The organism is Marinobacter excellens LAMA 842 (assembly GCF_001574445.1).
Taxonomy (GTDB): domain Bacteria; phylum Pseudomonadota; class Gammaproteobacteria; order Pseudomonadales; family Oleiphilaceae; genus Marinobacter; species Marinobacter shengliensis.
In genome coordinates this window covers 1-43,310 of the sequence record NZ_LOCO01000032.1, presented here as the reverse complement: position 1 = coordinate 43,310, position 43,310 = coordinate 1, and the positions used below count along the sequence as shown (strand labels likewise).

The following is a 43,310-nucleotide window of genomic DNA, read 5'->3' as shown; positions in this document are numbered from 1 at the left end:
GCGAGTACGGGCGGAAAGTGGTTCCCATCAGACGTCCTGTTGCCGAAAAATTTTCGGTTTATTATGCCAGAAACGAGCTTCTGCCGCGCAGACTCCTAGCTGAGATTAGCGAAGGGAATCACGGTAACGCTTGAGGAAACATGAAAAGCCAAAACAAAAGAATATCGGCCACGGACAACACGGACGTTCACGGACGAAGGAGTAGCTCTTTCCTTGAGCTGTCCGTGTACGTCCGTGTTGTCTGTGGCATAAAGTCTTTTACTTCTTACCGGCGCGCTTACGCTCGTTCTCGGTCAGCAGTTTCTTACGCAGACGGATCGACTTGGGCGTTACCTCTACCAGCTCATCGTCATCAATGAACTCAAGCGCCTGCTCCAGGGTGAACTTGATGGGCGGCACCAGGCCGATCACTTCGTCTTTACCGGAAGCACGCATGTTGTCCAGCTTCTTGCCCTTGGTGGGGTTAACCACCAGGTCGTTGTCGCGGCTGTGGATACCACACAGCTGGCCTTCATAGATCTCCTGACCCGGGTCGAGGAACAGCTTGCCACGGCTCTGCAGGGTTTCCAGCGAGTAGGTCAGCGCGGTACCGGTCGCCATGGAAACGATAACGCCGTTCTGGCGGCTGGTTACGTCACCCATTTTCACCGGGCCGTAGTGGCTGAAGGTGGAAGTCAGGATGCCGGTACCGGAAGTCATGGTCAGGAAGGTGTTCCGGAAACCGATCAGGCCGCGGGCCGGAATGGTGTATTCCAGGCGGATTCGGCCCTTGCCGTCCGGGATCATGTTGGTCATGTCACCCTTACGCAGACCCATCTGTTCCATGATCGCGCCCTGGTGCTGCTCTTCGATGTCGATGATCACGTTTTCGTACGGCTCTTCCTTCTGACCGTTTACTTCCTTGACCACCACTTCCGGACGGCCTACGGCCAGCTCGAAGTTTTCGCGACGCATGTTCTCGATCAGAACCGACAGGTGCAGTTCACCACGGCCAGACACCTTGAACTTGTCAGCCGAGTCGCCTTCTTCAACCCGCAGCGCCACGTTGTGCAGCAGCTCCTTTTCCAGACGCTCTTTGATGTTACGGCTGGTCACGTACTTGCCTTCTTTGCCGGCAAACGGTGAATCGTTTACCTGGAAAGTCATGGATACGGTGGGCTCGTCAACGGTCAGTGCCGGCAGTGCCTCAACATTGGCGGGGTCGCATAAGGTATCAGAGATGTACAGCTGATCCAGACCACTCACGCACACAATGTCGCCAGCCTGCGCTTCTTCAACTTCCACACGCTGCAGGCCTGAATGGCCCATGATCTTCAGGATACGACCATTACGCTTCTTGCCATCGGCGCCAACAGCCACCACCGGAGTGTTGGTTTTAACCTTGCCGCGCATGATGCGGCCAATACCGATAACCCCCAGAAAGCTGTTGTAGTCCAGCTGGGAGATCTGCATCTGGAACGGGCCATCAAGGTCAACCGCCGGAGCCGGCACGTGGTCAACAATCGCCTGGAACACGGCATCCATGTTGTCTTGCAGGTCTTCGTGATCCAGACCGGCAATGCCGTTCAGGGCGCTGGCGTAAACAATCGGGAAATCCAGCTGCTCGTCGGTGGCACCCAGGTTGTCGAACAGGTCGAATACCTGGTCTACAACCCAATCCGGGCGGGCGCCGGGGCGGTCAATCTTGTTTACGACCACAATCGGGCGCAGGCCCGCTGCGAACGCTTTCTGGGTTACAAAGCGGGTTTGCGGCATGGGGCCGTCGATGGAATCCACCACCAGCAGCACACTGTCTACCATGCTCATGACGCGCTCTACTTCGCCGCCAAAATCCGCGTGCCCCGGGGTGTCCACGATGTTGATATTGTAGTCCTTCCATTTAAGGGCAGTATTCTTGGCCAGAATGGTAATGCCACGCTCTTTTTCCTGGTCATTGGAATCCATAACGCGCTCGTTCTCGAGCTCCTTACGGTCCAGAGTGCCAGACTGGCGCAACAACATGTCTACCAGGGTGGTTTTACCGTGGTCAACGTGGGCAATAATGGCAACGTTTCTAAGCTTATCAATCACAACGGGTATCCTGCAGAATTTAGCGGCGAGCAGTATATAGAAAAGTCCATGTCGATAATATGAAGAATAGTGCCTAATATGTAACCAATCGACTAATGCACCGTTATCAGGCAGGATAAGAATCAATGCACCAATAAAGTGCACACATTCAGTGCAACCAATGCCTGTAAGCTGCACTCCGGTGCGCCAGAATCGCCCCAAAGCCTTGCCGCTGCGCTGTTCTGGCGCAAAACCGAAAAACTGGCAAGCCCCTTGCTTATCCTTGTGCAGCCGTAATTGAAAGGTAAGAGCCAACAGCTTCTGTTAAGCTGCCCTGACCTGAAAAAGATCGGGCTTCAGCCCGCTGAACGATCCGGCATAACGAACACGACATCACTACGGAGCATGCACAATGTCCAAGACGATTGATTTGATCAAAGAACACGAAGTGAAATGGATTGACCTGCGCTTCACCGACAGCCGCGGAAAAGAGCAGCACGTCACCCTGCCCGCCACCGAAGCCGATGAAGATTTCTTTGCTGACGGCAAAATGTTTGACGGCTCCTCTATTGCTGGCTGGAAAGGTATCAACGAATCCGACATGATCCTGATGCCGGACGACGAGACCGCCGTACTGGATCCGTTCACCGAAGAAACCACTGTCAACATCACCTGCAACATTGTAGAGCCTTCTACCATGCAGGGTTATGAGCGCGATCCCCGCTCTGTTGCCCGTCGTGCCGAAGAATACCTGAAGTCCACCGGCATCGCCGATGGCGCGCTGTTTGGCCCGGAGCCCGAGTTCTTCGTGTTCGATTCCGTTAAATGGAATGTGGACATGCAAGGCGCGTCTTACCACATTCACTCTGAAGAAGCTGCCTGGGTTTCCGGCGAAGACTTCGATCGCAACAACATCGGCCACCGCCCAGGCGTGAAAGGCGGCTATTTCCCGGTTCCGCCGGTCGACAGCCTGCACGACCTGCGTGGCGCCATGTGTGCCGCCATGGAATCCATGGGCCTGGAAATTGAAGTACACCACCACGAAGTGGGCACCGCTGGCCAGTGTGAAATCGGCGTTGGCGCCAACACCCTGACCCGCAAAGCTGACGAAGTTCAGATTCTGAAGTACTGTGTACACAACGTGGCCCACGCCTACGGCAAAACCGCCACCTTCATGCCCAAGCCGGTGGTTGGTGACAACGGCTCCGGCATGCACGTACACATGTCCCTAAGCAAAGACGGCAAGAACCTGTTCGCCGGCGACAGCTACGCGGGCCTGAGCGAAGCCGCCCTGTACTACATCGGTGGTGTGATCAAGCACGCCAAGGCCATCAACGCCTTCACCAACCCGGCCACCAACAGCTACAAGCGTCTGGTTCCGGGCTATGAAGCACCGGTAATGCTGGCCTACTCTGCCCGCAACCGCTCTGCCTCTATCCGTATCCCGTATGTAAACAGCCCGAAAGCACGTCGTATCGAAGTGCGCTTCCCTGACCCGGCGGCTAACCCGTACCTGGCGTTCGCAGCCCTGATGATGGCCGGCCTGGACGGCATCCAGAACAAGATCCACCCTGGCGATGCCATGGACAAGGATCTGTACGACCTGCCGAAGGAAGAAGCGCTGAACATTCCGAAGGTTGCCGAGACCCTGTCTGAAGCCTTGGACTGCCTGGCAGAAGACCACGAGTTCCTGACCCGTGGCGGCGTGTTCACCGAAGACATGATCGCAGGCTACATCGACCTGAAGCGTGGCGAAGTTGAGAAACTGAACATGACCACTCACCCGGTTGAGTTCCAGCTTTACTACTCCTGCTAATGTAGCGCACCAATATGGTGCAAAGCATTCCAGCCTTAAAGCCCCGCCTCGTGCGGGGCTTTTTTGTGCCGCTTTTCGCAAATCCGACCAAACACCCCGCGCCCTTAACGATATGTAACCAAGGGATTGCCCTCCGGCGTTGAAATGCCCGGAGCCGCCACCGATAATCGAGACAGTTCACTACCGCAGGTTATTGTCATGAAAGCACCGCTCACCCTCGCCACCGGCTTGTTACTGCTGGCCACCGCATCGGTTCACGCTGAGGTTTACCGCCATGTGGATGCTCAGGGCAATGTAACCTTCTCGGACGAGCCCATGCAGGGTGGGGAAGAAATCGAGGTTAAACCGGTAACCACCATCACACTGCCAAAGCCTGACGCGGTGAGAGAAACCGAACAGTTGCTTGAGGAAGTGGAGCGCGAAGGTGCAGCCTATGAGAGCCTTTCCCTGATCTCCCCTGAGAACGACCAGGCCTTCCACAGTGGCAACGGCGACGTCACCTTTGAAGTGCGTAGCACCCCGAGCCTTCGGCGCGGTCATCGCTATGAGGTTACTCTGGACGGCCAACCGGTTGGCCAAAGTACCTCTGGCTCCATCACCGTCCGCAATATTGACCGGGGCACCCATCAGGCGGGTGTTCACATCGTGGATCGCGATGGCATACAGGTAAAAAGCGGCCAGCCAATCACCTTTACCATTCACCGCCCTTCCCGCCTGAACTGACATTTGCGCACCACTTTAGTGCAACTGCACCACGATAAAGCCATACTTTGGGCAGCGAAGGGGCAAAACCCCGGCTGCCTGTAGCGACAAGCTCCCCATCTGCACCAACCTACAGCACCCGGATGCCCTCCGGGCCCCGCTGTGCCCGTACTTAGACCATCATCTTATCTCAGCAGGCAAAACTGGTTCGCTTTTTGCAAAACCGGGGTAACCACCATGAGTTTAAAACGGAAACCAAGCATGTCGTTCCAACCATCCATCTCGCTGGGAAGCGGTTATAAGAGCATTCTGGACAGCCTGACCACGGCCGTTCTGGTGCTGGGAAACGACCTGACCATCCGTTACCTGAACCCCGCCGCCGAAAGTCTGTTTGAAACCAGCATGACCCGTAGCCAGGGCCTGCCCCTGAAAGACGTTCTGCTCGATTCTGCGGACGCCCTGAAAACCCTGTATGCGGCAGCAGGCAATGGCCAATCCTACACCCGGCGAGAAGCAGAGTTCGCTTTACTGAGCGGCTCAAGGCTGACGGTGGACTATTCGGTGACACCCATCAGCCTTGAGCCCATGGAGCTGTTGATCGAGATCCAGCCCCGGGACCGGCTGATGCGCATCAGCCGCGAGGAAGACATCATCTCCCAACAGGAGACCACCCGGATCCTGGTTCGCGGCATGGCCCATGAAATCAAGAACCCATTGGGCGGCATTCGTGGCGCGGCTCAACTGCTTGACCGGGAGCTGAACGATGAAGACCAGCGCGAATACACCCGGGTAATCATTGACGAAGCAGACCGCCTGCGCAGCTTGGTCGATCGTATGCTCGGCCCCAACAAGGCGTTGAAGATTGCACCCACCAATATCCACGAGGTGCTGGAGCGGGTACGTACTCTGGTTGAGGCTGAGAGCAAAGGCCGGGTCCGCCTGAAACGGGATTACGACCCCAGCATCCCCGAGTTCCCGGGCGACAAGGAACAACTGATCCAGGCGTTCCTGAACATCGCCCGCAACGCTATGGAAGCCGCCTTCGAGAACGAAGGCGCCACGCCTTCCGATGTACCGCCGACCATCACTTTCCGTACCCGTGCGCTTCGCCAGTTCACCATCGGCCACCGTCGTCATCGGCTGGTGTGCCGGGCCGACATCATCGATAACGGCCCGGGTATTCCAGCGGATCTTCTGCAGAACATCTTTTATCCCATGATCAGTGGCCGGGCCTCAGGAACCGGCCTTGGCCTTTCCATTACCCAAAGCATCATCGGCCAGCACCGAGGGCTGGTGGAGTGTGAGAGCGAGCCCGGAAGAACCGATTTCATCATCTTCCTGCCTCTGGAGGACAACCAATGAGCCAACCGGCAAACGTCTGGATTATCGACGACGACAAGAGCATTCGCTGGGTGCTGGAACGCGCCCTGAACCAGGCCGGTATGCAGCCGCGCGTCTTTGACAGCGGCGAAAGCATCATGATGCGACTGGAACACGAACAGCCCGATGCCATCGTCAGCGATATCCGCATGCCCGGAGTAGACGGCATCACCCTGCTTTCACAGATTGTCGACAAGCATCCGGATGTGCCGGTGATCATCATGACCGCCCATTCGGACCTGGAAAGTGCGGTTACCAGTTATCAGACCGGTGCCTTCGAATACCTGCCCAAGCCCTTTGATGTGGACGATGCCGTGGCCCTGGTGAAACGCGCTGTGGCCCACAGTCATGAAAAACGGGCCGCCAGCGAACCCCAGGCCGACAGCGCCCAGCGCAATACCGAAATCATCGGTGAAGCTCCGGCCATGCAGGAAGTGTTCAGGGCCATCGGCCGCTTGTCCCACTCCAACATCACGGTGCTGATCAACGGCGAAAGCGGTACCGGTAAGGAGCTGGTTGCCCAGGCCCTGCATAACCACAGCCCGCGGGCCCGTAACCCTTTCATTGCCCTGAATATGGCGGCGATCCCCAAAGACCTGATTGAGTCTGAGCTGTTCGGCCACGAAAAGGGTGCTTTCACCGGTGCCGGTGCCGCCCGCCAGGGGCGGTTTGAACAGGCAAACGGCGGCACCCTGTTTCTGGATGAAATCGGTGATATGCCAGCCGACACCCAGACCCGTCTGCTGCGAGTATTGGCCGATGGCGAATTCTATCGGGTAGGCGGCACCACCCCGATTAAAGTGGATGTGCGTATCATCGCCGCCACTCATCAAGACCTGGAAAAACTGGTCCAGGCAGGTAGCTTCCGGGAAGACTTATTCCACCGCCTGAACGTTATCCGCGTGCATCTGCCCAAGCTGGCGGAGCGGCGGGAAGACATTCCCCGCCTGATGCAGCACTTCCTGAAACGGGCCGCCAAGGAACTGGCGGTAGAGCCCAAGTTGTTGCGCCCGGATGCCGAAGAGTACCTGACCACCCTGCCGTGGCCCGGTAACGTCCGCCAGCTGGAAAACACCTGCCGCTGGCTGACCGTGATGGCCAGCGGGCGCGAGATTCATGTAGATGACCTGCCCCCCGAACTCCTGCACCAGGCGGAAAGTGAGCACAGCGCCACTGGCCAGACCTGGCAGGAAGGCCTGAAAAACTGGGCAGAACAGGAACTGAAGCGCGGCAAGAAGTCGATCCTGGACACCGCCGTACCGGAGTTCGAGAAGATTATGATTGAGGTGGCCCTGAAGCATACCGGCGGGCGCCGCCGGGATGCCTCCGTGCTGCTTGGCTGGGGCAGGAATACGCTGACCCGGAAGATCAATGAGCTCGGCCTGGACCATCCGGAAGGGGAGGAGGATTAACATCCCTCCCCGCCCGTTGGCTATCAGTTAGCGGGCACTTCCCGCCAGTAGATGATGCGGTCGTTGCCCCGGTATACGCCAAACGTGGCGGTAGCGGAGGGGTCTGCTAACACCCCATCGTTGTTCCAATCGTCTTCCAGCCACTCCGGAACATCCCAGGTCAGCAGATCGGTGCCCTGGGTACCAAGAGGTTCCAGGCGCAATGGCCCGGCTGTGCCCTGGTCGAAAACCCCGGAATCCGCAAGCAGCGCATGGTGAGTTTCGGCCGAATCAATATCGGTCGTTGTCCACGTGGTGCAACTGTCCGCATCATGGGTAACAAACCGCCCGCCCTCGAAAGACTCCACCCTGAACGGCATAAACAAGGCCTCCACCGTTTCCGGGCCGTAAACGTTCTCCATGATCAGCCGGCCGTAGCGGATCTCAAAAGAGGCCTCCGGTTCGAAGTCATAGGGGGCCGCCTCGGCCTGAACACCGTCGGTATCCTGAACCGATGTGACGGTAAATTCTAACTGCGGCAAGAATGGCTCTATACGCGTGACCGGGCTCTTCGGATACTCGAACTGATCGTTCGGGTTGAACGAGAACAATATAAGTCCGGGTTCCTGTACGCTGAGTGCGGCCGCCTCCTGAGTGACAGAAAACGCCATTGGGTCGCCATTGGCATCGGTTGCAGCAAGGTCCTCAATGGGAACAAGTGTTGAGACGCCGGCCACCGATAGGCGCCTGAAGCCGTCGAACGTGTAGTTTCGGGTTCGACGGCCCTGTACAGACAACGGCTCAAGCAGCGCGGTGGGCGCCATCAACCAACCGAACGGTTGTCCCGTGTAAGTGAACTGCCCTGCCCCGCACTCCGCTTCAAAGGCGCCTGGGTCCACCGTGACCCGGAAGCGGTCAGGATAGAAGCGCCCGACCGGAGCACTCCGGCCCTGCGGTAGATCCCGCCCAAGATAAGCCCCGGGCGCGGGGCTTGTGAGAAAGCGGAATACCCCCACTTCGGACTGATCTACAGCTACCGTGGTTTGCGCATCAACGGCTCGAGCATGATCGTAACTACCAGGAGAAACCACACCGGTCTCGCCACCGGCAGGGGCCACCAACTCCACCTGTAAAGGAATGCCCGGCAGTTCGAAGTTTGGCGAGACCGGATTACCAGCACAGAAATCCACATCTGTGTCACTCTGCCAACCTGCTGCGGTGATGGTCAGGTCAAAGAATTCCCCTGCCCTGCGGAACAATGGGCAGGTCTCATCACCCTGGGAACAGGACGATGCAGCGGAAACACAAAAGCCGGCGGGCACACTGACAAAGCTGTCCGCGCCGGGCATCAGCAGGCCGGCATCTTCGGTTGCCTCGCTGCCCCGATACAGTGCGTTGAGCTGCATCTGCCCTGCATCCGGATAGATCACATCGATCTCCGCAACGCCATCACCATCAAATGACAAATCAATTCCAGCTGGTGCGGAAGCGTCTATGCCAACCGGCGCCCCATTCACAGACACCGCTCGACTGACGTCTCGGCCACCCGGGCCAGGGTCTACATATTCGGACCAAAACTCCACAGCTTTGGTTTGGTTTGCAAACGCCGGCACACATTGCTGAGTGACATCGTCCTGACGGACCGCCCGCACTTGAACAGGGCCGGAGGGTCGGTGTGAAATCAGATCGGGAAGGTCAAACGCCAGGCCCGATTCAAAGAAGGGCAGGTCGCAATTTGACGCCGACAAGGATCCACCTATCTGGCAAAGTGTCACGGCCTGGGGGCGTGTTGAAGGATTTGATCCAACAACATCGAGCCTCACGGTTCCGGGCGACGTGTTCTGCAACGTCGCCTCCCCGAAGCCATTTACCAACGACACCACGTTTCCACCTTGCCAACCGTTGGCGGGGGCCAGTGTCGCCTGTACCGGGTCGGTGAATAGCTCAGAGCAATCGGCGTTGCCGCATGCTCGAACCTGTATCGTCTCGGGTTGACACGTCAGGGCAACGCCGTCATGAATGATCTCGAAATGGTCTACCTGTTGCCCTACGGGATTCAACTTTAAGGCGCACAGTTCAATGTTTCCCAGCTCATGGATGTTGGTGGAGCCACCAGTGGAACCCGTCAGGGAGAGCAGAAAATTTTCCGGCACCGCAGGCTGGCCGGGCTCCGCCAGCGCATTGAACGGGGCAATAAGCGTCTGGAAATTGTTACCACTTCCGGAAGTATCCCGCTCTACCGACACGATGGCCTGGCCCGCCAGCCTGGAATCAACGGTGATTCGATAGCGCTGGGCCGTGGGGTTAGTACCGGCCTGATCGATGCCCGGCGAAAGCGTGTTGGTGCCTCTCAGGTAACGATAATTGCCCTGATAGGCGCCGCGAATGGCAACGGCGTCTGCCCGGGAACCAGGGCCTCCCTGCCGCCCCTCGGTGGGATTGGAGAAATTCCCAAACTCATCCAGCCCGATCCCGAGCCAACCGCCTGCAAACCCGGGGTCGCCATTATCTCGCTGGGCATACCCCAGTGAACCACCGAAGCTGCCTGGCTGCGGCGTTATTGCAGAATCTGACAACACAATCGCCAGCCCGTCTGCACCACTGCCACCGTAAGCAAAATAGTCGAACTCGAGAATCACCAGATTGTCTGCGCCTGGAATCTCTCGTTGCAGCGTCGCTGCTGTCGACTGATTACTGACGGCTTGGGTCATTCTTAATCGATTGTTGACGACCGAGGGGGTGAAGCTTCCACTGGCCACAGAAGTAACCCAATCGTCCGTAGACAAGCTTCCGCCGTCGAAGTCATCGACAAAACAGGTCAGGCCGTCATTTGGGTCTGTAACCCTGATCAGTATCTCATCCTCGCCAAACGGCTGTTCGCCTCCGCAGAAAAACAGAAAGCAGTTCTGATAGCGAGATTCAAACCGCACTATGTAATCACCCGGTTGATCAAATGTGACCGTTTGAGTTACCGGTGAACGCTCGCATAATGTCGGCGTACTAGTGGATGACTGGACCAATACACCGTTAACCAACCACCGATCATTCCACCTCTGGTTAAAGGTAGACTCAACGTCTGAACACCCCTCCCCCCTGACAGCCAGGGACACAGCGTTCCCAACTTCCACTGCAACCGGTCCAACACTGTCACCATTGGCGGAAAGCTCCACACGTCTGGCACACAGTCCGGCCAACAAGCCCTGCTCAATGCCGCTGTAGTCTGCCACCGGGCCGGTATTGCCGGTGCTGATGCCGCCACCGGCTGCCAGGCCACCCGTGATCACAGCATTATTGCCAACGCTGATCGACCCGGCGGCGTAGAGTAGCCCATTGACCTGGGCGTTGTTCCCCAAGGTCAGGCTACCTCTGGTCACCAATAACAACTGGCCCGGATCACCGCCCGCATTGATTGCAATGTTATTCCCAAAGGCTTGCGAACCATTGATAAAAATCCTTACCTGGGCACCGTCTGCGACATTCAATTGGTACCCATTACCAAGGTTCGCACTACCGAAATAATAGTCTCCGGCGGCCAGTGTCGTGCCTGATACTGGCCATGGATTGTTGGCCCAGGGCACCCCCGAAAGGTCCAAGGTATTTCCGGAAGCCTGCAGGTTGCTGTTGACACCACTGGGAGCACCGAACACATCAGAACATTGGGCCGCCCAAGCTGGCGGCGCTGCCATGAACAACACGAAGAGTACTGCCAGCATGGCCCAGGAGAAGTGGGGGGACCTCATCGTACTCTAACCTCCAGGACTCGTTCCGCGGCATCCGCGCCTGAACCACAGACACCCCTGCTCGTGATTGTGTAGAGCGTGCCCCCGCCGCTGCCCCCCGTACCCCCGGATGGATCCTCTGCGGAACAAGCCAGCAACGCCGAGCAGCTTGAAAGGGATGCCTCGGTGAAATTCAGCACCCAGGAAGCCGGACACGACCGCCCTCCATAGAGGACGTCAGCAACCGCGAGCTGAGCACCGCTTTCTGCGGAGAAAAAGGCACGCTGAGACTGGATTTGCAGACTTACAGCGTTGCTGGAACTTTGTTGCAACTGAGCCATCCCGATGACCAGCAGCGCCAGCACGGTGATAACAAACAGTGCGACCGGCAAACCGGCACCGGCCTGATTGTGAATCGATTGCTCAGGGTACATTGCGAATTTGCACCTCCTGGCTCATTCGAGTGGTCTCGTCACCATTCAGGTTTGCCAACTCAAATTCAAAATTCACAACCGCCGCCCGTTGCAACGAGGGTGGCGTTACTTTTAGGTTGAACGAACCGCCGACCAGGTTGGCACTCATAACCTCCCGAGTTCCACCGGCTCCGTTCAGGGCAGCAGCAGAAGGCTGAGTAGAGCCTGGAGAGTACCCGCTGAATCGATAAAGCCATTGCCCAACCTGACAGACACTGACCGGGCTTGTGATGGCGTAAACGCGTTTTTCCGGTGAGCGCTCGCGAAAACGATGACTGGCGGACAGTTCAATGGTTGTATCACTATCCGCGACCGCAATAATGGCCGGTGAAACCGGCCCAGGATTGGAGGTGCCGTAGAGATCGGACTGGGCCGAGCCGTAGCCGTACACCACCAGCCGGGCACCGGCGGGGACTGCTCGGCCGAAGGGTACTATGCTCACTTCATCAAAGCCTGGGCCTGTTGTCAGGGATTCATAGCCGGTGCCGGCGATTACCGGCAGCCATTCCAGACATTCGCCGTTCTCGCGAACGGACAGGGGAAACGCTTCGCGCACCTCCCGGGTGATTTGCTCACTGATCACCACGCCTTGCAGCGCGCGCTGTTGCCGTTCGCTTACGTCCAGCGCACCACGCGTGGACAGGGCAACAAACTGCACCGAGATGGTGGCCACAATGCCCAACAGCACGATGACCATCACCAGCTCGACCAGGGTGAACCCCTGTTGCCGGCGCATCAGAAATTCCCCCGGTAGGCGCTGAACAGGTAGGTGTTCCCGGAGGGATCGGTAACGGTAATATCGATGCGTTTGGCTTCATGATTGCTCAGGCCCACTTCGGTGCCGGCACAGGCCACCGAAATAGACACCTGAAAATTGTTGTAGCCCGATAACGATTCCTCCTCGCTGTTCTCGGGCGGCGCGTTATTCAGGGTGTGATAATCGTCCACATCGTTGAAGGTACGCCGTGTTTCGCCATCCGGCCCAAGGTTGTTGCAATCCGCGTCGCCGGCATCCACCGCTCCGCCGCCCACAGGGGAATCATGGGCAAAGGATTTGGAGAGGATTTCGTCCATGTAGAGTTGCGACAATGCCACCGCACGGGTCTGATTCAAGGGATCAGCGCTTCGGCCGGTGATCAAGGCAAAGGCACCAACAACGCCGGCGATGGCAATACTGATAATGACAATGGTCATCACCAGCTCCACCAAGGTCGCGCCCTGCTGGCGAACACCGGGGCGCCGGCAAGACCTCATGAACAAGGCCCCTGATACACGGCGCCAAGGGAGCTCAGACACAGGGTAAAGTCACTGTCTCCTGAGATCTGGAATTGGAGACTTTGACCGCTGAACGGTGCCGCCAGGCGCCCCATTCGGTCAAAGTTGATGGTAAACCCGCCGCCAGGAATCGGAGTGAGCCCGGATTGACCGGCTACCTGATACGCCACACTGGCGCCCTCACGGCGGATGGAAAACAGGGAATCCGCCGCCTCGAACTCAAAAGCATTCGAGGTTTGGCGGATGGTTACAGAAGTAGAGGGGTTGCCCGCCAGCGCTGCTTGTTGGGCAAGCAGCGTGGCGGAGGCTAGTTGTTGGGTGGCTAGCAACGGGGAGAAGGCTGAACTTCTGGTGAATAGGCCGACTCCCAACACAGATAGAACGCCTACCAGGAGAATCACCATAATTAACTCGACTAAGGTAAACCCTGTCGTTGCTCTAGCCACCCACATAAAGCTTACTCTTTCGGAAGAAATTGGGCCTTATTACTGAAGTAGCGACTCTGCGCTTATAGCAAACCCATTAGCAACCCGGACTAGGTGCCGTCGTCACAGTGAGTGATGCCGCAGCTGAAGCTGTTGCTTCCGTGTAAGTTGCAACGCATGTTCCTACGGTTATGGTCCCAGCAGTATCATCGTAGACGATTTCGTCTCCATCAAACTGAGCTGCGACAGGTAAGGACGCCAAAGTTGGGAAACCATATGCGATGGCAAGTGTTGGCTCACCATCAATCGCAACGCTTGAGGTTGCCTCGTTCGCAACTCCACGCGCCAATGCAGTTGACCGAACAATACTGATCGAGGATCTTGCTGAACCTACGGCACCCTGGAATACCGCAGCCCGGGCATCCCCACCCAAATCCGCAAACCGCGGCAAAGCAAACGCCGCCAGAATACCCAAAATCACAATCACCATAACCAGTTCGATCAGGGTGAAACCTTTCTGCTTTCTTGACTGAATTGCATTCATCATTGTCATTACCTCTTCTGGGGTCTACTCAAACTCGTTTTTCGATATCAGTTGATGACGGTCACTATGGAGCCGTCAGCGGTGTCGTAGGTGATCGTGCTGTTCTGGCCATCAAGCTGGTACTCGTACTCACATGCGGTTGTGTTGGACACAGCAGCCCAGTACTCCGCGTTGGCGTTAGCGGCCGAGCGCTGGTCGATGGTCGGAGCGTTAGACTGCATCAGACCTCGCCAGATCTGTACGCAGCGCGCCTGGTTTGGTGCAGTGGTCGTTCCGTCAGTTGAGGTGGCCCAACCATCTTCATTAACTGCTACATCGCCGTCGCCAAAACCATCAACCGCACTCACGGCTCCAGTCTGGCCATTCGCCACCCACTGAGCCTTAGCCAAGGCCACACCCGCGCTCAACGCACCAGCGGTACCCTTGATACTCGCCTGATGCGCCTGCTCCGAAAGCTGCGCAAACCTCGGCAGCGCGAAGGCCGCCAGTATCGCCAGGATGGCAATCACCACCACCAGCTCGATCAGGGTGAACCCCTTCTGTTTTTGCCTGCTGTTGTACTGCATCATTCGTCGCCTCTTGCCTGTGATCTGTCGTGTTATCCCGTCAGCGGCTGGCGTCCTGCCCGCTCACTGTGGTTTCTGTCAACGGCACCGGTACCAGTTTCAGGCCGGTTGGCCGCTGTGCTTGCACCCGCAGGTTGTTCCGGCTGCGGTTTGCAAATTCGGTTGTCACTGTCCAGGCGAGGGGTTGGCCGGGTTCTGCGAGCTGCCCTTCAATGGTTATCGGCTGCTTTGGGTTATAAATTAACCAACCTTGGCCATCTTCGCCTGTTTCTTTTTGTTGCCCGGGGCGAAAGCACCAGTCACCTTGCTTCGGCTCCCCTTCGCTGCATTCGCCTGTGTACATGGGCCATTGGTGGTCCAGCCACTCGAAGGGGTTGCGCCCTTCCAGTTCTTCCAGACTGCCCTGCCGGCTCAGCATGGTTTCGGCCCCTTTCACCACCAATGCCGCCCGCAACTGGCTCAAAACCATGTTAACGCTCTGTTGTTCCGCCCGCTGCAGCTCGCCTTCCAGTTTGCCCAGCAACACCCACCAGAGGGTGAACAGCACCAGCAGGGCAACAAACAGCCGCATGCGCCGGGCGTTGGCCAGCCCACTGGCGGAAGACCAGACCGGTTGGCGCACTAGCCGCGCCCCATGGCGGCGGCTCCCAGGTCCCATATGGGCAGGAACACGCCCAGCGCCAATATCAGTACCAGGATGCCCATGGCCACAATCAGGATCGGCTCTATGGATTCCGCCAGCCGTTTCAGGCCGTAGTCCACGTCTTCGTCGTAGAAATCCGCCACGTTGTTGAGCATGTCATCCACCGAGCCGGTTTCCTCGCCCACGGCAATCATCTGCAAAATCAGCGGGGTGAACATTTCGCTTGCGCGTGCGGTGCGCAGCAGGCTTTCGCCGCGCTCGATGCCCAGGCGCATATCCTTAATGTGGTGCGCTATCCAGGCGTTGTCTGTGGCATCGGCGACCACGGTCAAGGCATGGGTCACCGGCATACCGGCTTTCAACATGGTGGCGAAGTTCCGGGCAAACCGGCTGAGGGTAATCAGCTCCAGCAGGGGGCCGATAATCGGGAGCTTCAGTTTGTAGCGGTCCCAGATTTCCCGCCCCTGTTCTGTCTGCTTCCACTGGCGCACGAGCACACCGGCAGCGGCGAAACCAAACAGCATCACATACCAGTAATTGAGCAGGAAGTTAGACGTGCCCACCAAGACCTGGGTCAGGAAGGGCAAGTCGGCCCCCATGCGGCTGAACACCGATGCAAACCGGGGAATGACGAGAAAGTTCACCACCATCAGGGCCGCCAGCAGGGCCACCACCACAAAGGTGGGGTAACGCAGGGCCTGTTTTACCCGGCGTTTGGTGTCCCGTTCCAGTTCCAGGATTTCCGACAGGCGCTTGAACGCGTCATCCAGCATGCCCGTATTTTCGCCCACGTGGATCATGGCGATGAACAGGTCGGAGAACACTTTCGGGTGCGCCTGCATGGCCGTGGCCATGGTATTACCGCCTTCGAGGCGATTGGTGATATCTTCCAGTACCTCCGCCAGCACCGGTGAACGGGAGGTTTCCGCCAACCCGCGCATGGTGCGGATCAGCGGGATGCCCGCTTTGGTGAGCGCGTGCATTTGCCGGCAGAACACAATCAGTTCATCCAACGTTACTTTTTTGCGGAAGATGGCCAGGTTGTTTACCCGGTCCATGCCGGATTGCGTTTGCACCTGTTCCTGAATGGCCAGCGGGGTAATACCACGGCGCATCAGCTCACTGGCCGCCGCATCCACATTGGCGGCGGTCAGTGAACCTTGCTGGACAACACCACGGTTGTCTTTACCCCGGTAGCTGAACTGCATCAGTCATCTACCCCTATGGCGCCGTCGGCTGCCAGGTCATCGCCATTCAGCAACGCCCCCTCAGTGGTAGCAGCTACCCTGGCCACTTCCTGTAAAGACGTTACCCCCTGCAGGGCATAATCCATCGCACACTGGCCCAGAGGGCGGAACAGCGGGCTTCTCCGGGCGGCGCGAGTAAAGTCAGACACATCCTTTCTGCGCAGGGCATCCAGCATGTCTTCGTTCATTTCCAGCATTTCGTACACGCCCACCCGGCCCTTGTAACCGGTATTACTGCATTGGTAGCAGCCACGGCCGTGCACGAAGCCGGCCTCGATATCCAGTGGATCCAGGTCGAAGGACTGCAGCCACACCAGTTCCTGCTCAGAAGGCTGGTAGGTTTCCTTACAGTTATCGCACACTCGGCGCACCAGGCGCTGGGCCACCACGCCCAGCAGGGAGCTGGCCACCAGGAACGGCTCAGCGCCCATGTCGATCAAACGCATGGCACTGCTGATGGAATCGTTGGTATGCAGGGTCGACAGCACCAGGTGGCCGGTCATGGCGGCGCGCAGGCCGATTTCCACGGTTTCGTGGTCCCGCATCTCACCCACCAGGATGATGTCCGGGTCTTGCCGCAGGGCGGAGCGCAACACCGTGGCGAACTCCAGCCCGATTTTCGGGTTTACCTGTACCTGGGTGATGCGCGGCAGCCGGTATTCCACCGGGTCTTCGGCGGTGATGATCTTCACTTCCGCCTTGTTCAGTTCGGTCAGGGCACCGTAGAGGGTGGTGGTTTTACCACTACCAGTGGGGCCGGTGACCAGAATCATGCCATGGGGCTTTTTGATCAGTTTGCGGAAGCGGTCCAGCAGGTGTGGTGGCATGCCGGTGCTTTCCAGATCCAAAGTGCCCTGGCTCTGATCCAGCAAACGCATTACCACCGATTCGCCGTACTGAACCGGCATGGTGGATACCCGCACATCAATGCTGCGGCCTTTCACCCGCACGTTAAAGCGGCCATCCTGGGGCAGGCGCTTCTCGGAAATGTTGAGCCCGGCCATCAGCTTCAGGCGCAGAACAAGCGCTGCATTTACGCGCTTTTCTTTCATCACCTGTTCTTGCAGTACACCATCCACCCGCTGGCGAATGCGCACGACGGTCTCGTCGGGCTCGATATGGATATCCGAGCTTCTGGCCTGTACGGCATCTTCGAACAGGGTCTGCAGCAGTTTGACCACCGGGGCGTCGGCGCTTTCGGATTCGGCGGACAGGTCAGCCAGGTCGAAAGCGTCATCACCCAGTTCGTCTTCCAGCTCTTCCGCCAGGGAGGCGATTTCATCGGTGCGGCGGTAGACCAGATCCAGGGTGTTGAGCAGTTCGCTCTCCCGCACCACCGCCTGTTTGATGGGCTGCTTGAGCACCCGCACCAATTCGTCGTAGGCGAAGATATCCAGCGGGTCGGCCATGCCCACCAGCAACTCCCCGCCCTGTTCCGCCAGCACAATGGCCCGGAACCGGCGCGCCATGGCTTCTGGCAGCTTCTTAACCAGTTCGTTATTGAACTGGTAATGGCGCAGCTGAACAAAGGGCACGTCCAACTGGCGCGAGAGGATGTTGAGCAGGTTGTCTTCGTCGACATAGCCCAGCTCGATGAGCGTTCGGCCAAGCTTGCGACCGGTACTTTTCTGCTCCCGCAGGGCGGTCATCAACTGCTGTTCAGTGATGACATTATTCTGAACCAGCAGGTCGCCTATGCGGATTTTCTTTTTCGGTTCCGTACTCATGATTCCGCCTGCAAAACTGATATGCGTTGCCGCGCGTAGTCCGCCAGTGAAGCAGACATTCCGGGCATGGCCGCAGCCTGTGTATAGGCCTGCAGCGCACTTCGATTGCGCCCACCGGTTTCCAGCGCAATGGCCAGCCCCAGCCACCAGGTGCCCTGGCTGTCGTCGTGGGCGAGCAATTCAGACCAGTGGCCAGCCGATTCATCGGCTGCGCCGGCCTGTTGCAACAAAGTGGCCAGGGTAATGCGATATTCCACCTGTTCAGCTACCGGGGGCACCCGGGCCTGCAAGGTAGCGATCGCCAGGTTCAAATCGCCCAGTGCCAATTGGGCGCGGGCTTTCAGCAATCTCAGGCTGGCATGTTCGTTGGTCACAGAGTCCGGCAGCCATTCCAGGGCACGACCTGGCCTATCCAGGACCAGCATCTCCCGGGCAAAGATCTCCCGGCTTCGGGGAGCCGTTTGACGGGTGGTCAGTTCCGTCAGTGCACGCTCTGCCTCACCATTGCGACCGGTTGCCAGCAAGCTGGCCAAGTCACGACTGGTGCGCAGGTCCACCGCTTCCGGCGTTTCCCGTTGCTGCTTTACCGGTGGTTCCGGCGCACGATCCCCAGTGTTCACCTCCCGCTCAGGGGTTTGTGGCTGCGCTTGCGCCACCTGAATAACCTCGGGCTCGTCCTGGTCCGCCGCGGGCTCCGCATTGGCCGGCTCGGAGCGCTCCGGCGTGGGCTCGGTTACCAACACGATCTCCGCCGTGGATGCACTATCAGGGGTCGACACCTCGGTTTCAGAAGCAGGCTCAACAGGGATCGGTTCGACGATGAACTCTGGCAGGGCGGCTGTCTCCGTGATCTCTTGTGATTCCGGGGCTGCCGAAACCCTGGCGCTATCGGCGACAACGGACTGCTCTTCAGAACTACCTGACAGCATCCACCAGGCACCTACGCCACCCATCAACGCCAGTGCCACCATCAAAACAATGGCAATCGGCATCCCGGACGCCGCCGAATCCCGGGCCACAGGCTGGCCAGTGTAAGTGCCGGCCACACGGGGCGGATTCTGCCGTTCCTCTGCTGCCCTCAGGGCATCATTCAACAAGCTCATCCCCACCTCCGGAACCAGCTAACGGGGCGGGCGCTCTCTGTGTCTTTCACGGCTTGCAGAGCGTGCTTTCTGGCCACCTGCCGGTCTCCCCGCCCCCAGGCCGCCAGCATGGACTTATGGGCCAGGACATTGACCAGCCGGGGGATACCGCCGGATGAACGCCAGATGACCTTTAATGCTGCCGGGGCAAAAATGTCCGCTCCGTTATAGCCGGCCCGGGCCAGGCGATGCCGCAGGTACTGGCCCACGGATTCCTGACCCAGTGGCTGCAATCGGGTCTGAAAGGTGATTCTCTGGCGCAACTGGCGCAGGCTGTCCTTCGCCAGGATGGTATCCAGCTCCGGCTGGCCAAACAGCACAATCTGCAACAACCGGGTGCTTTCGGTTTCCAGGTTGGTCAGCAACCGCAGAGCCTCAATGGTTTCTTCGGGCATGGCCTGGGCTTCATCAATCACCAGTACCGCCGGGCTTTGTTCCATGGCCAGGGCAATCAATCGCTGGTTCAGCGCCTTGAGAATCTGGTGGCCGTTACTACACCCGGCCACGTCGACACCCAGTTCCTCGGCAACCGCCTCATAGAGGGTCTCCGGCGGCAGGTTCGGATTGGGTATGTAAGCCGTGCAGGCGGTCTTATCCAGTTCGTTGAGCAGCAAGCGGCAGAGCAGGGTCTTGCCGGTGCCCACCTCGCCAGTCACCTTGATAAAGCCTTCCCGTTGCTGCAACGCCACCAACAGCAGTTCCAGCGCATCGGCATGGCTGGGCGCCCGGAGGAAATACCGGGTGTTTGGCGTCAATGCGAACGGTGCTTCCTGCAGTCCAAAATGGCTTTCGTACATCAGCGGGGGGCCGTCTCCGCCTGGGGTTTGACCGACTCTGCCGAGTTCAGCAGATCTCTGAGCACGTTCATCCGCTCCCGGCTGGCCTGGACATCCGCCTGCATTTGGCCAGTGTTGGCCACCATGGGCCGTATCAGGATGACGAGTTCGCTCTTGCGGGATTCGAAGCGACGCTGCTTGAACAATTCCCCCACCAGCGGAATATCGCTGAAGAAGGGCACGGCGGAGGTGGTGTCTTCACTGGTGTCCTGAATCAAGCCACCGATCACCACGATCTGCCCGCTTTCTGCCCGAATCACGCTGTCGGTTTCACGCACCGTGCTGCGCGCCAGCGGCAGGGTGACATCACGCTCGCCAATGGTGATGACCTTTTCCTGGTCATTCACTTCGCTGACTGATGGATGCACATGCAGTGTTATCGCGCCGCTGTCGGAAATCTGCGGGGTAACGTCCAGGGAAATGCCGGAGAAGAACGGCGTCAACTCAACCGAAGTGGAGGTTCTGTCGGTGGCGGTCACCGCCGAGTTGTTATCATTGAAATCAATATCGGTGACGAAGAACTCGTCGGTACCTACCTTGATGACGGCTTTCTGGTTGTTGATGGTGGAGATGCGCGGGCTAGACAGAATCTGCACATTGCCCTGCTGACCCAACAGCTGAATAAGACCGGTGAAATCGCCGGCGCTCACCGTGGCGGAGAACAGCCCGCCAATATCCGGGGTGCGGATCGGCTGACCCGCCAGCGACTGGGCCGTGAAATAATCGGCACGACCGGCGGAGCTCTGGACGTCAGCCCAGTTGATGCCCTGCTGGTAGCCCTCGTTCAGGGTAACCTCCAGTATTTTCGCTTCCAGAACAACCTGACGCTGCATGATCAGTTCAGTCCGGCGCAGGTAATCCTCCACCATCCGCAAATCGTCAGAGCCCGCCCGGACCATCACCAGGCCCGCGCCAGCGTTAACCACTACCTGGCCATCATTACCCACGATCATAGCCACCGTCTGGCGAATATCCCGCCAGAAGTCAGACTCGGTATCGGTCGAGATGGTGGTGCCCACCAGGTTTCGGGTTTCATTACCGGTATTGGAATTGGAGTTTGAGTTGGAAGCACCGTTGCCACTGCCCCGGGCGCTGCTGACCTGGCCCGAACTGACACGGGTTTCTGAGCCACCGCGGCGTTTGAAATGCAGGTAGTCAATGGGGAAAAGTCTTGTCTGTATCCGGTCTTCCGCCACCCGAAACAGCCGGCCATTACGCTGGATATCCAGACCGTATAAATCCGCAGCAATCTCCATGACTTCCGGGACGGTGACATCGCTCAGGCGCAGATCAACCGGTGTCGTAACGCCCGGATGGACCACCACGTTATAGCGGGTACCCTCCACCAGCGCTTCAAAGAAGCTGGAGGCTGGAACGCCGCGGGCATTCACATCAAAACGCTCGTCCTGCTCCTGCGCACTGGACAGGGGCGGTAGCAACTGACTGCTGATTTCCGCGGCTGATACAGGAGCAGGATCACCGGATGCGGAGCCCGAGGCAGGGGTTTGCCGCTCGGCTTCGGCCAGCGCCTGGTCAATCTGATCGGCAACGTCTGTTGATGTGGCGGCAGACGTCCGCATCAACGGGTTATTGGCGCAGGCAACCAGTGTGAGTGAGAGCATGGCAGCTGCGAGAGGTCTGAGTGTTGTCATCATGGTCCGACTGTCTGTCATGGTGTTCTCCGCACCTGCGGGAGCGGGTCCGGATACAGGGTTCTGGGTTGGCCGCGATCTGTTACTTCTACCCGATCTTTGAAGATACGGCGCACACGTATGTTGTCATGGCTGTCGCCCTCTTTCAGGGCTACACCCTCAATGACGGCAATCCGCCGCTCCTTGCCCAGGAGGATCGAGCCCAGCCGAATTTCCCGGGCCGGCGATGCCACCACCGGCTGCGAGTCAGCACCGGGAGGTCGGGTCGGGTCTTGCAAGGCATAGGCCTGGAGCGACCCAAGTGACACCAACGTCATCATCAAATATCTGAACAAAGGATGTGCCATCTCAAACTCCTAGCCACGCGGCATCAAGGCTCAGGGTGCGCACACGGATGGTCGCTTCACCCTTGGGCCAGGCACCGGCCTGATAGTCCAGCTGTATCCACCCCAGGCGCTCATCCATGGTTTCGAGCCGCTGTAGATACGCCAGCACATCGAGATAACCACCCCGGATGGTCAGCTCCACGTCGTGGGCATAGAGCAAGGGCTCTGCAGCTTGCCGATTACCCGCCTCTGGCTGGGCACCGTCATAAACCGGTGTTGGCGTGCGCAATGTCATGGATTCCAACTGCAAGCCCTGTTGAGCTGAGAGCATGTCCCGCAACAGCGTGACCATGTCCCTCGGTGCGATCAGCTGCCCGGTAGTCTCGGTAATTTCCTGATCCAGCCGCTCCAGGCGGCTTTGCCGGGAAGCCAGTCGCTGGCGCAATGCCTCCGAAGGGTCACCGGCCAACTGGCTGTTGAGGGTTTCCTGTTGGCTAAGCAAACTGTTCTGCGTAGCCGTTAGTGCCTGCACTCGGTTATTGAGTTGCTGCTGCCGGGTTTCCACTGGGGTAACCAACAACTCCCAGCCCAGGACGAACATGAGCACACAGGCAGTCACGACGATCAAAACCCGCTCACGGATCGGGCGGTCGTTGTACCACTGCGCAGTGGTGGCCAGAGAATCTGTCAATTTACTCATCGCCCCGACGCCTCTCCCGGTTGTGTTGCAACACGAAATTCCACCCACTGATGATCAGCTTCGTCGTCTGGCCGCTGCAACCGGAAATCGCCAAAGGTTTCACCAACAAACGCCGGCTCGTCACCCAGGCGCGCAAGGTAGCTAGGCACCAGTTCCGCCGCCCGGGTTCTGCCCTCAAGACGCATGGCCGAGGGAAGCGATTGCAAGCGCACGGCTGTCAGCCACAGGTCCTCAGGAACCTGGCGCGCCAGGGCCGAAAGCCGCCCGGAAAAACCACCGTGGTTGTGGGTTGCCAGCCCTTCCACCCGTTCGAGCAGACGCTGCCTGCGAGCAATTGTCTCGGTGATCCGCGCCAGCGAGGCTTCCAGGTCAGGATCTGGTTGCCTTGCCTGCACCTGGTCGGCCATGGTGGCAACCGCCGTTTCCAGATTCCGGTTCTGCTGTTCCAGCCGCTCTACCTGCTGCTCCAGCGTCTGATTGTGCCAGCGGCCAAAAGCCATGACGGCCACGAGTATCAGCAATACGATCCCAACCAAAGCTCCGGCCGTACCGGCATGCAGCCGCTGCCTTGTAGGGCGAAGTTCCGGGGTATACAGGTTCACCTGTTGCCTGATCATGCCGGACTCCCCTGGCCAAGCGCCGCACTCCAGGCGGGCAGGCATCGGCTATCAAGCGCGTCAGACAAGCCAAACTGGCTCCACTCAGGCACCTCGATACCGGCCGCCATGTAAGATGAGAGCATGGAGTTCAACGGTAATACCGAATCCCGGGCCACCAGTTGGATGGTCGACGGTGGCACCTGGCCGAGCTGGCTCTCGAAATAGTCCATGGAACGCTGGATCTCCAGCGCCAGGGATTGCACAGCACTCTCCTGGCTGGAGGCGTCCCGCAGATCATCATAAGACAGCTCAAGGCGGCGGGAGAGATACAGGGTATCGCCCTGGCATATGACCATCTGGCCATAGCGGTCACGAAGATGAACCAGAGCCACCCCCCTATTCGACTGATCCAGGCGGGCCGCCAGATTTCGCAAGGCCAGCTCGGCAATATCGATTCGATCCAGCTCAAGGCCTGCATCCGCTACCAGACCAATAAGCTCGCGAACCAGAGATTTGCGGGCTGCAACAACGTTCACCAGCGGGCCACGCCCACGGGACGCGTCTTCCGGAAATGCAAACACATCCGACACGGCGTCGGCCGGGCTGAAATCGAGGAAGTCCTTGAGCTTCCATTTGAGCGCATCGGCCAGCTCACTGTCCTCAACACCCTCCGGACGCTCAACTTGAAACACCTGATATTGATCAATGGGCAGGACCAGAACCGCAGGCACACCAGCCCAGCCCTGGTCGTCCACCAGCTTGCTGAGCGTGTCCTGCCGTTGTGCAGAAACACACTCAACAAAGCCCAGCGACTGCCCGGGCGAAGCAGCGGCTCTGGCCCAGGCAATGCCATCCGGGCGCACCTCAAGACAGACAGGCTGTCCCAAAGGCTTGCGGCGGATCAGTTTTTGTAGCGTCGTAACAAGATTCAGGATCATGGATTCCCAGGTCGTGGCCACAGCTCTGCTGCCGGCCGGCGTGCACAAGGTGTTTAAATTATCAGCACTTTTAACACAGGCTTACATGATAGTTGAGAAAGTGAACGTAACTCTACGTTTCACCGACTGATTTCACGGAGATTTTGCAACTCGTTAACAAAAAAACCCGCGCAGAGCACGGGCTTTTTGATTGTCGATGAGCTGGATCACATTCAGAACGGAATGTCGTCATCAAAATCATCAATCGGTTCCGGCATGCCACCGGCCTGCTGCTGACCCTGAGGGTTGTAACCCCCGGACGGCTGCTGCGCCTGGCCACCCTGCTGCTGGGGCGGAGCATTATACTGAGATTGGGGTTGCTGCTGCGGCCGGCCCTGGGGAGCTCCCTGGTTCATGCCACCTTCGCCACCGCGGCTGTCGAGCATCTGCATCTGGCCGTTGATGTCTACCACAATCTCGGTGGTGTATACGTCCTGCCCTTCTTTATTCTGCCACTTGCGGGTTTGCAGGCGACCTTCGATATACACCTTGGAACCTTTACGCAGGTACTGGCCGGCCACTTCCGCCACCTTGCCGAACAGCACAACCCGGTGCCATTCGGTTCTCGGTACCATCTGGCCAGTCTGGCGATCCTTGTAACTTTCATCGGTAGCCAGGTTGAGATTCACAACCGCGTTGCCATTCGGGGTATAGCGGGTATCCGGATCCTGGCCCAGATTACCAATGAGAATTACCTTGTTAATGCCTCGTGCCATCTTCTGCTCCTGATCGATTTTCCGGAACACGTGCGGTCCATGCACGCATCCTTTGTTTAAGAACCTTTACCCTGCCGCACAAATTCAAAGTGCGCAAGCTGATCTTCATGAAAATGCTGACGGTCCACTTTTAAGTAAGCGGTTGCCGCATCTTCCACAATCACCACGTCCTGCACACCGGGCAGGCGGCGCAATGTCTCATCAATCTCATCAAAACCGGCAGGCAGCACCTGCTCCAACTCAACCACAAAGCTCGTGGTGTAATTCGGCGCCGGCATCGTCAGTGCCACCAGAAACCAGGCAGCCAAACCACCGGCCATTAACCAAAGAACCCCTTCCAGGCCGGCAGATTGTAGCAAGTAACCGCCCAGGGCACCGCCGAGAAACGCACCAAAAAACTGCGACGTCGAGTAAACCCCCATAGCGGTCCCCTTACTGGCGGCCGGAGCTTCTTTGCTGATCAATGAGGGCAGGCTCGCTTCCAGAAGGTTAAACGCCGTAAAGAAGAAGAACAGTACGCCCCAGGCCAGCCAGAGACTCTTCTCCACACCGGTCAGTGCGGCCGTTGCCAGCGAAAGCAGGGCGATGGCACCGCAAAGCACCGGTTTCATCACCCGCTTTTTCTCGCCAATGATGATAAACGGCACCATGGCGAAGAAGGATGTCACCATCACCGTCAAGTAGAACCACCAATGGGAAACGCTGGCCAGCCCCAACTGATCCTGAAGCATGGTGGGAAACACCAGAAACAGCGCTGTCAGGGCAAAATGGAGGATGAAGATACCGAAGTCCAGCCGCAGCAGGCGACCGTCCCGCAGCACCCGCCCGACCATCTCCCTCGCGGGATGGGTATCCGCGCTGATTCTGTGGGCATGGGGTGTTGGCACCACTCTGGCTACGATGAACAAGGCCACCATGGCCATGGCTGCCGTTGCATAGAAAATGCCGGACAATCCCCAGAGCGAGCCCAGGAGGGGTCCAACCACCAGTGACACCGAGAACGACAGACCAATGGAAATGCCCACCATAGCCATTGCCTTGGTGCGCTCTTCCTCGCGGGTCAGGTCGCTTAACAGGGCCATCAACACGCTGGCAATCGCACCTGCCCCCTGAAGAATCCGTCCGGCAATCACAACGTATATGGAGTCGGTGGAGGCTGCCAGCAGGCTTCCAGCGGCGAACAGCACCAGCCCGATATAGATCATCCGCTTGCGGCCAACCCGGTCAGACAGCAAGCCGAACGGAATCTGCAACAGGGCCTGACTGAGACCATAGGCCCCAATTGCCAAACCAATGAGCGCAGGCGTCGCGCCCTGCAGATCACTACCGAGCAACACGAACACCGGCATGACCATGAACAGGCCGAGCATACGCATTGCGTACACCGAGGCCAAAGCCATAACAGAGCGTTTTTCAAGCGCGTTCATGCTTACCTGTGCCGGATTGAAAAAATTGGGAAGGCAGCTACTGGCTGCGAGCGGCGCATTGTACCAGATGCGCCCCGGGTGAGGGACTACCCAAGACAGCATACCCCAGGCGGCACAACTCCAGTTTCGCCGGGGGCTACCGAAAACGATATAATGGTGGTTTTACTCAAGCGAGGTGTTATGGACCATATCCAGATCAAAGGCGCACGCACGCACAACCTGAAGAACATCGACCTGGATATGCCAAGAGACAAACTCATTGTCATCACCGGGCTGTCAGGTTCAGGAAAATCCTCACTGGCCTTCGACACCCTTTACGCCGAAGGGCAGCGCCGGTATGTAGAGTCTTTGTCCACCTACGCGCGGCAATTCCTGTCGATGATGGAAAAACCCGATGTTGATCACATCGAAGGCCTGTCACCCGCCATTTCCATTGAACAGAAGTCCACATCCCATAATCCCCGCTCAACCGTTGGCACCATCACTGAAATCTACGACTACCTGAGACTGCTTTTTGCCCGGTCCGGCGAACCCCGCTGCCCGGACCACGGTCAGCCGCTGGAGGCCCAGACCGTGAGCCAGATGGTCGATCAGGTCCTGGCGATGCCTGAAGGCAGCAAACTGATGATCCTGGCGCCGGTGATCAGGGACCGAAAAGGCGAGCACCTCCAGGTGATTGATACCATGCGCAGCCAGGGCTTCATCCGCCTTAGGGTCGACGGCACGGTTTATGACATCGATGATGTTCCGGCGCTGGACAAGAAACGCAAACACCAGATTGATGTCGTGGTAGACCGCTTCAAGGTCAAAGAGGGCCTGGAACAGCGATTGGCGGAAAGTTTCGAAACCGCCCTTGAGTTGGCCGATGGCATCGCGCTGGTCGCCCCAATGACCGGAGACGGCGAAGAACAGACCTTCTCGGCACGCTATGCCTGTACCCAATGCGGGTATTCACTGAGCGAACTCGAACCCAAGCTCTTCTCCTTCAACAACCCGGCCGGCGCATGCCCCACCTGTGACGGTCTGGGAGTGCGCCAGTTCTTTGATGCCGAAAAAGTTATCCAGAATCCGGAAGCCACGCTGGCCTCTGGCGCGATCAAGGGCTGGGACCGGCGCGCGGTCTATTACTTCCAGATGCTGACCAGCGTGGCCGAGCATTATGACATCGACCTGGAAACGCCGTGGGAAGACTTGCCAGAACCGTTTCAGCGAGCACTGCTCTATGGCTCTGGCAATGAAGACATCAGCTTCCGGTACGTCAATTCCCGTGGCCAGATCATGGAGAGAGCCCACCCCTTTGAGGGCATCATCCCGAACCTGGAACGCCGCTACCGGGAGACAGACTCCCAAAGCATGCGCGAAGAACTGGCCCGCAACCTGAGCACCCAGCCGTGCAAAGACTGCGGTGGCACCCGGCTTCGCCGCGGCGCCCGCAATGTCTTTATCGAGGAACGGACACTACCGGAAATCACTCACCTGCCGGTAGGCGACGCTCACCGCTACTTCAGCGAGCTGACTCTCCCCGGCCGTAAAGGTGAAATCGCCGAAAAAATCCTCAAGGAAGTGCGGGAACGCTTACAGTTCCTGGTCAATGTCGGCCTTGAGTACCTGACACTGGAACGCAGCGCAGACACCCTCTCGGGCGGTGAGGCACAGCGGATTCGCCTGGCAAGCCAGATTGGCGCCGGGCTGGTGGGTGTCATGTACATCCTGGACGAACCGTCCATCGGCCTGCACCAGCGGGACAACGACCGCCTGCTGGCCACCCTCACCCACCTGCGCGACCTCGGCAATACCGTGATTGTCGTTGAGCACGACGAAGACGCCATCCGTGCTGCCGATTATGTCATCGATATTGGCCCTGGTGCCGGCGTACACGGTGGTGAAATCGTTGCCCGCGGCACCCCTGAAGAGATTATCGCCAACCCGGCATCGATGACTGGCCAATACCTGAGCGGAGAGAAAGAAATTGCCGTGCCAGCAACCCGCAACAAGGGCAACGGCAAACACCTGGTCCTGTCCGGCGCCACAGGCAACAACCTTCAGGACGTCACGCTAACGCTGCCACTGGGGGTCATGACGTGCGTAACCGGGGTCTCCGGCTCCGGTAAATCCACCCTCATTAACAGCACCCTGTACCCGGTGGCTGCGGCCAAGCTAAACAAGGCCACCAGCCTGAACCATGCCCCCTATAAAAACCTCAAGGGCCTGGATCACCTCGATAAGGTTATCGACATTGATCAAAGTCCGATCGGGCGCACCCCCCGGTCGAATCCGGCGACATACACCGGCCTGTTCACCCCCATCCGTGAGCTCTTTGCCGGCACCCAGGAAGCACGGTCTCGCGGCTACAAGCCCGGCCGATTCTCCTTCAACGTCAAAGGCGGCCGCTGTGAAGCCTGCCAGGGCGACGGCGTAATCAAAGTGGAAATGCACTTCCTGCCAGACGTCTACGTACCCTGCGACATCTGCAAAGGCAAACGCTACAACCGCGAAACCCTGGAAGTCCGCTACAAGGGCAAGAACATCAACGAAGTGCTGGAGATGACCGTGGAAGAGGGGCGCGAATTCTTCGACGCCGTACCCTTTATTGCCAGAAAACTGCAAACACTGATGGACGTCGGCCTATCCTACATCCGACTCGGCCAGAGCGCGGTTACCCTATCGGGTGGTGAAGCCCAGCGGGTAAAACTGGCCAAGGAACTGTCCAAGCGCGACACCGGCAAAACCTTGTACATCCTCGACGAACCCACCACGGGTTTGCACTTTTACGACATCCAGCAACTGTTGAACGTCCTTGAACGCCTAAGGGATCACGGCAACACCATCGTGGTCATCGAACACAATCTGGATGTGATCAAAACGGCTGACTGGATTGTCGACCTGGGACCAGAGGGTGGTTCTGGCGGCGGGCAGATTATTGCTGAGGGAACGCCGGAGGAGGTAGCGGACAATCCGGCATCCCATACCGGGCGTTATCTGAAGCCTATGCTCAAGTAGGTTTTCACCACAAAAAAAACCGGGAACCTTTCGGAACCCGGTTTTTTTGAACTAGAGCGTAGATTTTACTCTTCGCCTTCGTCCACTTCTTCAGCCTCGATGTCCAGAGGACGGCCAACCAGCTCAACGAATGCCATAGGGGCATTGTCGCCAGCACGGAAACCGCACTTCAGAATACGAAGATAACCACCCGGACGCTCGCTATAACGGGGGCCCAGCTCATTGAACAGCTTGGCTACCGCAGCATCGCTACGCAGGCGTGAGAACGCCAGACGACGATTTGCAACCGAATCATTCTTTGCGAGCGTGATCAACGGCTCAGCTACACGACGAAGCTCTTTAGCTTTCGGCAGCGTTGTCTTGATCAGCTCATGTTCAACCAGTGACGCAGTCATGTTACGGAACATGGCCTTGCGATGCGCACTGGTCCTGCTGAACTTACGACCACTCTTACGATGACGCATTGCTCTGATTCCTTACCTTAAACTAATCGGCGATCAACCGCCCAGAACCCGGTCATCACCACGAAGGCTTGCCGGCGGCCAGTTATCAAGACGCATGCCCAGAGACAAACCACGGGACGCAAGAACGTCCTTGATCTCGGTCAGCGACTTTTTGCCAAGGTTAGGCGTCTTCAGCAGCTCCACTTCGGTGCGCTGGATAAGATCGCCGATATAGTAAATGTTTTCTGCCTTCAAGCAGTTAGCTGAACGCACAGTCAATTCCAGATCATCAACCGGGCGCAGCAGAATCGGATCGATTTCTTCCTCTTCTTCTACACGCTCTGGCTCTTTCTCATGATCGAAATCTACAAACACAGCCAGCTGCTGCTGGAGAATCGTGGCCGCCCGGCGAATCGCTTCTTCCGGATCGATGGTGCCATTGGTCTCCAGATCAATAACAAGCTTGTCCAGATCTGTACGCTGCTCAACCCGTGCGCTTTCGACGGCATACGCCACTCGGCGAACCGGGCTGAACGTAGCATCAAGCTGCAAACGTCCGATGGCACGAGTTTCATCCTCGTCCAGACCACGCTGATCAGCCGGCTCATAGCCGCGACCGCGGGCAACACGCAAACGCATGTTGACTTCGCCGTTCTCGCTCAGGTGACAGATCACGTGCTCGGGGTTAGCGATTTCCACATCGTGGTCCAGCTTGATATCGCCGGCGGTCACTACACCCGGGCCCTTCTTGCTGAGCGTCAGCTCAGCATCGTCACGGCCGTTCATCTTTACGGCGACGCCCTTGAGATTCAGAAGAATCTCGATGACGTCCTCCTGGACACCCTCAATGGCGCTGTACTCGTGCAGGACACCGTCGATCTGTGCTTCAGTCACGGCGCAGCCCGGCATCGAAGACAAGAGAATGCGACGCAGTGCGCTACCCAGGGTATGACCGAAACCGCGCTCAAGCGGCTCCAGTGTCACCTTGGCGCGCGTGGCGCTGGATTCTTTCACGTCAATGGTACGAGGTGTCAATAACTCATGTACTGAACGCTGCATAGACGCCCCTATCTGCTATCGTTGCTAACTGGGCTTTACTTGGAGTAAAGCTCGACGATGAGGTTCTCGTTGATGTCGGCCGGCAGTTCAGTACGCTCAGGTACTGACTTGTAAACGCCGGACATCTTGTTGGCGTCAACCTCTACCCAGCTTACCGGTGCGCGGCTACCAGCCAGATCCAGTGCACCTTTAACGCGCAGCTGGTTTTTGGCCTTCTCACGCACACTCACAACGTCGCCCGGCTTGACTTGATAGGACGGCACGTTGACCGGCTTATCGTTCACCAGGATCGCCTTGTGAGAGACGAGCTGACGGGCTTCTGCACGGGTAGAACCAAAGCCCATGCGATACACAACGTTATCCAGACGACCTTCCAGAAGTTGCAGCAGGTTTTCACCGGTTGCACCCTTCAGGCGAGCGGCCTCTTTGTAGTAGTTGCGGAATTGCTTCTCAAGTACGCCGTAGATACGACGGACTTTCTGTTTTTCACGAAGCTGTACGCCGTACTCGGACAGACGACCGCGACGCGCGCCGTGCATACCCGGCGGAGTCTCGATGTTGCACTTCGAATCGAGCGCGCGTACGCCGCTCTTCAGAAAAAGATCTGTCCCTTCACGACGAGACAGCTTGCACTTCGGGCCTATATAACGAGCCATATTTCACTGTCTCCTGTGTTAGACGCGGCGCTTCTTGGGCGGACGACAGCCGTTATGGGGAATCGGCGTCACATCAGTGATGTTGGTGATCTTGTAGCCACACGCATTCAGCGCGCGAACTGCAGATTCACGTCCGGGCCCAGGACCCTTAACCTCTACGTCCAGGTTTTTAAGGCCGTATTCAGCAGCCGCATTACCGGCTCTTTCAGCTGCTACCTGCGCAGCAAAAGGTGTACTCTTACGTGAGCCGCGGAAACCGGAACCACCTGAGGTGGCCCAGGACAGGACGTTGCCCTGACGGTCCGAAATGGTCACGATGGTGTTGTTGAAGGACGCGTGAATGTGCGCGACGCCATCAACAACCGTCTTTTTCACCTTTTTACGGGTACGTGTACCTGGCTTTGCCATGTTTGCCTACCTGTTACTTACGAATAGGTTTGCGAGGACCTTTACGGGTGCGGGCGTTGGTCTTGGTGCGCTGGCCACGGACCGGAAGTCCATGACGATGACGCAGACCACGGAAGCAACCGAGATCCTTCAAACGCTTGATGTTCATCTGTACTTCACGACGCAGATCGCCTTCGACGGTGAACTTGCCCACTTCGGTACGAAGTGCTTCAAGCTGCTCGTCGCTCAGGTCTTTGACCTTGACGTCCGGCTTAACGCCGGTTGCATCGCAAAGCTTCTGGGCTGTTGTCTTGCCAACACCAAAGATGTAGGTGAGCGAGATAACAGCATGTTTGTGATCGGGTATATTGACACCGGCTATACGTGCCATCCAAATTACTCCGCGTTCAAAGCTTTGCTGTGTGAATTTTCCGCCACAAAAAGGGCGCGAAATAATAGCGCCTGACCCGCTCGCGAGTCAAGCGCTACTATTCCGAACCCCTTTTACAATGTCAGAGCGATTTCTTGGAAATCAGCCCTGGCGCTGCTTGTGACGAGGCTCCGTGCAGATGACTCGAACCGAGCCATTGCGACGAATTACTTTGCAGTTACGGCAAATTTTCTTTACCGAAGCGCGTACTTTCATTGTCGACTCCAGTTTTCAAGGGGAACGGCTGTGTCAGCCGTTCCGACCATAGCCCTTGAGATTGGACTTCTTCATCAGCGATTCATACTGATGCGACATCAGGTGCGACTGAACCTGAGCCATGAAATCCATCACCACGACTACAACAATCAGCAGTGAGGTACCACCAAGATAGAAAGGTACATTACCTGCCACCATCAGGAACTGAGGGAACAAGGACACTGCTGCAATATACATAGCCCCGAACAACGTCAGACGGGTCAGTACACCATCGATGTACTTGGCAGTCTGCTCTCCTGGGCGAATGCCCGGGATGAACGCGCCGGAACGCTTGAGGTTATCCGCAACTTCCTTCGGGTTGTACATCAGTGCTGTATAGAAGAAGCAGAAGAAGACCACTGCTGCTGCGAACAGGATGATATACAACGGCTGGCTCGGAGCCAATGCCTGAGAAATGTCACTCAACCATTCCATGCCCTCACCCTGCCCGAACCACTGGCCCAAGGAGGCCGGGAACAACAGAATCGACGAGGCAAAGATCGGCGGAATAACACCGGCCATATTGACCTTCAGCGGCAAATGACTGGACTGCTGGGCAAACACCCGGCGGCCCTGCTGCCGTTTGGCATAATTGATGGTTAACCGCCGCTGGCCCCGCTCCATGAACACCACGAAGCCAACCACCGCGATCGCCAACACACCAATACCGAGCACTACCAGCAGGCTCATTTCACCGTTACGGGCCTGCTCCAGAGTCTGACCGATGGCGCCCGGCAAGCCGGCGACAATCCCTGCGAAAATCAGCAGTGATATACCGTTGCCAACGCCACGCTCGGTGATCTGCTCACCGAGCCACATCATGAAGACGGCACCACACACGAAAGACACCACTGCCACAAAGTGGAAGCTGAAGCTGTCGTTGAAGGTGACGCCCTGAGAGGCCAACCCTACAGAAATACCAAAGCCCTGAACCAGGGCCAGGACAACCGTACCATACCGCGTATACTGGCTGATCTTGCGACGACCCGCCTCGCCTTCTTTCTTCAGCTGCTCAAGCTGCGGACTGACCGCAGTCATGAGCTGCATGATAATGGAAGCCGAAATGTACGGCATGATACCGAGTGCGAAGATACTCATGCGCTCAAGCGCACCACCGGAAAACATGTTGAACAAACTCAGGATGGTTCCCTGGTTCTGATCAAACAGTGCCGCCAACCGGTCCGGGTTGATGCCTGGAACGGGAATGTGGGCACCGATCCGGTACACCAACAACGCCAGAAACACGAACCAGAGCCGCGAACGCAGCTCTGCAAATCCCTTTCCGGCGCCCGCAGGCAATGATGCTGTCTTGGCCATTTAGTCCTCGACTCGTCTTAGTCTTCGACTTTCCCACCCGCGGCAATGATTGCCTCGCGTGCGCCTTTGGTGACACGTAGCCCTTTAACGGTTACAGCGCGATCCAGCTCACCGGACAGCATAACCTTGGCTTCGCGAATTTCTTCGCGAATGATGTCAGCCTTCTTCAGTGCAGCCAGATCGACCACGTCGCCTTCAACCTTCGCCAGCTCGTTCAGGCGAATTTCGGCAACATAGCGCTGCTGGCGGGAAGTGAAACCAAACTTGGGCAGACGACGGGCCAAAGGCTGCTGACCACCCTCGAAACCAGGCGCTACAGAGCCACCGGAACGGGATTTCAGACCTTTATGACCGCGACCACCAGTTTTACCCAGACCGCTACCGATACCACGACCAACACGCTTGGCGGAAGGACGTGAACCAGGTTCCGGAGCAAGTTCGTTCAGACGCATCTTAGTTCTCCTCAACCTGCACCAGGTAGTTAACCCGGTTGATCATGCCGCGAATAGAAGGTGTATCTTCCACTTCAACGGTATGACCGATTTTACGAAGACCCAGGCCTTTCACACACAGCTTGTGCTTGGGCTGACAGCCGATCGGGCTGCGGGTCAGAGTTACTTTGATCGTTTTTGCGTTCGCCATGACTTCAACCCAGAATATCTTCGACGGATTTACCGCGCTTGGCTGCAATATCTTCAGGCGCCTTCATGGCCTGCAGACCCTTGATGGTAGAACGTACAACGTTCACCGGGTTGGTAGAGCCGTAGCACTTGGACAGTACGTTGTGTACGCCGGCCACTTCCAGTACCGCACGCATCGCACCACCGGCGATAATACCGGTACCTTCAGATGCAGGCTGCATGAACACCTTGGAGCCACCGTGCTGGGCACGAACTGCGTACTGCAGGGTGGTGCCGTCAAGGGCCACGTCTACCATGTTCTTGCGAGCAGCTTCCATCGCCTTCTGGATGGCAACCGGGACTTCCCGGGCCTTACCACGACCGAAACCAACGCGTCCTTTGCCATCACCCACCACAGTCAGTGCGGTGAAGGCAAAAATACGGCCGCCTTTAACTACCTTGGCGACGCGATTGACCTGAACCAGCTTTTCCTGGAGCTCAGGCGCCTTCTGTTCGTTAACGCTCATCTTCTCCACCTCTTAGAATTGCAAGCCAGCTTCACGGGCTGCGTCGGCCAGAGCCTGTACACGACCGTGATAACGGTAACCTGAGCGGTCAAAAGCGACCTTCTCAATGCCTGCCGCCTTGGCACGCTCAGCAATCAGCTGACCGACCTTCTTGGCAGCGTCCACGTTACCGGTTGCACCCTGGCGCAGTTCCTTATCCAACGTGGAGGCAGTGGCCAGCACTTTGCTGCCATCTGCAGTCGTAACCTGGGCGTACATATGACGCGGCGTGCGGTGAACGCACAGACGGTCGGTACCCAGTTCACGGATCTTCATGCGCACTTTGCGTGCGCGACGCAATCTTTCGTTATTCGCGCTCATAGTCCCGCCTTATTTCTTCTTGGCTTCTTTGCGTCTGACCTGCTCATCCGCATAACGAACACCCTTGCCCTTATAAGGCTCGGGCGGACGGAACGCGCGGATTTCAGCAGCGACCTGGCCAACCTGTTGCTTGTCGATACCGCGAATCACAACTTCCGTATTGGACGGAGTTTCAGCGGTAACACCCTCGGGCAGCTCGTACTCAACCGGGTGAGAAAAACCCAGTGTCAGATTGAGCTTCTTACCTTGCGCCTGCGCACGATAACCTACGCCCGTCAGCTGCAGCTTACGCTCCCAGCCTGTGGATACGCCGGTAACCATGTTGTTAACCAGCGCACGAGTAGTACCAGCAAGAGCGCGGGACTGTTTCGCACCATCGCGGGCCGCAAAGCGAAGAGAACCCTCTTCCTGCTTCACTTCAACCGCTTGGTGAATGGTGAATTGGAGAGCTCCCTTGGAGCCCTTCACATTAATTTCCTGTCCGTTCAGCTTAACCTCAACACCGGAAGGCAGCACGACAGGATTATTGGCAACCCTGGACATGTGTATCTCCTAGAATACGGTGCAGATGACTTCGCCACCCACGCCTGCAGCACGTGCGGCGCGGTCTGTCATAACGCCCTTGGACGTTGAGACAATCGCGACTCCCAGACCGCCGGAAACCTTCGGCAGTTCCCCAGCGCCTTTGTACTGGCGCAGACTCGGACGGCTGACCCGCTTGATCTCTTCGATAACCGGCTTGCCGCCGAAGTATTTCAGAGTGATGGTCAGCTCGGGCTTCGCGTCAGCTGAAACAGAAAAATCTGCTACGTAGCCTTCGTCCTTAAGGACCTGGGCCACGGAGACCTTCATTTTTGAAGACGGCATCGTCACATCAGCTTTCGATGCCATCTGGGCATTACGGATACGGGTAAACATATCCGCAAGCGTGTCTTGCATACTCATTAGTATGAGGCTCCTGATCTTTTTAGTTGTGCAGCGGCGTGCCGCACCGCTTACCAACAGGCACCTGACCGAAGTCAGGCGACCTATCTTACCAGCTTGCCTTGGTCAGGCCCGGAACGTCACCGCGCATGCCGTACTCACGGAGTTTGATCCGTGACAGTTCGAACTTGCGCAGAACGCCGTGGGGACGACCAGTCACCTGGCAACGATTCCGAAGACGTGAGGGACTCGCATCACGAGGCAGCTGTTGCAGCTTCATTTGCGCGTTCCAACGATCTTCTTCGCTGGTATTCGGGTTTTTGATAATCGCCTTGAGCTCGGCGCGCTTGGCTGCGAATTTAGCCACAGTCTTTTCGCGCTTGAGCTCACGGTTTTTCATTGAAACCTTCGCCATGTCACTCGTTCCTTATTTCTTGAACGGAAAGCCAAAGGCTTTCAACAGTTCGCGACCTTCGTCGTCGGTACCGGCAGTGGTGGTGATGGTGATATCCAGCCCGCGGATCTTGTCGACTTTGTCGTACTCGATCTCAGGGAAGATGATCTGCTCACGAACACCCATGCTGTAGTTACCGCGACCGTCGAAGGATTTCGGGTTCAGACCGCGGAAGTCACGAATGCGGGGAACCGCAATGTGCACCAGGCGATCAAAGAAATCCCACATACGCTCACCGCGCAGGGTCACCTTACAGCCAATCGGCCAACCTTCACGGATTTTGAAACCCGCTACGGATTTGCGTGCCTTGGTAACAACCGCTTTTTGACCCGCCAGGCGCTCAAGATCCGCCACCGCGTTTTCAATCAGCTTTTTGTCACCAACCGCTTCGCCAACACCCATGTTCAGGGTGATTTTCTCGATACGCGGCACCTGCATAACGTTCTTGTAACCGAACTCTTTCTGCAGGGCGGGTACCACTTCCTTAGTGTACTGCTCTTTCATGTTAAGCATCGTAACCACCACCGCTTACTGGTTATCGACAGCTTCGTTCGTGGACTTGAAGATCCGCACTTTGCTGCCGTCTTCCTTGGTCTGGAAGCCAACACGATCGGCTTTGCCGGTCTGCGGATTAAAAATAGCCACGTTGGAAGCCTGGATAGGCGCTTCTTTTTCGACGATACCACCCGGGGTGCCGAGCATCGGGTTCGGCTTGGTGTGCTTCTTCATCATATTGATGCCAGAAACAATCACACGGCCGTCGTCCTGAACCTTCAGGACTTTACCACGTTTGCCTTTGTCTTTCCCCGTGGTGACGATTACTTCGTCATCTCGTTTGATCTTTTTCATAACCGGCCTCTGGTCCTTTAAAGTACTTCGGGTGCCAGTGAGATAATCTTCATGAACTTCTCGTTACGCAGTTCACGGGTAACCGGTCCGAAGATACGGGTACCAATGGGAGCGTCCTGATTGTTCAGAAGTACCGCCGCGTTACCGTCAAAACGGATCAATGAACCGTCCGGACGACGCACACCCTTACGGGTACGTACTACAACAGCCTTGAGGACCTGGCCTTTCTTCACCTTACCGCGGGGGATGGCTTCCTTAACGGTTACCTTGATGATATCCCCAACGCTCGCATAACGCCGGTGAGATCCGCCCAGGACCTTGATGCACATAACCTGACGTGCACCACTGTTATCCGCGACTTCAAGCATTGTTTGAGTCTGAATCATGGTTGTTCTCCGGGCGAATTACACCTTGGACGCGCGTTCGGTGACTTCCACCAGGGCCCAGCTTTTGGTCTTGGAGACCGGGCGGGTTTCCTGAATGGTTACGATGTCGCCGATGTTGCACTGATTGCTTTCATCGTGCGCATGGATCTTGGTCGAGCGCTTCATGTACTTGCCGTACAGAGGATGTTTCACCTGACGCTCAACCAGGACCACGATGGACTTGTCCATCTTGTTGCTCACGACCTTGCCGCTCAGAGTTCTGGCAGTTTGGGTAGCTTCGGTCATGTCACTGTCCTGCCTTTTCATTCAATACCGTTTTAACGCGAGCGATATCGCGCTTCACCTTGCCGAGGAGGTGAGACTGATTCAGCTGACCTGTCGCTTTGCGCATGCGCAGGTTGAACTGCTCCTTCAGGAGGTCGATCAGCTCTTTGTTCAGCTCCTCGACTGACTTTTCACGCAGCTCTGTTGCATTCATCACATCACCGTCCTCGTTACAAAGGTGGTCTGTACCGGCAGTTTGGCCGCTGCAAGAGTGAAGGCCTCACGAGCGATTTCCTCGGAAACACCTTCCATCTCATACAACATACGGCCTGGCTGAATTTCAGCCACCCAATACTCGACAGAACCTTTACCTTTACCCATCCGTACTTCAAGCGGCTTACCGGTGATCGGCTTGTCCGGGAAAACCCGGATCCAGATCTTACCGCCCCGCTTGATACGACGTGTCATAGTACGACGTGCCGCCTCAATCTGGCGCGCAGTTATACGCCCGCGACTGGTCGCTTTCAATCCGTATTCACCGAAGCTCACCTTGTTGGCGCGGTGAGCAAGACCGGTGTTACGGCCTTTCATTACCTTGCGGAATTTGGTGCGTTTTGGTTGCAGCATAAGAGTGCCCCTTTACTTAGAACCTTTCTTCCCAGAGGCTTTCTTGTCAGCACGGACCTGCTCCATACCACCAAGAATCTCACCTTTGAAGATCCATACCTTTACGCCGATAACGCCGTAAGTGGTGTGCGCTTCATAGGTTGCATAATCAATATCTGCACGTAATGTGTGCAGAGGTACACGACCTTCGCGATACCACTCGGAACGTGCGATTTCAGCACCCCCAAGACGACCGCCAACCTGAATCTTGATACCCTTGGCACCCTGACGCATGGCGTTCTGAACCGCACGCTTCATAGCGCGACGGAACATCACACGACGCTCCAGCTGACCGGCAACGTTTTGCGCTACCAGGCGGGCATCCAGGTCCGGCTTGCGGACTTCTTCGATGTTGATGTGCACAGGCACACCCATCATGTCGCTGACTTCGCGACGCAGACGGTCAACATCTTCACCCTTCTTACCGATAACAATACCGGGGCGGGCGGTATGGATCGTGATCCGGGCGTTCTGAGCAGGGCGCTCGATCACGATCTTGCTGACAGACGCCTTAACCAGACGCTTGTCCAGGAACTCGCGAACCTGAATATCATTCAGCAGATTCTTCGCGTAGTCCTTCTTGTCGGCATACCACACTGAGTTGTGCTCTTTGATCACACCCAGGCGCATGCCGGTTGGATTTACTTTATGACCCATCTGAGCATCTCCTACTTGTCGGCGACCTTGACGGTGATATGACAGGTGCGCTTGAAAATACGGTCAGCGCGCCCCTTGGCTCGAGCTTTGATTCGCTTGAGCGTTGGGCCCTCATCCACCATGACGGTGGAAACCCGCAGATCATCTACGTCCAGACCTTCGTTGTGCTCAGCGTTGGCAATGGCGGATTCAAGAGCTTTCTTGATCACAACCGCTGCCTTCTTAGGGCTGAAAGTCAGAATGTTCAGGGCGTCCTCAACAGCCTTGCCGCGTACCTGGTCGGCAACAAGACGTGCTTTCTGAGCTGAGAGGCGAGCGCCCTTGTACTTGGCTGCTACTTCCATTTCTATTACCTCACAATCAGCGTTTAGCTTTCTTGTCGGCCGCATGACCACGATAAGTACGCGTTGCCGCGAACTCACCCAGTTTATGTCCGACCATATCTTCGGTGACATAAACCGGCACGTGCTGCTTGCCGTTGTGGACTGCAATGGTCAGGCCTACCATCTCCGGAAAGATTGTTGACCGGCGGGACCAGGTTTTGATCGGCCGCTTGTCACTTGTTTCCAGAGCTGCCTCGACCTTCTTCAACAGATGCAGGTCTATAAAAGGACCTTTCTTCAAAGAACGTGGCACAGCATTTACCTCTATGTAGTCGTTTACTTGGCTGAACGACGACGTACTATCATCTTGTCAGTACGTTTGTTCTTACGAGTCTTATGCCCTTTGGTCGGAACACCCCACGGAGTAACCGGGTGACGCCCGCCAGAGGTACGCCCTTCACCACCACCATGTGGGTGGTCAACTGGGTTCATAGCAACACCACGTACTGTTGGACGTTTACCGCGCCAACGTGATGCACCCGCTTTACCAAGCTGCTTGAGGCTGTGCTCGCTGTTGGATACTTCACCCAGCGTTGCACGGCAATCTACAAGCACCTTACGCATTTCACCTGAACGCAGGCGGATAGTGGCATAAGCCCCTTCCCGAGCTACCAGCTGTACGGATGCGCCCGCGGAGCGAGCCAGCTGGGCACCTTTGCCAGGCTTGAGTTCGACGCAGTGGATCACAGAACCAACCGGAATGTTCCGGAGCGGCAGAGTGGAGCCCACCTTAATCGGCGCGTCGACGCCGGACCGCACAGGATCACCTGCCTTCATACCTTTGGGAGCGATAATGTAGCGACGCTCGCCATCGGAGTACTTCAGCAGCGCGATGTGCGCAGAGCGGTTAGGATCATATTCCAGGCGCTCAATAACCGCCGGGATACCATCTTTAGTCCGCTTGAAATCAATTACACGGTAGTGCTGCTTGTGGCCACCACCAATGTGACGAGTAGTAATGCGGCCAGCGTTGTTACGACCACCTGACTTACTCTTAGTTTCTACCAACGGCTCGTAAGGACGTCCTTTGTGCAGATCCGGGTTGTAAAGTTTTACAACGTGACGGCGTCCGGCAGATGTTGGCTTGGTTTTGACGATCGGCATATTACGACCCCTTTACCTTATTCCACATCCAGAAAATCGATGTCCTGACCTTCTGCCAGCTTGACGTAAGCCTTACGAATGTCATTACGCTTGCCGAACCCGCGGATAGTGCGCTTGAGCTTACCCTTACGGTTCAGAACCTGAACACCTTCGACGGTGACGTTGAACAGCTGCTCAACGGCTTTCTTGATCTCCGGCTTGGTGGCGTCTGGTGCTACACGGAATACCACCTGACCACGCTCGGCTGCCAGAGACGCTTTCTCTGATACGTGCGGCCCCAGCAGGACCTTATAAATACGTTCCTGATTCATCCCAGCATCTCCTCGATCTTCTTCAGAGCGGGAACAGTTACCACAACGTTCTCGTAGGCAACCAGGCTGACCGGATCCAGACCTGCCACGTCGCGAACATCCACGTGAGGAATGTTGCGGGAAGCCAGGTGCAGGTTCTGCTCAACGCTATCGGAAAGAATCAGAGCGTTAGATACGCCCAGATCCTTCAGCTTGGCGGTGAACGCCTTGGTCTTGGGACTGTCGACGTTCATATCGTCAACAACCACCAGACGCTCCTGACGGACCAGCTCGGAAAGAATGGAACACATAGCCGCACGATACATCTTGCGGTTAACTTTCTGTTCGAAATCACGGGGCTTGGCCGCAAAAGTTACGCCGCCTGAACGCCAGATCGGGCTACGAATGGTGCCCGCACGAGCGCGACCGGTGCCCTTCTGACGCCACGGCTTCTTGCCACCGCCACTGACTTCGGAACGTGTTTTCTGAGCCTTGGTACCCTGACGGCCAGCTGCCATGTAGGCAGTTACCACCTGGTGCACCAGTGCTTCATTAAAATCTTTGGCAAACGCAGCGTCGGAAACAGAAATCCCCTTGCCGCTACCAGTAATTGTCAATTCCATCGCACCGCTCCTCAGGCTTTAACTGCAGGCTTGATGACAACGTCGCCGCCAGTCGCACCAGGTACGGCACCACTTACCAGCAGCAGGTTGCGCTCGGCATCGACACGGACGATTTTCAGGTTCTGCACAGTGACCTGCGCGTTACCCATCTGACCGGCCATCTTTTTACCCTTGAATACCTTGCCCGGAGTCTGGTTCTGACCAATAGAACCCGGAGCACGATGAGACAGGGAGTTACCGTGAGTAGCGTCCTGCATGGAGAAGTTCCAGCGCTTGACACCACCCTGGAAGCCCTTACCTTTGGACTGACCAGTGGCATCAACCACCTGACCGTCTTCAAACACAGAGACTGTCAGCTCGCCGCCTGCAGCCAGGTCTTCACCTTCGCCATCAGCCAGACGAAATTCCCACACGCCACGACCAGCTTCAACACCTGCTTTCGCAAAGTGACCAGCAGCAGCCTTGCTCACGCGGGAGGCACGACGAGAACCTACGGTTACCTGCACAGCGCGGTAGCCGTCGTTTTCGAGAGTTTTCAGTTGGGTAATGCGGTTGGGCTCAACCTCGATTACCGTTACGGGCAATGCCTGCCCCTCGTCCGTAAAAATACGGGTCATACCGGCCTTACGACCGACAACACCAATTGCCATGTTTCACCTCTTAAGTGTACGGGGCTTGCACCCTCTATGGCCTGTGACAGTTACACAGACTAATACCGGGCGGTATTAGCCGAGGCTGATCTGAACGTCTACACCTGCTGCCAGGTCCAGTTTCATCAGAGCATCCACTGTCTTCTCCGTCGGCTCAACAATGTCGAGCAAACGCTTGTGGGTACGAATTTCATACTGATCACGCGCGTCTTTATTGACGTGCGGAGAGATCAATACCGTGTACTTTTCCTTGCGCGTCGGCAGAGGAATAGGACCACGCACCTGAGCGCCGGTCCGCTTGGCGGTATCGACGATCTCCTGCGTGGACTGGTCGATCAGGCGATAATCAAACGCCTTCAACCGGATTCGAATCTTTTGGCTTTGCATGATGCACCAAACTCCACTCGTAGCAGCTACTAGTTAGCCGACCTTCAAAAAAAGGAGCCGCATTGTATGCATAATACCCAACCCTGTCAACATCATTGATATTGACGGAGGTCAGGCAGACTTTGCGACTTAAACAGAAAAAGGGGCTGAACCAGTCAGCCCCTTTTTCCTGATCAAACGAGCAGATTACTCGATGATCTTGGAGACCACGCCGGCACCAACGGTACGGCCGCCTTCGCGAATCGCGAAGCGCAGACCATCTTCCATGGCGATCGGAGCGATCAGGG

At 57.1% G+C, this 43,310-nt stretch carries 52 protein-coding genes and 1 pseudogene; 5 read left to right on the top strand and 48 right to left on the bottom strand.

Features of this window, described 5'->3' with window-relative positions; translation table 11 throughout:
* Positions 1-258 precede the first annotated feature (258 nt).
* A complete protein-coding gene (gene typA / locus J122_RS18645) occupies positions 259-2,070 on the bottom strand; it encodes a translational GTPase TypA (protein WP_061333590.1) in 1,812 nt (603 codons plus the stop codon).
* Positions 2,071-2,461: 391 nt separating this feature from the next.
* Between typA and glnA the strand changes: the two genes are divergently transcribed.
* From glnA to ntrC, 4 genes are all read left to right on the top strand, one after another.
* Positions 2,462-3,865, top strand: coding sequence for a glutamate--ammonia ligase (gene glnA, locus J122_RS18640; protein WP_061333589.1), 1,404 nt, complete (start codon positions 2,462-2,464; stop codon positions 3,863-3,865).
* Between the two features lie 198 nt (positions 3,866-4,063).
* Complete coding sequence (locus J122_RS18635) at positions 4,064-4,588, top strand: DUF4124 domain-containing protein (protein WP_061333595.1); 525 nt, start codon at positions 4,064-4,066, stop codon at positions 4,586-4,588.
* Between the two features lie 240 nt (positions 4,589-4,828).
* Positions 4,829-5,929: a nitrogen regulation protein NR(II) gene (gene glnL, locus J122_RS18630; protein ID WP_156471785.1), complete on the top strand. Its 1,101-nt coding sequence runs from the start codon at positions 4,829-4,831 to the stop codon at positions 5,927-5,929.
* A complete protein-coding gene (ntrC, locus tag J122_RS18625; protein WP_061333588.1) occupies positions 5,926-7,359 on the top strand; it encodes a nitrogen regulation protein NR(I) in 1,434 nt (477 codons plus the stop codon). The genes glnL and ntrC overlap by 4 nt, the downstream gene beginning before the upstream one ends.
* A gap of 23 nt (positions 7,360-7,382) precedes the next feature.
* Here ntrC and J122_RS18620 read toward each other — a convergent pair whose 3' ends face one another.
* From J122_RS18620 to J122_RS18530, 18 genes are all read right to left on the bottom strand, one after another.
* Positions 7,383-11,078, bottom strand: coding sequence for a DUF6701 domain-containing protein (locus J122_RS18620; RefSeq protein ID WP_061333587.1), 3,696 nt, complete (start codon positions 11,076-11,078; stop codon positions 7,383-7,385).
* A gap of 402 nt (positions 11,079-11,480) precedes the next feature.
* Positions 11,481-12,266, bottom strand: a complete 786-nt coding sequence (locus tag J122_RS18610) for a type II secretion system protein J (RefSeq protein ID WP_061333585.1) — start codon at positions 12,264-12,266, stop codon at positions 11,481-11,483.
* Positions 12,266-12,784 (bottom strand): prepilin-type N-terminal cleavage/methylation domain-containing protein, encoded by a 519-nt coding sequence (locus J122_RS18605; protein ID WP_061333584.1) that lies wholly within the window; start codon positions 12,782-12,784, stop codon positions 12,266-12,268. The genes J122_RS18610 and J122_RS18605 overlap by 1 nt, the downstream gene beginning before the upstream one ends.
* The gene (locus tag J122_RS18600; RefSeq protein ID WP_413772227.1) at positions 12,781-13,209 is read right to left on the bottom strand and encodes a type II secretion system protein; all 429 of its coding nucleotides are present in this window, start codon (positions 13,207-13,209) and stop codon (positions 12,781-12,783) included. Before J122_RS18600 ends, J122_RS18605 begins: the two co-directional genes overlap by 4 nt.
* 118 nt (positions 13,210-13,327) lie before the next feature.
* Complete coding sequence (locus J122_RS27015) at positions 13,328-13,777, bottom strand: type II secretion system protein (RefSeq protein ID WP_319822991.1); 450 nt, start codon at positions 13,775-13,777, stop codon at positions 13,328-13,330.
* Positions 13,778-13,821: 44 nt separating this feature from the next.
* Positions 13,822-14,343, bottom strand: a complete 522-nt coding sequence (locus tag J122_RS25960) for a prepilin-type N-terminal cleavage/methylation domain-containing protein (RefSeq protein WP_061333581.1) — start codon at positions 14,341-14,343, stop codon at positions 13,822-13,824.
* A 37-nt stretch (positions 14,344-14,380) separates the two neighbouring features.
* The gene (locus J122_RS18585; protein WP_227510294.1) at positions 14,381-14,962 is read right to left on the bottom strand and encodes a hypothetical protein; all 582 of its coding nucleotides are present in this window, start codon (positions 14,960-14,962) and stop codon (positions 14,381-14,383) included.
* Positions 14,962-16,191 (bottom strand): type II secretion system F family protein, encoded by a 1,230-nt coding sequence (locus J122_RS18580; protein WP_058090017.1) that lies wholly within the window; start codon positions 16,189-16,191, stop codon positions 14,962-14,964. The genes J122_RS18585 and J122_RS18580 overlap by 1 nt, the downstream gene beginning before the upstream one ends.
* Positions 16,191-17,957: a GspE/PulE family protein gene (locus J122_RS18575; RefSeq protein ID WP_061333580.1), complete on the bottom strand. Its 1,767-nt coding sequence runs from the start codon at positions 17,955-17,957 to the stop codon at positions 16,191-16,193. Before J122_RS18575 ends, J122_RS18580 begins: the two co-directional genes overlap by 1 nt.
* Positions 17,954-19,060, bottom strand: coding sequence for a hypothetical protein (locus J122_RS18570; RefSeq protein WP_061333579.1), 1,107 nt, complete (start codon positions 19,058-19,060; stop codon positions 17,954-17,956). Before J122_RS18570 ends, J122_RS18575 begins: the two co-directional genes overlap by 4 nt.
* Positions 19,057-19,896: an ExeA family protein gene (locus J122_RS18565; protein WP_061333578.1), complete on the bottom strand. Its 840-nt coding sequence runs from the start codon at positions 19,894-19,896 to the stop codon at positions 19,057-19,059. Before J122_RS18565 ends, J122_RS18570 begins: the two co-directional genes overlap by 4 nt.
* Complete coding sequence (gene mshL, locus J122_RS18560; RefSeq protein ID WP_061333577.1) at positions 19,896-21,608, bottom strand: pilus (MSHA type) biogenesis protein MshL; 1,713 nt, start codon at positions 21,606-21,608, stop codon at positions 19,896-19,898. The genes J122_RS18565 and mshL overlap by 1 nt, the downstream gene beginning before the upstream one ends.
* Entirely contained in the window at positions 21,605-21,934 is a 330-nt protein-coding gene (locus tag J122_RS18555; protein WP_061333576.1) for a hypothetical protein, read from the bottom strand. Before J122_RS18555 ends, mshL begins: the two co-directional genes overlap by 4 nt.
* A 1-nt stretch (position 21,935) precedes the next feature.
* Complete coding sequence (gspM, locus tag J122_RS18550; protein ID WP_061333575.1) at positions 21,936-22,613, bottom strand: type II secretion system protein GspM; 678 nt, start codon at positions 22,611-22,613, stop codon at positions 21,936-21,938.
* A complete protein-coding gene (locus J122_RS18545; protein WP_227510293.1) occupies positions 22,610-23,230 on the bottom strand; it encodes a PilN domain-containing protein in 621 nt (206 codons plus the stop codon). The genes gspM and J122_RS18545 overlap by 4 nt, the downstream gene beginning before the upstream one ends.
* Positions 23,227-24,171 carry a hypothetical protein gene (locus J122_RS18540; protein WP_227510292.1) on the bottom strand — a complete coding sequence of 315 codons (945 nt, stop codon included), beginning with the start codon at positions 24,169-24,171 and terminating at the stop codon, positions 23,227-23,229. The genes J122_RS18545 and J122_RS18540 overlap by 4 nt, the downstream gene beginning before the upstream one ends.
* A gap of 191 nt (positions 24,172-24,362) precedes the next feature.
* Entirely contained in the window at positions 24,363-24,905 is a 543-nt protein-coding gene (gene ssb / locus J122_RS18535) for a single-stranded DNA-binding protein (RefSeq protein WP_061333574.1), read from the bottom strand.
* A 56-nt stretch (positions 24,906-24,961) separates the two neighbouring features.
* Positions 24,962-26,332 carry an MFS transporter gene (locus J122_RS18530; protein WP_061333573.1) on the bottom strand — a complete coding sequence of 457 codons (1,371 nt, stop codon included), beginning with the start codon at positions 26,330-26,332 and terminating at the stop codon, positions 24,962-24,964.
* Positions 26,333-26,512: 180 nt separating this feature from the next.
* On the opposite strand from J122_RS18530, the gene uvrA reads away from it, so the two are divergent.
* Positions 26,513-29,332 (top strand): excinuclease ABC subunit UvrA, encoded by a 2,820-nt coding sequence (gene uvrA, locus J122_RS18525; protein ID WP_061333572.1) that lies wholly within the window; start codon positions 26,513-26,515, stop codon positions 29,330-29,332.
* A gap of 65 nt (positions 29,333-29,397) precedes the next feature.
* Here the strand turns inward: uvrA and rplQ are convergent, their stop codons facing one another.
* The 29 genes and pseudogenes from rplQ to J122_RS21350 all read right to left on the bottom strand — a co-directional run.
* Complete coding sequence (gene rplQ, locus J122_RS18520; protein ID WP_058090008.1) at positions 29,398-29,796, bottom strand: 50S ribosomal protein L17; 399 nt, start codon at positions 29,794-29,796, stop codon at positions 29,398-29,400.
* Positions 29,797-29,829: 33 nt separating this feature from the next.
* Complete coding sequence (locus tag J122_RS18515; protein ID WP_008174911.1) at positions 29,830-30,834, bottom strand: DNA-directed RNA polymerase subunit alpha; 1,005 nt, start codon at positions 30,832-30,834, stop codon at positions 29,830-29,832.
* A 35-nt stretch (positions 30,835-30,869) separates the two neighbouring features.
* On the bottom strand, positions 30,870-31,490 hold the full coding sequence (rpsD, locus tag J122_RS18510) for a 30S ribosomal protein S4 (RefSeq protein WP_058090007.1): 621 nt from the start codon (positions 31,488-31,490) through the stop codon (positions 30,870-30,872).
* 18 nt (positions 31,491-31,508) lie between these two features.
* On the bottom strand, positions 31,509-31,898 hold the full coding sequence (rpsK, locus tag J122_RS18505) for a 30S ribosomal protein S11 (protein WP_007153992.1): 390 nt from the start codon (positions 31,896-31,898) through the stop codon (positions 31,509-31,511).
* Positions 31,899-31,911: 13 nt separating this feature from the next.
* On the bottom strand, positions 31,912-32,268 hold the full coding sequence (gene rpsM / locus J122_RS18500; RefSeq protein ID WP_029655315.1) for a 30S ribosomal protein S13: 357 nt from the start codon (positions 32,266-32,268) through the stop codon (positions 31,912-31,914).
* A gap of 141 nt (positions 32,269-32,409) precedes the next feature.
* Entirely contained in the window at positions 32,410-32,523 is a 114-nt protein-coding gene (gene rpmJ, locus J122_RS21355; RefSeq protein WP_004580765.1) for a 50S ribosomal protein L36, read from the bottom strand.
* Between the two features lie 33 nt (positions 32,524-32,556).
* Positions 32,557-33,879: a preprotein translocase subunit SecY gene (gene secY, locus J122_RS18495; RefSeq protein WP_058090006.1), complete on the bottom strand. Its 1,323-nt coding sequence runs from the start codon at positions 33,877-33,879 to the stop codon at positions 32,557-32,559.
* A gap of 17 nt (positions 33,880-33,896) precedes the next feature.
* Entirely contained in the window at positions 33,897-34,331 is a 435-nt protein-coding gene (rplO, locus tag J122_RS18490) for a 50S ribosomal protein L15 (RefSeq protein WP_022989795.1), read from the bottom strand.
* A gap of 1 nt (position 34,332) precedes the next feature.
* A complete protein-coding gene (gene rpmD, locus J122_RS18485; protein WP_007153997.1) occupies positions 34,333-34,521 on the bottom strand; it encodes a 50S ribosomal protein L30 in 189 nt (62 codons plus the stop codon).
* Between the two features lie 4 nt (positions 34,522-34,525).
* Entirely contained in the window at positions 34,526-35,026 is a 501-nt protein-coding gene (gene rpsE / locus J122_RS18480; RefSeq protein WP_058090005.1) for a 30S ribosomal protein S5, read from the bottom strand.
* Positions 35,027-35,038: 12 nt separating this feature from the next.
* The gene (gene rplR / locus J122_RS18475; RefSeq protein WP_011784258.1) at positions 35,039-35,386 is read right to left on the bottom strand and encodes a 50S ribosomal protein L18; all 348 of its coding nucleotides are present in this window, start codon (positions 35,384-35,386) and stop codon (positions 35,039-35,041) included.
* A gap of 9 nt (positions 35,387-35,395) precedes the next feature.
* The gene (gene rplF, locus J122_RS18470; protein WP_058090004.1) at positions 35,396-35,929 is read right to left on the bottom strand and encodes a 50S ribosomal protein L6; all 534 of its coding nucleotides are present in this window, start codon (positions 35,927-35,929) and stop codon (positions 35,396-35,398) included.
* A gap of 9 nt (positions 35,930-35,938) precedes the next feature.
* Entirely contained in the window at positions 35,939-36,331 is a 393-nt protein-coding gene (gene rpsH, locus J122_RS18465) for a 30S ribosomal protein S8 (protein ID WP_058090003.1), read from the bottom strand.
* An 88-nt stretch (positions 36,332-36,419) separates the two neighbouring features.
* Positions 36,420-36,725 carry a 30S ribosomal protein S14 gene (gene rpsN / locus J122_RS18460; protein ID WP_058090002.1) on the bottom strand — a complete coding sequence of 102 codons (306 nt, stop codon included), beginning with the start codon at positions 36,723-36,725 and terminating at the stop codon, positions 36,420-36,422.
* A gap of 12 nt (positions 36,726-36,737) precedes the next feature.
* Positions 36,738-37,277 (bottom strand): 50S ribosomal protein L5, encoded by a 540-nt coding sequence (rplE, locus tag J122_RS18455; RefSeq protein ID WP_058090001.1) that lies wholly within the window; start codon positions 37,275-37,277, stop codon positions 36,738-36,740.
* 15 nt (positions 37,278-37,292) lie between these two features.
* Positions 37,293-37,613: a 50S ribosomal protein L24 gene (gene rplX, locus J122_RS18450; RefSeq protein WP_061333571.1), complete on the bottom strand. Its 321-nt coding sequence runs from the start codon at positions 37,611-37,613 to the stop codon at positions 37,293-37,295.
* Between the two features lie 17 nt (positions 37,614-37,630).
* On the bottom strand, positions 37,631-37,999 hold the full coding sequence (rplN, locus tag J122_RS18445; protein ID WP_007154005.1) for a 50S ribosomal protein L14: 369 nt from the start codon (positions 37,997-37,999) through the stop codon (positions 37,631-37,633).
* A gap of 18 nt (positions 38,000-38,017) precedes the next feature.
* Complete coding sequence (gene rpsQ / locus J122_RS18440; RefSeq protein WP_044387650.1) at positions 38,018-38,284, bottom strand: 30S ribosomal protein S17; 267 nt, start codon at positions 38,282-38,284, stop codon at positions 38,018-38,020.
* Position 38,285: 1 nt separating this feature from the next.
* On the bottom strand, positions 38,286-38,477 hold the full coding sequence (gene rpmC, locus J122_RS18435; protein ID WP_058089999.1) for a 50S ribosomal protein L29: 192 nt from the start codon (positions 38,475-38,477) through the stop codon (positions 38,286-38,288).
* On the bottom strand, positions 38,477-38,890 hold the full coding sequence (rplP, locus tag J122_RS18430) for a 50S ribosomal protein L16 (RefSeq protein ID WP_044387654.1): 414 nt from the start codon (positions 38,888-38,890) through the stop codon (positions 38,477-38,479). Before rplP ends, rpmC begins: the two co-directional genes overlap by 1 nt.
* 12 nt (positions 38,891-38,902) lie before the next feature.
* Positions 38,903-39,586: a 30S ribosomal protein S3 gene (gene rpsC / locus J122_RS18425; protein WP_058089998.1), complete on the bottom strand. Its 684-nt coding sequence runs from the start codon at positions 39,584-39,586 to the stop codon at positions 38,903-38,905.
* Positions 39,587-39,597: 11 nt separating this feature from the next.
* Complete coding sequence (gene rplV / locus J122_RS18420; RefSeq protein WP_008940674.1) at positions 39,598-39,930, bottom strand: 50S ribosomal protein L22; 333 nt, start codon at positions 39,928-39,930, stop codon at positions 39,598-39,600.
* A 16-nt stretch (positions 39,931-39,946) separates the two neighbouring features.
* A complete protein-coding gene (gene rpsS, locus J122_RS18415; RefSeq protein ID WP_061333570.1) occupies positions 39,947-40,222 on the bottom strand; it encodes a 30S ribosomal protein S19 in 276 nt (91 codons plus the stop codon).
* A gap of 23 nt (positions 40,223-40,245) precedes the next feature.
* Positions 40,246-41,073, bottom strand: coding sequence for a 50S ribosomal protein L2 (rplB, locus tag J122_RS18410; RefSeq protein WP_058089996.1), 828 nt, complete (start codon positions 41,071-41,073; stop codon positions 40,246-40,248).
* A gap of 17 nt (positions 41,074-41,090) precedes the next feature.
* A complete protein-coding gene (gene rplW, locus J122_RS18405) occupies positions 41,091-41,384 on the bottom strand; it encodes a 50S ribosomal protein L23 (protein WP_008174862.1) in 294 nt (97 codons plus the stop codon).
* On the bottom strand, positions 41,381-41,986 hold the full coding sequence (rplD, locus tag J122_RS18400; protein ID WP_061333569.1) for a 50S ribosomal protein L4: 606 nt from the start codon (positions 41,984-41,986) through the stop codon (positions 41,381-41,383). The genes rplW and rplD overlap by 4 nt, the downstream gene beginning before the upstream one ends.
* Positions 41,987-41,997: 11 nt before the next feature.
* Positions 41,998-42,636 (bottom strand): 50S ribosomal protein L3, encoded by a 639-nt coding sequence (rplC, locus tag J122_RS18395; RefSeq protein ID WP_058089994.1) that lies wholly within the window; start codon positions 42,634-42,636, stop codon positions 41,998-42,000.
* A 75-nt stretch (positions 42,637-42,711) separates the two neighbouring features.
* Positions 42,712-43,023: a 30S ribosomal protein S10 gene (gene rpsJ, locus J122_RS18390; RefSeq protein ID WP_004580743.1), complete on the bottom strand. Its 312-nt coding sequence runs from the start codon at positions 43,021-43,023 to the stop codon at positions 42,712-42,714.
* A gap of 186 nt (positions 43,024-43,209) precedes the next feature.
* A pseudogene (locus tag J122_RS21350) lies at positions 43,210-43,310 on the bottom strand (elongation factor Tu); the annotation flags it as partial.

Bases quoted from the DNA above. Each gene is read 5' to 3' on its own strand.
- rpsJ (WP_004580743.1), bottom strand. From the start codon at position 43,023: ATGCAAAGCCAAAAGATTCGAATCCGGTTGAAGGCGTTTGATTATCGC.
- J122_RS18575 (WP_061333580.1), bottom strand. From the start codon at position 17,957: ATGAGTACGGAACCGAAAAAGAAAATCCGCATAGGCGACCTGCTGGTT.
- rplO (WP_022989795.1), bottom strand. From the start codon at position 34,331: ATGCGTCTGAACGAACTTGCTCCGGAACCTGGTTCACGTCCTTCCGCC.
- rpsD (WP_058090007.1), bottom strand. From the start codon at position 31,490: ATGGCTCGTTATATAGGCCCGAAGTGCAAGCTGTCTCGTCGTGAAGGG.
- rplP (WP_044387654.1), bottom strand. From the start codon at position 38,890: ATGCTGCAACCAAAACGCACCAAATTCCGCAAGGTAATGAAAGGCCGT.
- rplV (WP_008940674.1), bottom strand. From the start codon at position 39,930: ATGGAAGTAGCAGCCAAGTACAAGGGCGCTCGCCTCTCAGCTCAGAAA.
- rpmJ (WP_004580765.1), bottom strand. From the start codon at position 32,523: ATGAAAGTACGCGCTTCGGTAAAGAAAATTTGCCGTAACTGCAAAGTA.
- J122_RS25960 (WP_061333581.1), bottom strand. From the start codon at position 14,343: ATGATGCAGTACAACAGCAGGCAAAAACAGAAGGGGTTCACCCTGATC.
- rplW (WP_008174862.1), bottom strand. From the start codon at position 41,384: ATGAATCAGGAACGTATTTATAAGGTCCTGCTGGGGCCGCACGTATCA.
- J122_RS18580 (WP_058090017.1), bottom strand. From the start codon at position 16,191: ATGCAGTTCAGCTACCGGGGTAAAGACAACCGTGGTGTTGTCCAGCAA.
- rpsE (WP_058090005.1), bottom strand. From the start codon at position 35,026: ATGAGCGTTAACGAACAGAAGGCGCCTGAGCTCCAGGAAAAGCTGGTT.
- J122_RS18610 (WP_061333585.1), bottom strand. From the start codon at position 12,266: ATGCGCCGGCAACAGGGGTTCACCCTGGTCGAGCTGGTGATGGTCATC.
- mshL (WP_061333577.1), bottom strand. From the start codon at position 21,608: ATGACAGACAGTCGGACCATGATGACAACACTCAGACCTCTCGCAGCT.
- gspM (WP_061333575.1), bottom strand. From the start codon at position 22,613: ATGAGTAAATTGACAGATTCTCTGGCCACCACTGCGCAGTGGTACAAC.
- J122_RS18530 (WP_061333573.1), bottom strand. From the start codon at position 26,332: ATGAACGCGCTTGAAAAACGCTCTGTTATGGCTTTGGCCTCGGTGTAC.
- J122_RS18555 (WP_061333576.1), bottom strand. From the start codon at position 21,934: ATGGCACATCCTTTGTTCAGATATTTGATGATGACGTTGGTGTCACTT.
- rplQ (WP_058090008.1), bottom strand. From the start codon at position 29,796: ATGCGTCATCGTAAGAGTGGTCGTAAGTTCAGCAGGACCAGTGCGCAT.
- J122_RS18565 (WP_061333578.1), bottom strand. From the start codon at position 19,896: ATGTACGAAAGCCATTTTGGACTGCAGGAAGCACCGTTCGCATTGACG.
- J122_RS27015 (WP_319822991.1), bottom strand. From the start codon at position 13,777: ATGATGAATGCAATTCAGTCAAGAAAGCAGAAAGGTTTCACCCTGATC.
- rplD (WP_061333569.1), bottom strand. From the start codon at position 41,986: ATGGAATTGACAATTACTGGTAGCGGCAAGGGGATTTCTGTTTCCGAC.
- rplB (WP_058089996.1), bottom strand. From the start codon at position 41,073: ATGCCGATCGTCAAAACCAAGCCAACATCTGCCGGACGCCGTCACGTT.
- J122_RS18515 (WP_008174911.1), bottom strand. From the start codon at position 30,834: ATGCAGCGTTCAGTACATGAGTTATTGACACCTCGTACCATTGACGTG.
- J122_RS18600 (WP_413772227.1), bottom strand. From the start codon at position 13,209: ATGGTGATTCTCCTGGTAGGCGTTCTATCTGTGTTGGGAGTCGGCCTA.
- rpsK (WP_007153992.1), bottom strand. From the start codon at position 31,898: ATGGCAAAGCCAGGTACACGTACCCGTAAAAAGGTGAAAAAGACGGTT.
- rplE (WP_058090001.1), bottom strand. From the start codon at position 37,277: ATGCTTAACATGAAAGAGCAGTACACTAAGGAAGTGGTACCCGCCCTG.
- rpsH (WP_058090003.1), bottom strand. From the start codon at position 36,331: ATGAGTATGCAAGACACGCTTGCGGATATGTTTACCCGTATCCGTAAT.
- rplR (WP_011784258.1), bottom strand. From the start codon at position 35,386: ATGAGCGCGAATAACGAAAGATTGCGTCGCGCACGCAAAGTGCGCATG.
- rplN (WP_007154005.1), bottom strand. From the start codon at position 37,999: ATGATTCAGACTCAAACAATGCTTGAAGTCGCGGATAACAGTGGTGCA.
- ssb (WP_061333574.1), bottom strand. From the start codon at position 24,905: ATGGCACGAGGCATTAACAAGGTAATTCTCATTGGTAATCTGGGCCAG.
- J122_RS18605 (WP_061333584.1), bottom strand. From the start codon at position 12,784: ATGAGGTCTTGCCGGCGCCCCGGTGTTCGCCAGCAGGGCGCGACCTTG.
- rpmD (WP_007153997.1), bottom strand. From the start codon at position 34,521: ATGGCGAACGCAAAAACGATCAAAGTAACTCTGACCCGCAGCCCGATC.
- J122_RS18570 (WP_061333579.1), bottom strand. From the start codon at position 19,060: ATGAGCTTGTTGAATGATGCCCTGAGGGCAGCAGAGGAACGGCAGAAT.
- glnA (WP_061333589.1), top strand. From the start codon at position 2,462: ATGTCCAAGACGATTGATTTGATCAAAGAACACGAAGTGAAATGGATT.
- rpsN (WP_058090002.1), bottom strand. From the start codon at position 36,725: ATGGCGAAGGTTTCAATGAAAAACCGTGAGCTCAAGCGCGAAAAGACT.
- J122_RS18635 (WP_061333595.1), top strand. From the start codon at position 4,064: ATGAAAGCACCGCTCACCCTCGCCACCGGCTTGTTACTGCTGGCCACC.
- rplF (WP_058090004.1), bottom strand. From the start codon at position 35,929: ATGTCCAGGGTTGCCAATAATCCTGTCGTGCTGCCTTCCGGTGTTGAG.
- rpsQ (WP_044387650.1), bottom strand. From the start codon at position 38,284: ATGACCGAAGCTACCCAAACTGCCAGAACTCTGAGCGGCAAGGTCGTG.
- uvrA (WP_061333572.1), top strand. From the start codon at position 26,513: ATGGACCATATCCAGATCAAAGGCGCACGCACGCACAACCTGAAGAAC.
- rpmC (WP_058089999.1), bottom strand. From the start codon at position 38,477: ATGAATGCAACAGAGCTGCGTGAAAAGTCAGTCGAGGAGCTGAACAAA.
- rplX (WP_061333571.1), bottom strand. From the start codon at position 37,613: ATGAAAAAGATCAAACGAGATGACGAAGTAATCGTCACCACGGGGAAA.
- glnL (WP_156471785.1), top strand. From the start codon at position 4,829: ATGTCGTTCCAACCATCCATCTCGCTGGGAAGCGGTTATAAGAGCATT.
- J122_RS18620 (WP_061333587.1), bottom strand. From the start codon at position 11,078: ATGAGGTCCCCCCACTTCTCCTGGGCCATGCTGGCAGTACTCTTCGTG.
- J122_RS18545 (WP_227510293.1), bottom strand. From the start codon at position 23,230: ATGATCAGGCAACAGGTGAACCTGTATACCCCGGAACTTCGCCCTACA.
- ntrC (WP_061333588.1), top strand. From the start codon at position 5,926: ATGAGCCAACCGGCAAACGTCTGGATTATCGACGACGACAAGAGCATT.
- rpsM (WP_029655315.1), bottom strand. From the start codon at position 32,268: ATGGCACGTATAGCCGGTGTCAATATACCCGATCACAAACATGCTGTT.
- rpsC (WP_058089998.1), bottom strand. From the start codon at position 39,586: ATGGGTCATAAAGTAAATCCAACCGGCATGCGCCTGGGTGTGATCAAA.
- secY (WP_058090006.1), bottom strand. From the start codon at position 33,879: ATGGCCAAGACAGCATCATTGCCTGCGGGCGCCGGAAAGGGATTTGCA.
- rplC (WP_058089994.1), bottom strand. From the start codon at position 42,636: ATGGCAATTGGTGTTGTCGGTCGTAAGGCCGGTATGACCCGTATTTTT.